Raw genomic sequence first — 57,671 nt, 5'->3', positions numbered from 1 at the left:
GAGGTCCCGCTTTGGCGTTGTCATTATCGTTGGACAGTAGGGCGCACGAGGCGTCCTGTCGTGGGGCTTGCGATCTTCGGTCGATGTCGCCTTGGTGTTGCTAGCGTCGGTCTGTTTAGCTCAGGTCTGTTTAGCCCGGGTCTGTTTAGCTCGGGTCTGTCTGGCGTCTGCCTATCTGGCTTCGGGCCATCACTTCTTGATGTATCACTCTTGGATGTATCAATCTTCGATGCATCACATTTTGGTGTATCAACCTTGGACTCTGCTTTCCTAGACCCTGCTTTCGTGGATCGGGGTCCCTTGCGCCCCTATGTAAAGAAAGTGGTGTATAGGGAAATGGTGCAAAGGAGATGGCTGAGCCGGGTCTTGTCAGCAGCAATGTTGTTATTCTTGACCAATCGGTCAGCTTCTTCAAGGTGAAGGAGTGAAATTTGCTTAGGACTGCCGTTTGGCGTTAGTTCGACAACGACATGACAGGGCAGCCATGCATCACCCACAGACCTGTGTCGAATTGCCAGTCCCTGACCCTTCAGGCACTCTTTTACGGCGCGTTGTCCTGATCAGGCGTGACGTGGGTTCACGCCAAGGGCGGCGGTTTGTCAACGACCGGGATGAGCATGGGATCACAGCTGGATGATGCAGCGCTCGACAGGGCGCTCGACACCGAAGGCGGCGCCATACGCCAGCGCAACGAGCGCGAGATACTCGACGCAGCCGAGCGGGTGTTTTCTCGCCACGGCTACCGGGGTGCCAGTCTCAAGCTGATCGCGGAAGAGGCGGGGCTGCCAAAGTCCAATATCCTCTATTACATGGGCAGCAAGAAGGCACTCTACGTGCGTCTGCTGGAAGGCGTGATGGAGCGCTGGAACACCATGCTCGACGATATTTCTGTCGAGGACGATCCCGCCGAGGTGCTCAGCGCCTTTATTCGCTCCAAGATGGAGATGTCTCGCCGTTATCCCGAGGCCTCGCGGCTATTTGCCGGTGAGATCCTGCAAGGGGCTCCCTTTCTGCAGGACTTCCTGCGTGGCGAGCTGCGTGACTGGGTCGAGGGCCGGGCCGAGGTGTTCCGTCAGTGGGCCGAGCGCGGCCTGATGGACCCCGTGGACCCGGTGTCGCTGATCTTTCTGATCTGGTCGGCGACGCAGCACTACGCGGACTTCGAAGCTCAGGTGGCCGGTATCACCGGCCATGAGCACTTCACCGACGACGACATGCAGCGCGTTACCGACTTTCTCGTCCAGGTCGTTCTGAAAGGGTGTGGAGTGGTGTCGGCACCCACAGGGCACTGAATGGCTGCGTGCCCTGGGACGCCGGCATGGTGACTCGCGATGGTTACTGCGCGGTGGCCAGCATGATCGCCGACAGTACCGCTGATACCCACATCGCGGGCTTGATCTGAGCGGCCTTGCCGGTGGCCAGCTTGATCAGAACGAAGCTCATGAAGCCGAACGCAATTCCGAGCGTGATGGAGTAGGTCAGCGGCATCAGAATGATGGCCAGAAAGGCAGGAAAAGCGTCCTCGAAGCGACTCCAGTCGATCTTGCCGATGGGAGCCATCATGAACAGGCCGACCAGAACCAGGGCTGGCGACGTGGCGATGCCCGGAACCAGAGAGAGCAGTGGCGACAGGAACAGGAAGGGCAGAAACAGCGCCGCAATGACCAGCGCCACCAGCCCGGTACGTCCTCCTTGGGCGACGCCAGCGCCTGACTCGATAAAGGTCTGGGCTGCGCTGGTGCCCAGTGGTGCCGCGATCATCGAGGCAAACGCATCGACGGTCATCGAGCGTTTGAGGTTACGAGGATTGCCGTTGGCATCCTTGAGGCCCGCCGATTCCGACAGCGCCATGAAGCAGGACAGGGCGTCAAAGAAGTTGGTGAACAGCATCACGAAGATAAACGGCAGATAGGCGACCTTGAGAGCGCCGAGCACATCGACCTTGCCCAGGGCAGAGAAGTCCGGCCACGCCGCCAGTCCTTGCCACACCACCACGACCTCGTCTCCCCACAAGCGGCCCAGGGGCAGCGCCAGCAACGTCGTGGCCGCGATGCCAAGAATCAAGGCGCCGTTGAAGCCCCGGATGACCAGCACCGCAGTGATGATCAGGCCCGCGAGGAAGGTGACCAGCAGCGCATCCAGGTGTCCCAGGCTCACGAGTGTGGCCGGACTGGCCACGATGAAGCCGGCATTCTTGAAACCAATGAAGGTAATGAACAGGCCGATGCCACAGGTGATGGCGTAGCGCAGTGACGCCGGAATGGCGTCGATGATGGCCTCGCGGACGTTGAACATGGCCAGGACCGCGAACATGACGCCGGACCAGAAGACGCAGCCAAGTGCCACCTCCCAGGACAAGCCGGCTCCCAGTACCAGGGTGTAGGTGAACAGCGCATTCATGCCCATACCCGGTGCGACCAGAATCGGGTTACGGGCGTACAGCGCCATCGCCAGGCTGCTGAGACTGCTGATGACCACGGTGGCTGACAGGGCAGCGGAAAAGGGGATGCCCGCGTCTGACAGAACCGCCGGGTTGACCACGATGATGTACATCCCGGCCAGGAAGGTAGCGATACCGGCCAGAATCTCGGTTTTAACCGAACTACCGCGTCGGGTCACGTTGAAGAATCGGTCGAGCAACGCCCCCAGACCGCTGGAGTCGGAAGGGCAGGATCTTTCGCGGTCTGTTGTCTGGGGTTCTGCGATTGATGGTTCTGCGGGCGATGAACCGGGATCACTCATGGCGGGGTCCTCTTGTCGTTGTCATGGCCATGGGGTGCAAATCTGACCGTTCGGTCAGGCGCTAAGCGTAGACAAAGATGCGCCGTCATGGCAACAAACTCTGGGCGTAAATGTATACAAAATCCTTGCCGAAGAGAGCTGCAAGGCTGTCGTGCTATGATCCGCGTCCGCGCGGCGCCACGCCGCTGAGCCAGCCGCTGAGCCACTTCCCCTGCCGACGGAGCTGTCTTGATGTCCTTGCTCCCGCCACTGCCGATCGACGAACGTCTGCCCGAGCTGCGTCGCGCGCTGGAGGCAGATAACCGCGCGATGCTGGTCGCGCAGCCCGGGGCGGGCAAGACCACGCGGGTGCCGCTGGCGCTGCTGGAGTCGGACTGGTGTCGTGGTGACAGCGGTCGGGGCAAGCTGCTGCTGCTGGAGCCCCGGCGGGTTGCAGCCCGTCTCGCCGCCAGCCACATGGCAGACCTGCTCGGAGAGGTGCCTGGCCAGACCGTAGGCTATCGCATGCGTGGTGAGAGCTGCGTGGGTCCAGATACGCGGCTCGAGGTGGTGACCCAGGGGGTGCTGTCCAGAATGTTGCAGGACGATCCTTTGCTCGACGGTGTGACTGGCATTGTGTTTGACGAATTTCACGAACGCAGCCTCGAGGCGGATCTCGGTCTGGCACTGGCTCTGGACGTCCAGCAGGGGCTGCGTGAAGACCTGCGGCTGCTGGTGATGTCGGCCACGCTTGATGTCACGGCATTGTCACGGGTACTGGGCGACGACGTCAGCGTGGTTGACTGCCCAGGACGGCAGTACCCGGTCACGACCCTGTATCGGCAGGCCCCGTCGCGGCTGTCGGCGGAAGAGCACCAGGGGCGTGTCGTGCTGGAAGCACTGGCGGCAAAGAGTGCGGCGGGCGAAGAGGGCGCAGCGGACCAGGCGGCGGACATACTGGTGATCTTGCCCGGCGTGGCGGAGATCGAGAGGCTATCTCGCTGGCTGTCCCAGCGGCTCGATCAGGTCGCGCTGGTGCCGCTCCATGGACGGCTGCCGCTGGATGCTCAGCGGGCTGCCCTAAAACCACGGGCGGACGGCCTGCGCCGGGTGGTGCTCGCCACCGCGATTGCCGAGTCCAGCGTCACCGTGGACGGCGTGCGCACGGTGATCGATGCCGGGCAGCAGCGGGTGCCGGTGTTTGTGCCTCGCACGGGGCTGACTCGGCTGGAGACCCGGCGTGTCAATCGGGCCAGCGCCGACCAGAGGCGAGGACGAGCGGGGCGCCAGGGGCCAGGGCGTTGTTATCGCCTGTGGGCGGAAGAGCAACCGTTACCACCCCACGGTGAGCCGGAGATCCTGCAGGCAGATCTATCCTCGTTGGCCTTCGAGCTCGCCCGTTGGGGAGTGAAGGACGCGACCCAGCTTGCCTGGGTCACGCCGCCGGGGCGCGCCTCGCTGAAGGCCGGTCGCCAGCTGCTGCGACAGCTCGAGCTCAGTGATGAGCGGGATGGGCTGACGCCGCTGGGTCGTGCCGCTGGCCGTTGGCCCACGTCGCCCCGTCTAGCGGGGATGCTGGAGCGGGCGAGCCAGCGTGACGAGGCCTCGCTGGCCCTTGCCTGCGCGCTAGCCGCCTGGCTTGAAGGGCGTCAGGGTAACGGCCGTCAGGTGGACCTCGAAGCGGTGTTCGCCGAGTTACTCAATGACTCACGCCCAGACCCCCACTGGCAGCGAGAAGCCAAGCGGCTGTGTGCTCGCGCGGGTGTCTCGCTGTCTGCAGCGAAACGGGCGGGTGACGGCGCGCTGGCTCGCATGCTGTTGCACGCGTTTCCCGATCGGGTGGCTCAGCAGGTGGCGGCGGGGCGGTTTCGACTGCGCTCTGGCGGGCTGGTGACGTTGCCCCAGGATCAGCCCCTGGCCCATGCCCCCTGGCTAATCGCGGTGGAGCTTGACGGTCGCGCCCGGGAGGGCAGGCTGTATCGGGCAGTGCGCACCGATGAGTCGGCCCTGGTGGCCCAGTGGCCGATACTGTCCGAGTGGCGTGAACGGGTCGAATGGAACGCGGACGCGGGGCGCCTCGAGGCAGAACAGGTACGGGGTATCGACGCGCTGGTGCTGGCGCGCCGTCCGATGCAGGGCCCCCCAGGCCCCGCTGCCTGTCGTCAGGCGTTGCTGCAGGCCATCCACGACGCCGAACGCCTGCCGCTCAATGACGCCGCCGAGGCGCTGCGGCGGCGGGTGGCGTTGCTGCGTCAAAGCCACGATGGTCAGTGGCCTGCGCTGGACGATGAAACCTTGAAAGCTGAGCTGGACGAGTGGTTGGGGCCCCATCTGGAGGGACTGACGCGGATGGAGCAGGTGCATGCCTTGCCGTGGGAGCAGCTACTGCGCGAGCGCTTGCCCTGGCCGCTGGCCAGTCGTCTGGACGAATTGGCGCCGACCAGGTTGACGCTGCCCAGTGGCGACAGCGCTTCCCTGCGCTATGAATGCGAGGGATGGGTCGGGCAAGCCGCTGAGGCGAACCCGTCTCAACCGTCTTCTCAACACCTTGCGCAACAGCCAGATGATGGGTCTGGCGAGGCGTATCGTGTGGTGCCGGTGCTCGCCGCAAAACTCCAGGCGCTGTTCGGCTGGCAACAGACGCCACGGATCGCCGAAGGACGGGTGCCGGTGCGTGTCGAGTTGCTGTCCCCGGCCCGTCGCCCCCTCGCCACGACTATGGATCTCGCGAGCTTCTGGCGCAATGTCTATCCCGAGGTGCGCAAGGAGAACCGCGGTCGATATGCCAAGCACCCCTGGCCTGAGGATCCGCTGACGGCTCAGGCGACCTCGCTGACCAAGGCACGCCTGGGCAAGACGTGAAGGCACCACCTGGCGGCTGACGTCGGTGGGCAGGGCTAGAGGGCCCGATGGCCGCAGGAGCTGTCAATGGTGAGTGCTCAGGGCAATCCGCGTACCGTGGGCGATGACCTCCGCCAAGGGCGCCGGGGACGTCGTCTGACCGACCATTTCGTCGGTGACCTCTGCCCAGGTCAGGGTGGCGTGGGTGAACCCCAGTGGAGCGAGAGTGCGACTGATCCACGCGGTGCCGGTAAAACGCCAAGGGTCACCCGCGTCATCGACCAGCAGCGCCATCTGATCGTCGAGGTGAATCCTGACCAGATAAAAGCCCATATCGATGGAATGGATCTCGATGGTGGGGGAACGGTCCGTCAGCGCCGTCAGGCCTGTCAGGGTCAGGGTGTCGGGAAGCGAGTGGACGGCGGATGTGGCGTCCGCGGGGAGATCGCTGGTGCGGTCCTCGGAGAATGGCATGATCGTCTCTCTCTCTGTGGGTGGCGTCGTGCGTGGGTGGCGTCGTGCGTGGGTGGCGTCGTGCGTGGCTGGCGTCTTGTGCGCGCCCGGCGTTGAGGTATCTCTCTTTTACTGTCGACCTGTTCCACTGTCGCCTGGTGATACTGTCCCGGCCTTGTCACGATGAAGGGCTCCGGGGCTGGGCTGGTGGATGGCCATGGGCTGGGTAGAGGCTGTCAGCGACAGCCAATAATGGGATTCAAGTGATTTTTTGCATAGTATGTGTACAGGAAATGTACATGCCTGGTCGCATGGGCGCCACTCCGTCATCCACCCGGTAGCCACCTGGCACGACCTTGATCACGGTCGCAAGAGAGCGCTGAGGCGTTGACAGTCGTGCGCCCTGTCGCCACCATCGCCGGCTTTGCCGAATCTGTCCTGCCTGGCGTGGCGAGAAGTGGCATCGGTATCGACGTCTCGCGATCATGCGCCACGTGATCACCAGCTCTGTCAGCATACGCCCAGTCACCACAAGCCCAGTCACCAAGAGTCATGCCCATGGGGAACACCCTGACGCCCAAGCAACTGCAATCACTGGTCGAGACCCTCGACCGCGAGGCTAGAGCCAGTGACCAGTGGGGCAACGTCGCCAGCTACATTCCTGAACTGGCGTGCATCGACCCCCAGCAGTTTGCCATCAGCATCTGTACCTGCGATGGGCGTGAATATCACGCAGGTGATGCCCACACCGGCTTCTCGATCCAGAGCGTCTCGAAGGTCTTCACCCTGGCCCTAGCGCTTGGACGACTGGGGGCAGGCCTGTGGGAGCGGGTCGGGCGGGAGCCCTCCGGGCGTGCCTTTAACTCCATCGTCCAGCTGGAGATGGAAGACGGCATCCCGCGCAACCCGTTCATCAATGCCGGTGCCATCGTCACCACCGACGCAGTGCTCGGGCGCAATGCGCCTCGAGACACCCTGGGAGAGATTCTGCGCTTTCTGCGCGAAGCCTCCGGCGACGATGACATCCATATCAATGAGCAGGTGGCCCGCTCGGAACACGCCACCGGGGACCGCAACTTCTCGCTGGCCTATTTTTTGCGTTCCTGCGGCAACCTCACCAACGACTGTGACCGGGTGCTCGGCACCTATTTCCACCACTGTGCGATCGAGATGTCCACCGCCCAGCTGGCGCGGGCGACCCGATTTCTGTGCGGCGGCTTCGAAGGTCAGCGGATGATCGGTATCGAGCGGGTCAGGGCCATCAACGCGCTGATGATGACCTGTGGTCACTACGACGGCTCCGGCGACTTTGCTTATCGCGTCGGGTTTCCGGGCAAGAGCGGCGTCGGCGGTGGCATCATGGCGGTCGTCCCTAACGTTGCGTCCATTGCGGTGTGGTCTCCCGGGCTCGACCGTTATGGCAATTCGCTCAAGGGCACGGCCGCACTGGAAGGCCTGTCGAAGGCGACCGGCTGGTCCGTGTTTGCCTGAAGGATGGCCCCATGGACCAAGATCCATCGTTACAAGGAGCCTGACATGGCCACATCGAATGCCTCTGCATGTCCCTGCGGAAGCGGCCTGGCACTCGCCGACTGCTGTCAGCCACTGCACCAGGGAGGTACGGCGACCAGTCCCGAGGCGCTGATGCGCTCCCGTTATAGTGCCTTCTCGCTGGGGCTCGATGACTATCTGCGCCACAGCTGGCACCCGGACTGCTGCCCACAGGAGATGGGCACCTCAGACACCTGCTGGAAGCGTCTTGAGGTCCTGGACAGCGGTGAAGAGGGCGATGCGGGCTGGGTGCACTTTCGTGCCACCTTCGCAGACGGACCGCGTGCACGGCAGCGCTGGGGAGTGCTGGAAGAGCGCTCACGCTTCGTTCGTTACCAGCAGCGCTGGGTCTACCTGGATGGTGAGCCCAGTGTCACCAGACTCAAGCCGGGACGTAATGACAGCTGCCCCTGTGGCAGTGGGCGGAAGTTCAAGCAATGCTGCGCCTGACCTCCATGGTCGTTGCATCGAGGGTGCTCGCTGCGGCGGCATGTTGGGCGTTTCGGCTAAAGGCATCCGCTGCATGTCTCTATCCCACAGCAACTATCCCACAGCAACGCAAAAGGCCGCACTCGGGCGGCCTTTTGCATGTTGGCGGTCGGCATAGGTGCCGCGCCGCAGGTGCTCAGTCCTTGAGCATCGGCAGGTCGAGGCCGTTTTCGCGGGCGCATTCCTTGGCGGACTCGTAACCGGCGTCGGCGTGGCGCATGACGCCGCTGGCCGGGTCGTTGCGCAGGACGCGGGCCAGGCGAGCATCGGCGTCATCGGTGCCATCGGCAACGATGACCACGCCCGCGTGCTGCGAGAAGCCCATGCCGACACCGCCGCCGTGGTGCAGTGACACCCAGGTCGCGCCGCCGGCCGTGTTGGCCAGGGCGTTCAGCAGCGGCCAGTCGGATACCGCGTCGCTGCCGTCCATCATCGCTTCGGTTTCGCGGTTGGGGCTGGCAACGGATCCTGAATCCAGGTGGTCGCGACCAATCACGACGGGGGCCTTGAGCTCGCCGTTCTTGACCATCTCGTTGAAGGCGCGGCCAAGACGAGCCCGGTCCTTCAGGCCGACCCAGCAGATACGCGCGGGCAGTCCCTGGAAGCTGATGCGCTCGCGGGCCATGTCGAGCCAGTTGTGCAGGTGCTCATCGTCGGGGATCAGCTCCTTGACCTTGGCGTCGGTCTTGTAGATGTCCTCCGGGTCGCCGGACAGGGCTGCCCAGCGGAAGGGACCGATGCCCTGGCAGAACAGCGGGCGAATATAGGCCGGTACGAAGCCGGGGAAGTCGAAGGCGTTGTCGACGCCTTCTTCCTGGGCCATCTGACGAATGTTGTTGCCGTAGTCGAAGGTCGGCACGCCCATCTTCTGGAACTCGAGCATGGCGCGAACATGCACCGCCATGGACGCCTTGGCGGCCTTGACGACCACGTCCGGCTCGGACTTGCCGCGGGCGACGTATTCGTCCCAGGTCCAGCCAGCAGGCAGGTAGCCATGCAGCGGGTCATGGGCGCTGGTCTGGTCGGTCACCATGTCTGGCTTGACGCCACGCTTGACCAGTTCCGGCAGCACCTCGGCAGCGTTGGCACACAGGCCAATGGAAACCGCCTTGCCCTCGCTGGTGTAGCGAGCGATGCGTGCCAGGGCGTCGTCCAGGTCGCTCGCCTGCTCGTCCAGGTAGCGGGTGCGCAGGCGGAAGTCTAGGCTGGACTGCTGGCATTCGATGTTCAAGGAGCAAGCGCCGGCCAGGGTGGCGGCCAGCGGCTGAGCGCCGCCCATGCCACCGAGGCCAGCGGTCAGCACCCAGCGGCCCTTGAGGTTGCCGCCATAGTGCTGGCGGCCTGCCTCGACGAAGGTTTCGTAGGTGCCCTGGACGATGCCCTGGGAGCCGATGTAGATCCACGAGCCCGCGGTCATCTGGCCGTACATCATCAGGCCTTTCTTATCGAGCTCGTTGAAGTGCTCCCAGTTGGCCCATGCCGGCACCAGGTTGGAGTTGGCGATCAGGACGCGTGGGGCATCCTTGTGGGTCGGAATGACCGCCACCGGCTTGCCGGACTGGATCAGCAGGGTCTGGTCGTTCTCCAGGCGCTTGAGCACCTCGACGATCTTGTCGAAGCACTCCCAGGTACGTGCCGCGCGACCAATGCCACCGTAGACCACCAGGTCTTCAGGACGCTCTGCCACGTCCGGATGCAGGTTGTTCATCAGCATGCGCAGCGCCGCTTCGGTCAGCCAGCTCTTGCAGGACAGCTCGGTGCCGGTGGGCGCGGCGATCTTGCGGGTCGGGTCGTGACGATCGTTCTTGGGGGGTGTGATCTGGTTCATGGGGTCACCTTGAATGTGGACAGATAGGGGGAAACGATGGCTCGGTCAGTGGTCCGACCGGGTCAGCTGGTGGACCAGTCGTGCGGCAAGGCGTGCGGTGCGCTGGTCAATGTCATACGCCGGGTTGACCTCCGCGATATCGATCAGGCGGAGCTTGCGTGAACGGCGCAGGAATTCGAGGATCGGTTCCAGGTGGGTCAGGATGACCCCGCGTGAGGCGGGAGCACTGACCCCGGGAGCATCGCTAGCCGGGAACACATCCATGTCGATGCTCAGGTAGACGTGATCGCAGTCGGCGACCAGGCGCTGGACATCGCGCTTGATGAAGGCAATGCGGCTATCGCGAAATTCGCGGTCTTCCACCACCAGCGTCTTCAGGCGAGACGCCGTATGGAACAGGGCGCGGGTGTTGGCAGCCTGGCTGACGCCAAGGCAGGCGTAGCGAAATGGCCATCGACGGTTGGAGCAATCGGCGGCGATCTGGGCGAACGGGGTGCCCGAGGACGTCAGCTCGCTGGGATCGCGCAGGTCAAAGTGGGCGTCGAGATTGATGATCGCCACGCAGGACCGACGCTGCTGCTGTGCCAGATGATCCGACAGCCCACGCCAGCTGGCGTAGGCCACCTCATGACCACCGCCCAGCACGACCGGCAGATGGCCTCGATCAAGCAGCTCGGTCAGGTGCTCTCCCATGCGCTGCTGGGCATGCTCCAACCCGTCGCCGTGGCAGGCCACGTCGCCGGCATCGTAGACGGGGGTGTCATGGTGCCAGGCCATGGGGCCCAGCGCCTGGCGGATGGCGGTCGGGCCTGCTGCAGCGCCGATACGGCCCTTGTTGCGCGCCACCCCGGCGTCGCTGGCAAAGCCGGTCAGTACGGTGCCCGCAGCGGCATCCGTGTGATAGGCGGTTATCCGCTGGTGCCAGCGCTCGCTATTCGGCTCCGGGTCGATACGCCCTTGCCACAGGCTCATGTCCGGCGTGGCATGGTCTGGCTTGATCACGGCAGCTTGATCATCCATGGGTCAGCACTCCTTCCAGCACGCGATGCCTGAGTCTTCCTGGCTGAACGGCGTAGGCCAGTTCCGCGGGTCGTTGTACGTCCCACACGCACAGGTCGGCGATGGCCCCTACGGTGATACGCCCAAGACCCGCCGTGCCGATGGCCGTGGCGGCGTGGGCGGTCATGCCGGCCAGGGCTTCCTGGGGTGTCAGCCGCAGCAGCGTGCAGGCCATGTTGAGCATCAAGGTCGGCAGCATGATGGGGGAGGTGCCAGGATTGGCATCCGATGCCACCGCCATGGCAACGCCCGCGCGGCGCATGGCATCGATGGGCGGATGCTGGGTCTCACGTAGCGTGTAGAACGCCCCCGGCAGCAGGACGCCCACCGTGCCGGCCTCGGCCATGGCGGCGATGCCGGCGTCGTCCAGGTATTCAATGTGGTCGGCAGACAGGCCGTGGTGTTCGGCGACCAGGGATGCGCCGCCCGACAGCGATAGCTGTTCCGCATGAGCCTTGACCGGCAGGCCGAGTGCCCGAGCCGCCTCGAACACGCGCAGACACTGCTCCCGCGAGAAGGCGATACGCTCGCAGAAGACATCCACCGCATCGACCAGGCCTTCGGCGCGGGCCGCGGGCAGAATCTCGTTGCATACCAGGTCGATGTAGCCGTCGGCATTGCCGTGATGTTCCGGCGGCAGGGCGTGGGCCGCCAGCAGGGTGGTGCTCACCCGTACCGGCAGTTCGCGGCCAAGGCGGCGAGCGACCCGCAGCATTTTCAGCTCGTCGTCGGTCGACAGTCCGTAGCCGGACTTGATCTCCACGCTGGTCACACCGTCGTCGATCATGGCGCCAAGGCGCGTTGCGGCTGTCGTGAACAGTGCCGCTTCATCGGCGTCTCGGGTGGCCTTTACGGTGCCAAGGATACCGCCGCCACGTCGCGACATTTCCTCATAGGAAGCGCCTTCAAGGCGCAGCTCGAACTCGTCGCTACGCTGGCCGCCGTAGACCAGGTGGGTGTGGCAGTCGATCAGGCCTGGCGTCATCACACCGCCACTGCCCATGTCGATGCAGTCAGCCTGTTGTGCCTGATCCAGGCTATCCATGGCGCCCATGGCAGCGACGCGTCCGTCCTCGACCTTGACCCAGTAGCGTCCTGGCTGGGTGGTCAGGCCATCAAATAGGCTGAGGTCGCGCCACAGGCGTGAAGGGTGTTGGGGTTGGGATGTAGTAGCCATGAAGAGCTCCCGTGTCGTAATGTATATACAAATAAGCGGTCTGGAGTCTTTCGTCAAGCCAGGCGTTCGCTTGTCAGGTCCTGTCCTTTGGCTAGGAGTAGAGCGCTAAGTCACGGAAAGCGTAAGAGAAAGGCAGGCTCTGGAAGATCTGATGGGTGCGACTTATGGGTTGGCTTAGACCATGGTCTAGAGCGAAACAATGGTCCCTGCGGGGCGAATAATCGGCAGGGCGGAAGCGGCGCCATAACGGCGCAAGAACGGCGCAAGAACGCTAGGAGAGGACGTGAATCATGGGCGGCTTATGGATCTTATTGGACTATAGTCTAAAGGCGGTCTTTGGTGGTGTTTTGCCACTATAGCGTCATAGCTGTATATACAAACTACGTGACGCATCGCGACGTCGACGACACTCCTGCGAGGCTTCCTCCATGGCGACGACTCCACACTCTTCAGCCAGCCGGCAATCGCCCGGGCTGCTGCTGTTCAAGCTGCTGGTACCCAGTGCCATCGGCATCTTCATCTTCTTCATTCCGGTGACCTGGGCAGGGCGCACAACCATACCGCTGGATCATCTGGTGACGGCGGCTCGCGCGGGTCTCGGCGATGGGGCGAGGTACTATGCGCTGGCGCTGATTGTGGCTGGCGCCGCCTATCCGTTGATCAAGGGCGAGTGGCGGCGCAGCGCGACCGATATCGTGTTTACCGTGCTCAAGCTCCTGGGCGTCGTGGCGGCGGTGCTGACCATGACCTCCGCTGGCCCCGCATTGCTGCATCAGCCGGACATGCTGCCGTTCCTGTATGACAAGCTGGTCATTCCGGTCGGGTTGATCGTACCCATTGGCGCGATCTTTCTGGCGCTGCTGCTTAGCTATGGCTTACTGGAGTTGATCGGCATCCTGGTCCAGCCGGTCATGCGACCGCTGTGGCGGACGCCTGGACGCAGCGCCATTGATGCGGTGGCGTCCTTTGTCGGCAGCTACTCCATTGGACTGCTGATTACCAGTCGTGCCTATGCCAGCGGGCAGTATTCCGCCCGGGAGGCAGCGATCATTGCGACCGGCTTTTCCACGGTATCGGCACCCTTCATGATCATCGTGGCCAAGACCCTGGGACTGATGGAGGTGTGGAACGCCTTTTTCTGGTTGACGCTGGTCATCACCTTCATCGTATCGGCGGTGACCGCAAGGCTGTGGCCGCTGTCGCGCATGGACAATCACGCCTCCGATGGCGAACCGGAGGCCCAGAAGGGCGACCGCCTGGGCCTTGCCTGGCGCACCGGGATCAAGGTGGCTGAGCAGGCGCCGCGGCTGAGCGCCAGCGTGCGCAAGAACCTGGCAGAAGGGCTGGTGATGGCGATCAGCATCCTGCCGTCGATCATGTCGGTGGGACTGCTTGGCCTGCTGGTCGCCAAGTACACCCCCGTCTTCGAGTGGCTGGGCTGGTTGTTCTATCCGATCGTTGCCCTCTTCGGCATCGAGCATGCCCAGGAACTGGCCCAGGCCAGCGCCGCAGGACTTGCTGAAATGTTCCTGCCGGCGCTGCTGCTGGGTGGCGACGCCGGGATCGATTTCGTCGCGCGCTTTGCCGCCGGCGTGGTCTCGATCTCGTCCATTTTGTTCTTCTCTGCGTCGATTCCCTGCGTGGTGGCGACCCGCATTCCCATCACCCTGTGGCAACTGGTGGTCGTATGGGCCATTCGCGTGGCTCTGACGCTGGTGCTGGCCATCCCCATGGGCATGTTGCTTCAGTAGTCGTCAATCAAGGGTGTAGCTCAAAAATGACGAAGGCCGGATGCCATGCATCCGGCCTTCGTCATTGGGGGGAGCGGCCAACAGCCGTAGAGGCCTGTATGCAGTGGTGCCCTAGTCCTTCCAGGCAGAGCGCAGCGTATAGCGGTCCCCTGGATGGATCAGCACGGCGTAGCTGATCAGCAGCTCGTTGGACCAGGTGCGACGGCGCAGGCGCAGGCAGGGCTCCTGGGTGGTAATGGACAGGGCGGCCGCCTGATCGGGCGTCGCCAACACCGCTTCTACCACGTGCTCGATATCGGTGATCGGCCAGGCCTGTATCAGCACCTGGTGAGGCGTCAGCTTAGTAAAGTCGGTGGCCAGATAGTCGGGGACATGGCGTGGATTGACGAAGCGCTCCTCCAATTGGATCGGCACGTCATTTTCATGGTGGACAATGCGAGTGTGAAACACCTTGCTGCCATGGCGCATGCCCAGCTGAAGCGCCACATCTTCGCTGGCGTCGATGGCCTCCGCCGCCTCTACCCGAGCGTGGTAGCGATGGCCGCGCCCCTGAACCTCCTCGGCAATGTTGTGGACTTCCATCAGCGAGGACTCGGCCTTGCGCTCGGTGACAAAGGTGCCGGCACCGGGCTGGCGCGTCAGGTAACCGCGCTGGACCAGCTCGCGAATGGCCTTGTTGGCGGTCATGCGGCTGACATTGAAATCCAATGCCAGCTGCTCTTCGCCGGGGATGCGATGATCCGTTGGCCATTCGCCCCGCTGGATCTTGGCGAGAATGTGCTGTTGAATCTCGAGGTAGCGGGGCTGGTTACGCGCCATGTGCCGTCCTTGGTGGTGAACAAGAGTACATGGCGTTAGTGTACCGAGGCAGGGCCTCGTTGGCACCGGCCTTCGTACATCCTGCCTACCTGTCATCGATTTTCTCTGAGGTATCTCTGCATGACCGATGCTCGGCTCTCCAGACCGGCTGCCCTGCGCAATCGTGAACCCATCTTCGAGGTCCTTAAGGACTACCTTGGCCCACAGGCGCGGGTACTTGAATTGGCCAGCGGCACTGGCGAGCATGCCCTGTACATGACCCAGCGCCGGCCTGGCTGGGTCTGGCAGCCTACCGATATTTCCGAGCCGGCGCTGGCGTCCATCGAGGCCTGGCGTGCATCGCTGACCGATGGTCGTGACAACCTGCTGGCGGCGCAGCGTCGTGACGTCTTGAGTGAATGGCCAGAGCAGCAATTTGACGCCATGGTGGCGATCAACCTGATCCATATTTCGCCGTGGGTGGTGACGGCTGCGCTGATGGAGAAGGCGACTCTTCATCTGGCCACGGGTGGCGTGCTGTTGCTGTATGGCCCTTATCGGCTTCATGGCGAGCACACGGCGCCGAGCAACGTCGCCTTCGATGAGGACCTCAAGCGGCGCAATCCCGAGTGGGGGATTCGCGACCTTGAAGCGGTGACTGAGCTGGCCGCGAGTGCAGGGCTGAGCCGTGAGGGGCTTCATTCGTTGCCGGCCAACAACCTGGCGCTGGTCTTTCGGCGGGGATAAGCGCCCGCGTCAGCCGAGGGCAGTGACAGACGAGGCCACCTACGCGGTGGCCTCGTCACGTTCAGCTGTCATGCAGCGCTCACAATGCGGGTCAGTCCGCGCAGCGCAAGCGGCGTTTCAACCCGCGTTGTTGAGCCATCGGTGGTAGTCCTCGAGGCCTTCGCGGATGTCGGTGAAGCGGGGCTCGAAGCCAAGGTCCTGCCGGGCGCGGGTGATATCCAGCGGGCTTCCACGCACCACGAACGGGCCAGGCCCCAGGCGCATGCCGCTGTCGTGCCCCAGCATCTCTGTCACCGTATCGACAATCTGCTGATGAGCCACCGGCACACCACAGGAAATATTGTAGTGGCGGTGCGGCACGCTGGGGGCGTCGAACAGCGCCAGAATGCCGCTGGCGGTATCTTCCACATGGGTCCAGTCGGTGGTCTGGTCGCGTCCATTGGCGGGGGTAACGTTGCTGAGCCCCTCCAGCGGGCCAAACATGGCCTGGTAGACCGCATGCATGTGCGAGGGACGCTTGCCGGGCCCATAGACAAAGAACAGCCTGGCTTGGCGAATGTCCATGCCGAAGGTTTCGCTGTATTGGTCACCGTAGAGTTCGCCGGAAATCTTGGTGGCGCCGTACAGGTCCGTGGCCTTGTAGGGCATGGTCTCGACCTGGGGGCCTGCGGCGTCTCCGTAGACAGCGCCGGAGCTCATGTTGACGACCTTGTTGATGCCCAGTAGCCGACAGGTCTCGTAGACATTGAGGGTGCCCATGGCATTGATCGACAGGTGCTTGAACGGACGAGTCTGGAAGAACGGGCCGGCGATGACGGAAACGCCGTGGATGACGCCTTCCAGCTCATCCTTGTAGCGCAGGAAGGTCTCGAACAGTGTGTGCGTATCCAGCACATCCACCGCCTCGAAGTGAATGTTGTCGCGAACGTCATCCAGATAGTCGAGGCCCATGCGGTCAACGTGAGGGGCGGCCATGTCGCAGATGATGACCTTGGTGCCGCGACGGGCGAGCAGGGTGGCGACCCAGGAACCGACGTGACCGAGGCCACCGGTGATCAAAATAGCCATGACAGAACTCCTTCGCAAAGGTGCGGACTGGGGGTGATGAATGAGGTTGAAGGCTGAAGCCAGAACTGAAACCAGAATTGAAACCAGAACTGAGGCCAGGGCGGCGACCCGTGACCGGTCAGGTCACAGGCCAGGCCCGCGGTTGACTCATTGCAGCATCAGGTTGGGCAGGAACATCACGATGGACGGGAACAGCGTGATGATGATGAGCACCGCCACCAGCGGGATGTAGAACGGCAGGGTGGCGCGCACCAGGGCGGTAAAGGGCAGGCCGGTGATCTTCTGGATGGCGAACAGCACCGTGCCTACCGGTGGCGTGATCAGTCCGATCATCAGGTTGAAGATCATCACCACACCAAAGTGCACCGGATCGATGCCGTACTGGACCACCACCGGCACCAGCAGCGGCGTCAGCAGGAACAGCGCCGGTACCGAGTCGATGAACAGGCCGATAAGCAGAATGAACAGGCTCAGCAGCAGTAACAGCACCACCGGGTCACTGACCGTGGCCAGCAGGAAGTCCGCCACCAGCGCGGTGACCTGATAGCGCGCCAGGATCCAGCTGTACAAGGCACTGCCGGCGATGATTAGCAGCAGCACCGAGGTATCGATGGCCGTATCGCGAAGGATCTGGAAAAACTCGCGCAGGCTGATCGAGCGGTAGACGCAGAACGAGATGATCAGGCAGTACAGCAGCGCCACCACCGACGCCTCGGTCGGGGTAAACAGGCCAGACAGGATGCCCACCAGGATGATCACCGGCGTCAGCATCGGCAGCAGTCCACGGGACAGCGCGCGCATGAACTCCGCCAGGGTAGCGCGGGCGCGGGTCGGGTAGCCGCGGCGGTGTGAGATCACCGCGACCATGACCATCAGGCCCGCTCCCATGAACAGCCCCGGCAGAATCGAGCCAAGGAAGATCGCAGCAATGGAGGCATTGGCCAGCGCCCCATAGATGACCGCAGGAATGCTGGGCGGAATGATCGGCCCGATGGTCGCGGAACTGGCGGTGACCGCGGCGCTGAAGTCGGTAGGAAAGCCATCGTCTTCCATGGCCTTGATCTCGACGGCGCCCAGGCCACCGGCATCGGCCACCGCCGAGCCCGACATGCCCGCGAACAGCATGCTGGCGAGCACGTTGACGTGGCCCAGGCCGCCTTTCAGATGGCCGACGGCACAGCGAGCGACGTCAAACACCCGGTCCGAGATGCCGGCCGAGTTCATTAGTCTGCCGATCAGCAGAAACGCCGGAATGGCCAGCAGGGTGAAACTGTTGACCCCGTACAGGGTGCGCTGGGCGATCATTTCCAGCGGAATCTCGGTGAAGCCACGGGTGTAGGCGAGCACCGCAGCCGAGGAGGCAATCATCGCGAAGGCCACCGGCACGCCGAGCATCAGCAGCACGATCAAGCCGATGAACATGATGGCGAAAATTTCCATGGTGCTTACTCCTTGTCGCCGTCGCGAGGGTCAGGTGTCGTCAGACGCTCGATAAAGTCCTCTACCAGCAGCAGCACCATCAGTCCGGCGGCGATCAGTTGCATCAGGTAGAGGTAGGAAAAACTCATGTCGAAGGTACTGGCGAACACGCCGGCGGTACGCTCCATCATGTTGAAGGCGCCGCCCATGATCATGCCCAGCACCAGGATGCTGACGATGTCGGCAAGCATCGCCGCCACGCGTTTCGCCCTGGCTGAGAGCAGGTCCGTGACGATGGTGATGCGAATGTGCTCCTGATAGCGCAGGGCCAGTACCGAGCCCAGGAAGATTTCGGCCAGGAACAGGTAACGCGAGACTTCGTCGGTCCAGGGCACGGCCACGCCGAGGGCGTAGCGGGAGATGACCTGAATGCCCATGACCAGCAGCATCAGGCCGAAGGCGCCGACCACGACAGCGGTCAACAGCCACCAGAAGGCTCCCAGCGCCTTGGCCAGGGTCGAATTGGTCGTCATGGATATCTCCGTGGGCCGCTGACGAATGACAGCGGCAGCAGGCGGTGTATCAGCTGTCCCGCCCCAGGCCTTGGCAGCCTTCAGGTACCGGGGCGAGACGGCCGCTGCCCCGATTACTGGATCAGCGAGAGCACGTAGTCACGCACGGCGGGGTCGTATTCCTGGGCGATCTGCTCGACCGCTGGACGTGCCGCCTGGCGGAACGCGGCCACATCCGGCTCCACGATCTGCATGCCTTCTTCCTCAAGCTTCTGATACAGCTCGGCCTGGCCATCGGCCACCAGCTGGTCGCCCCAGGCGGTGGCATCGGCTACCGCATCCAGTACCACCTGGCGATGCTCGTCGGACATCTCCTGATACAGGTCTTCGTTCATCAGCCAGTGGAAGAAGGAATAAACGTGCTCGGTGCGACTGACGTAGTCCTGCACCTCGTAGAGCTTACCGGCGTAGATGTTGTCGACCGGGTTCTCCTGCATCTCGATGACGCCGGTCTGCAGTGAGGTGTACACCTCTGGCCAGGCGATGGGGCTGGGCAGGGCACCGATCTCACCCCACACCGCGACCCAGGGCGCAATCTCCGGCACCCGCATGCGCACGCCGCTGACATCCTCCGGGGTCTCGACCGCTGTCTTGGCGGTCAGGTTGCGAGGGTTGCGGGCAGACAGGCCGACCAGGCGCATGTTGCCCTTGGCGATCAGACTCTGGTTGAGCGCTTCGCCCATCGCTCCCTCATAGATCTTGCGCGCCTGGTCGCTGGAGTCATAGACGAAGGGCAGGTCGGCGGCAGCGAACTCGGGGGCGTACAGCGTCATGGGCATGGAACCGCCCAGGGCAATGGCGTACTCGCCGTAGCTGGCTCCCTCGAGGTGGTCCCGTTCACCGCCCACCTCGGTACCCAGCAAGGTGACGGTCAGCTCACCATCGGTATTGGACTCGATGGTGTCCTTCAAGCGTTCACCGATCTTGAACATCGCATGGGAAGGATCGGTATGGATGGCGATAGCCAGATCCTCGGCTGCGGCGGTGCCGGCGGAAGCCAGAGAAATGGCGGTGACAAGCGCAAGTGGGGTGAGGCGGCGTGGGTTCATTGTGATTATCTCCTCGGGACGTGAGCGGCGTGACGGCTCAGCGGGAAAGTCGGGCAAACGAGGGAATGCCCTGGCGTCATCCACCAAGGTAGTCGATGGACTTTGGGTAGCGCTACCATTTTGATGGTAGCGCTACCCATACTTTGGTCTTGGGTTACACTGCGCAGCAGGACGGGGATGATGTCCTTATGTGTTTTACAGCCCGAGGCCGCTTTCCCGCAAAGCGGACGGTCGCGGGCACGACAAGCGAGATCGAGGAACCCCATGGACAGACAGGAAGGTCGTTCACGCAAGCGTCATCGTGGTCAGGGCCGCGTCACCCTGGCGGATGTGGCGCGCCAGGCTGGCGTGGCGCCCATCACCGTATCGCGAGCGCTGAACACGCCGGGGCGGGTCTCAGAAGCGGTAAAGGCGCGGGTGGATGCGGCGGTAGAGGCGCTTGGCTATGTACCGAACCTTATTGCGGGGGGGCTGGCCGCCGCGGGTACCCGGGTGATTCCGGTGATCGTGCCATCGCTGGCCATCCTGACCTTTATCGAAGTCATCGACGCCATCCAGAAACGGCTCGAGGCCGCCGGCTATCAGATGCTGCTGGCCACCACCGACTGGGATCTGGATCGCGAGGCAGGGCTGGTCGACACCGTGCTGGGCTATTCACCCTCGGGTGTCATCCTGACCGGGTTGCGCCATCACCCTCGGGTGATCACCCGCCTCAAGGAATGGGGGCGTCCGGTGGTCGAAATCATGGAGGTGGGGGAAGATCCCATCGACATGAACGTGGGCGTCGATGGACTGGCGCTGGGGCGTGCCATGGCGCGCCACCTGCTGGACAAGGGCTATCGCCGGATCGTCTTTGCCGGGTCCCATCTGGGGCATGACTATCGTGCAGCCCAGAGGCTCGAGGGACACCAGCAGGCGCTGGCTGAGGCAGGGCTTTCACAAGGGCAGGTACTTGAATACGCCGAGCCTGCGTCCTACGCGGTGGGGGCGAGGGCGCTGGCAGATCTGCTGGCGATGACTCCCCGGCCAGACGCGGTGGCCTGTTCCAACGACATCCTGGCCAGCGGCATCTTGCTGGCGGCGAGCAAGCAGGGCATCCGTATTCCGGACGAGCTGGCGGTAGGGGGCTATCTGGGACTGCCGTTGGCCGAGCACCTGTCGCCCCCACTCACGACACTGGCGGTGGCGCGCAGTGACATGGGACGACAGGCAGCCGAGCTATTGCTGCAGCGACTGGAGGGAATGACACCAGCGGAGCCTGTGCGGGACCTGGGCTTCACCCTGGTGGAAGGGGGCAGTACCTGAGGCGCTGCTCAGTTATCCGGTACCACCCCGGGCTCCCGGTAGATCACCCCTTCACGCTGGCGCTCCTGCTCGGACTTGTGCTCATCCACTGGCGGCACCCCCCAGACGGTTTCCTTGCGGCCGTCATCGTAGGAGTAGGTGGTGCACCCGCTCAGACTGGCCAGCAGCACGCAGGCCAGCAACGAGCAGGACAGCACCAGGCGCGCGCTACGGCCTTGCGCTGCAGGCGTGCGGTCAGTGCTGTGGCCTGACCTGGCCAGGTGTAGCGGTGTGAAATCGGGCATGTTGACTCCCTGTCAGAGGCGACGAGGCCTTGGGACGGCTCGTGATGCATCAGTATACCTGCTGAGGGCTAGATCAGCAGCGGTACATAGACCACCAGCAGCAGCACGCCGATCAACCCCAGCAGATAGGGCAGAATCGCCCGAGTGATGCGCTCAAGCGGCAGCTGCGTTACCGACGATGCGACATACAGATTGATCGCCACCGGAGGCGTGATCATGCCAATGGCCAGCCCCACCACGATGATCAGGCCGAAGTGCACCGGGTCGATGCCGAGTTGTGTGACCAACGGCAGCAGTACCGGTGTCAGGATGATCAAGGCGCTGGCGGTCTCGATAAACACCCCCGTCAGCAGGATGACCGCCACGACCAGCAGCAGCACGACGTAGGGGTTGGTCGACAGCGACAGCACCGATGACGCGATCTGGGCCGGAATCTGCGCACTCGACAGCGTCCAGCTGAGCACCGCCGAGGTGGCGATGACCAGCATGATCACCGAGGTGGTGATGGCCGACTGGATCATCACGCGGTAGACGTCCTTGAGACTGAGGTCCCGATAGATGAACAGCGACACCAGCAGCGCATAGACCACCGCGACGACCGCCGCCTCGCTGGGGGTGAAGATGCCCGAGAAGATGCCACCCAGGATGATGACCGGTGTCATCAGTCCCCAGCTGGCGGCGCGCAAGGTGCGTGCAATGGTCGCCAGTGACAGCGGACTACCGTGGGGATACTGACGTCGATGGGCCTGGACCAGAGCAATCCCGCCGAGTCCGAGTCCCATCGCCAGTCCTGGCAGGAAGCCCGCCAGAAACAGATCGGACACCGACTCCTGGGCGATCACCGCATAGATGATCATCGGCACCGATGGCGGGATGACCACCCCGATGGTGCCGCTGGCCGCGATCAGACTGGCCGCAGAGGCCGGATCGTAGCCCTTGCGCTTGAGCTCGGGCACCAGGCTGGAGCCCACCGCTGCGGTGGTGGCAGCACCTGAGCCAGAGATGGCGGCGAAGAACATGCCGGCGAGTACCGAGACCAGGGACAAACCGCCCTTGAGGAAGCCGAACAGGCTGTCGGCGAAGTCCACCAGCTTGCGACTGACCGCGCCCTGTGCCATCAGGTCACCGGTCAGGATGAACATCGGCACCGCCACCAGCGCAAAGGTATTGATGCCCTGGAACATCTGTTGAGGCACGACGGCCAGCGGCGTGCCCTGCATGACCAGCGTGGCCAGGGTGCTGGCACCGATGGTGAAGGCGATGGGCACGCCCAGCAGCATCAGCACGAAGAAGGCAATGAGCAATAGCAGCATCAGGCGTCACCCCCATGGTGGGCGGTCGTCCGTCCGGCGATCTCGTTGAGTATCGCGACAAGGGTGGTCCACGCCATCAGCACCGCCGTCAGCGGCATCACCGCATACACCCAGGTCATCGACAGGCGCAGTGAGGCTGACTTCTGAAAGCTCTGTAGCTGCATGTAGTTCCAGCCGATGATGGCCAGCGCCACCAGGAACACCAGGACGCACAGGTGCGCGCACAGGCGAGCCGCCCTGCCGCTGACGCCGGGCAGGGCATCCACAACGAAAGTGACGGCGATGTGGCGGCCGGAGCGATAGGCCAGGGTGGCGGCCAGGAAGGTGATCCAGACCAGCAGGAAGCGGGCGACCTCTTCGGTCCAGCCGACGGCGGTGAAGGCCACCCGTGAGACGATCTGCAGGGAAATGACGCCAATCAGCGCCGCCATGGCGATAAACACCACGGGGCGCGTGCCGGCGTCGAGTCCCTGCTCAAGACGTTCGAGCAGGGACAGCACTTAGTTTGACTCCTGTTGCGCCTGTGCAGACTGCCCCAGCGCTTCCTGAATGCGCGGCAGGTAGTCACCGAACTGGTCGCCGTAGGTCTCGTATACTGGCGTTACCGCCTGCTGGAAGGCGGCGATATCCGGCGATTCCTCGATGGTCATGCCTGCCTCGCGCAGCTCGGCCAACTGCTGTTCCGCCATGGCCGCGTTCTGTTCGCGCTCGTATTCTGCTGCCTGCTGCGCGGCCGATGCCACCACTTCCTGGGCGGCCTCGGGCAGCTTCTGCCAGCTGGGCATGCCCATCACGAAGATGGCGGGGGCATAGGTGTGGCGTGACAGCGTCATGTAGTCCTGGGTCTCGTTGAGCTTGAACGAGTGGACCACGTTGATCGGGTTTTCCTGGCCGTCGATGGTGCCTTGCTGCATGGCCGTCAGGGCTTCGGTCCAGGCCATGGGCACGGCGTTGGCACCCAGCTCGCGGAAGGTGTCGACGTAGACCGGGTTTTCCATCACGCGGATGCGCAGGCCTTCGATGTCTTCCGGGGTCTTTACCGGACGCTCGGAGTTGGTCAGGTTGCGGAAACCACGCTCAGCGTAGGCCAGGCCCTTGAGATTGACGTCCGCCAGCTTGTCGAGCAGCTCCTTGCCGATCGGTCCGTCCAACACCGAGTAGGCCTCTTCCGGTGACGCGAACAGGAACGGCAGTTCAAACACGGCCATGGGCTCGACAAAGTTGGCGACCGGACCATTAGTGATCACGCCCATGTCGACGGTGCCGATCTGCATGCCTTCCAGCAGCGTGCGCTCATCACCCAAGGTGGCGTTGGGAAAGATCTCTACATCGACCTTGCCATCGGTACCGGCTTCCACCAGTTCCTCGAACTTGGTGGCGGCCAGGTGAAAGCCATCCTGCTCGTTGACCACGTGGGCCAGGCGCAGAGTGATCGGGTCCATGTCGGCGAAGTCGTCCGCCAGGGCGACAGGGGCGGCGAGCACAGAACCCGCAGCGATGGCAGCGGTGAGGGTAGCGAGGGCGAAGGGCGAGGACCGGCGTGACGCGAGATGGCGTGTCATGACACTTCCTTGGAGTCGTGTTCAGCGAAGCAGGGCGCCTCATCCCGAGCCGAATCATCGAGATGATTCGGACGGGAAGATAACGCACCTTGATTTTTAAGGGCTTTTATTTAGAGGCTGAAGGTCTTCAGCCACAAGGAATCATGCCGGAAGCGGCGCCACGCGGTCAATTCGGGGGGAGAGGTGCCATCAGCCCTTGAGGTGATCGGCGTTGTGCAGTTCACGCTGATCCGCGGGGGGCGGTGTCCACTGATAGATCCAGGTCTCGGTCAGGGGATTGCCGTCCTTGTCACGCAGGTACAGGCGCAGGTTGATCGGCTCGCTGCCGTCGTCCGGTGGTACGACGTCGAACATGGCGCGGTAGCCTTGGATCTCAGCCAGCGGGCGGGCCGAGGTGATTTCGATCTCGCCGGCGCTGGCCTCGATCACGGCATCCACGTCCACCTCCTGGTCGCCGTCGAAGGGGAAAGGCCCGCCACGGAAGTCGACGGCAAACCGCCAGCTGAAGTACTCGCGCAGCTGGCCGACAACGCCCCCAAGCCCTGTGCGGGTGGCGACGCAGCGGGCCAGACTGGGCTGGCGGGCGGGCAGGTCATACCAGCTGAGGCGGTAGGAGTAGCGCAGCTCCTGGCCCGGCTCCACCGGTGTCTGTGGGCGCCAGTAGGCTACGATGTTGTCGAAGGTTTCGTCCTTGGCCGGCAACTCCACCAGGTCGATGCTGCCTTCCCCCCAGCCTTCGGTGGGCTCGACCCAGACGCTGGGACGGCGATCGTAGTAGACGCCGTCATCCTGATAGTGGTCGAAGTCGTGATCGCGCTGGGCGAGGCCAAAGCCCTGAACATCGGTGGCGGCGTAGGCGTTGTAGCGCAGGCTGGAGGGGTTGACCAGGGGACGCCACAGCCATTCGCCGTCGCCGGTGTGAATGCTCAAGCCGTCGGAATCATGGATCTCGGGGCGCCAGTCGTAGTTGACGTCGCGGTCGTTCTCGCCGACCAGGTACATGCTGGTCAGTGGTGCGATGCCCAGTCGTTCGATGGCCTTGCGTGGATACAGCGTGGCGGCGACATCCATCACCACACCTTCAACATTGCGGCGGATGTCGAAGCGGTAGGCCCCGGTGGTGCTTTCCGACTCGAGCAGCGCATAGACGATCACGCTATTGTCGCCGTCTGGCTGTTCCAGCCAGAAGCGGGTGAAGTCCGGAAACTCCTCCGGCGTATCGCGGGCGGTATCGATGGCCAGGCCGCGGGCCGACAAGCCGTATTGCATGCTCTGGCTGACCGCGCGGAAATAGCTGGCGCCAAGGAACGAGGCAATATCGCGCTCCGGGTCCTGATGATGGTGCAGGCGGAATCCCGCAAACCCGAGCTGCGGCGACAGCGCGTCGGTATCGACGACGGGGCTGTCGTCTTCACCGCCAAAGCGAAACAGCTCGGGGTCGTAGGCCAGCTCCTGGGCCTGCCCCTCGCTGACCTGGTAGATCCTCACCGGCGTGGTAAAGCCCCTGCCCAGATGAAACAGCTGTCCCGTGTAGGGGCCATTGCTGTCCTTCCACAGGGCGTGGTCGGCGCGATAGCCGATGGACTGGTAATCGTCCCAGGACAGCGACTTCAGCTCTTCAGGCAGTTCGCCCTCGTGATCGTCGTGGGGCTGCTGTGACAGGTGCCGAGCAAAGCCCTTGAGCCAGGCGTAGTCAAAGGCCACCTTGTCGCCGGTGGTGTTCAGGCGCTGGTCCATCGCCGCGAGCAGGGGGGAAATCGGCAGGGCATAGGCGCTTAGCGCGGTGGCGGCCTTCAGAAAATCACGTCGCTGCATGTCCATCATCCTTGTGGTGAGCAAATGCCGTGTCAGCAGGTGGCTGCTGTGAAGTGCGCGGTACGGGCCAGGGAAGACCCGAGCATCCAGCGCTACGACTGCTCGAATCAGCAAAGGTTCACCGATGGGAAGATCGTCGACGCGGTGACCGCCAGCAGCCGATGCGTCCATAGATCCGTGGGGAAGGCAGCGAAGGGGAAAGGCAGCGAAGGGGAAAGGCGTCGGGGGAAAAATGGCGGGGGAAAGATGGCGGGGCAAATGTGCCTGTTATTGTTACCATGCTAATTAAATGCTAGTCTTCGCGGCCGCCCTGGGCGCTCATCGAGCGAAGCATTGGGCACGTTGACCTGTGCATGGCGCATCACCGCCGCCCCCCAGGGAAGGATGACGGCGAAGTGAGCGATTTCGAGCAAGAGGAACCCCATGACCCCCGATCAGCGCTTCAAGTGGCTAGTGCGCCTGGCCTTGGGCCTGTTTGTCCTGATGTTTGGCTATTTTGTGGTGGCCGATACCTACATGCCGATGACCCCGGAAGCGCGAGTCATGCGTCCGGTCGTGCGTATTGCGCCGGAAGTCAGTGGCCCGGTGGCCCGTGTCGATGTGTCCAACAATGTCCACGTCGAGGCTGGCGATGTGCTGTTTCGCCTGGATCCCGCGCCGTTCGAGCTGGCGCTGGAGCAGGCGCAGCTAGAGCGGGAGGCCGCGCGCCAGGAAAATGACACCCTGAGCGCGAGCATTGCCTCCGCCAGAGCGACGTTGGATGCCGCCAGGGCGCGAGCACAGGAGAGCCGCCAGGAGCGCAGTCGCGGTGAGCGTTTGATTGGCCAGGGCAGTATCTCGCGGCAGCGGCTGGATGGCCTGGTGGCCACCGATCGACAGGCGCAGGCAGAGGTCAAGGCAGCCGAAGCGGAAGTGGCGCGCCTGGAGGTGGAGCTGGGGGCTGAAGGCGACGCCAACCTGCGCCTGCGGCAGGCGCGTAACGCGGTGGAACAGGCCCGCCTGGACCTGGAGCACACCGTGGTGCGCGCCCAGCATTCCGGCATCATCAGTAACCTGCAGCTGGAAGTGGGCGATTACGCCACCCAGGGGCAGCCGCTGGTGGCGCTGATTTCCGATGAGCTGGACGTGATCGCTGACTTTCGCGAAAAGAGTCTGCGCAAGGTCGCGGCCGGTGATGATGCCAGGATCGTGTTTGATGGCCTGCCCGGCCAGGTGTTCAGTGCCCGGGTCGAACAGCGTGATGCCGGTGTCCGCGATGGCCAGGTCAGCGCCGATGGCAACCTGGCGGACATACCGACCACCGACCGTTGGCTGCGCGATGCGCAGCGTCTGCGCCTGCATCTGACGCTGACCGACGACGTGCCTCAACGGCTGCCGACAGGGGCTCGTGCCACCGTGCAGCTGTTTCCCGGTGACCACCCCATCGCCCATCCGCTGGGGGCCTTGCAAGTGCGGCTGATGTCCTGGCTTCACTATGTCTATTGATCGCTCTCGATCCTCTGACAGCGCACGGTCGTCCGATACGCCCGTGCGGAGCGACAAGCCCGCACCGCGGCCGTCGAAACTCAGCCGCAACGACTTGCGCCAATGCCTGCGCATCGCGGTAGGCGCCTGGATCGGTTTTCTGGTCAGCCAGTTGATGCATTGGAACTACGGCGTCTTCTTTACCGTGTTTCCGATGTTTCTGCTGGGCATCATTCCCGTGTTCAATGCCCATGTGGTGCGTCAGTTCCTGGGCAATGCCTGTCTCAACGTGGTGGAGATCAGCCTGGTGGTGGGCCTGACCCAGCACCTTCCCGCGGTGATGACCGGCCTGGTGTTCCTGATGTTTCTGGGGCGCTTCACCTTGATGGCGCGCGGGCCGCTGTTCGTGTTTGGTGCCAATGGTGTACTGACCCTCAGCATCATGCTGCATTTTTCCAGCTATCCCGATCTCGACCTGTTCGACCTGCTGACCAGCAATACCGTAGCCAGCCTGTTGGCGGTGGCGATCGCGGCGCTGATGCATAGCGTCTTTCCTGACGTTGACCCGCGCCAGCCGCCTCCGCCCCAGCTCAAGAGCGTGTCGCTGCAGCGTCATCAGGCATTGATTGGCGCGATTACCGCGACGCTGTCGTTTCTGGTGTTTCAGCTGCTCGATCTGCGCGATTCCCTGTCGGCGCAGATGGCTACCATCCTGATTCTGTTCGCCCTTGGCTATCACGGCGCCAAGGCGTCTGCTCATCGTCGGGCGATAGGGACCTTGCTTGGCTGTAACCTGGCGCTGTTGCTGCAGTTGGTCCTGTTCACCAAGAGCAGTCACCTGCCGCTGGTGCTGCTGGCCTACGGCATTGGCCTGCTGCTGTTTGCTCGCGAGCACGTTATCGAAAAGGCCGGGTCGGGTATCGGCTTTGGCGGGCTGACGACGCTGGGCATCCTGTTTGGCCAGTATCTTCGCCCCAACCAGGACCTGGTGGTGGATGCGTTGTACCGGTTCAGCTCGATGTGCGTCGCCCTGATGGCGACCTTGGTGGCCATGGCCGTGCTGCATCGATTGCTGGATCTGTGGCCGGCGGTATCCAGTCGCGGCGACGACGATCAGGGCTAAGGTTTCCGGGCGGACTATTAGTGAATGAGTGCTGGTGGGTGAGTGTTCGTGGATAAACGCCGCTGACGCTGTTGGCATCCTGCTTAAGACGCCCATCGCCTGGCCAACCTACGCGTGCAGATAGGGGCCGTACCTCTACGGCCCCCTATCCGACCCCATCCGACCCCATCCGACCCTATCCGATAGTGTGTCGATAGTGTCGTTCCGTCACGTCCCGCTGGCGTCAGGCCGTTGGCCTCAGCGCCAATCTACTCCTTGCTGGCCAGCGTCTCTTCACCCGGTACCGGTATGGTCACCAGCCCGTAGGAGTGCACCTCGGCACTGCCCGGATAGGCGTCGACCACCGACAGGCTGCCATCGTCGTGGTCGATCTCAAACACCCAGGTCTTGCCGGTGTTGCCACTGATGACGTTGACATAGTGGCCGTCGGCGCTCAGGTCCATGTCGGCGAAGTACTCGTTGTAGTCCTCGGCCCGATAGGCCGCCTCCTCGAGCAGGGCGATACTGCCATCTTCCGGGTCGATGCTGTAGGTCGACAGGCTGGACGTGTGGGAGTTGGTGGTCCAGGCGTAGCGTCCGTCCGCCGAGGTGGTGACCCAGCAGGCGGCCTGCTCGCCACCCCAGATGTCGGTTCCCGTCATCACATCCGCCGACACCATGGTGAGCTTGCCGTCGGGGTCGATGTCGTAGGATGACATCGAGCCGGTCTGGCCCTCGTACTCCTGCAGGAAGGGGTACTTGGCCTTGCTCTCTTCCGAGGATGGATGGAACTGATAACCCTGGGTGATGTAGCGGGTCTCGGTGACCAGTAAGGTACTGTGGCCATCGGGCCGAGTGATCAGCTTGGTGCCGATGGGCAGCGCGAAGAAGCGATCTTCCGACAGGTGCGGCGACGGCAGGCTGGAGACTGGCGTCTGCGACAGCAGGCCATCGTCGTCGACCGCGTAGACGTGCACCATACCGGTAAGAAAGCCCACCACGGTGAGGTACTTGCCGTCCTCGGTAAATTCCATGCTGACCGGTGAGTCGTCCAGTGCCCGCAGTGAGTTGGCCAGCTCCGTCAGCTGGCCGTTCCCATCGATGGTGAAGCCCTTGATCACGCCGGGCTCGTCGTTGGCCCCATTGGTGCTGGCGACGTACACCAGCCCGGCATGGCCATCGATGGCCTTGGGCTTGGCCCCGCCAGCGTCAACCACGTTGTTGAGGGTAAGGGTCAGGTCGTCTTGTACGTGCAGCGATGACAGGGTGCCATCGCCGATGTTGACCACCAGCACATTGCGGTCGTCGGCGGAGCGCCAGACGCCATATGCCGATCCCAGCGGATCAAGGCCGCCATCCATGCCATTGCCAGCGCCACCGGTGGGGTATTCGCCGATCTTTTCCAGGGTGCCGTCATCAAACTGACGCCAGGCCACCAGCGAGTTCTGTTGCTGATGGTTGGTGGCGACGTACACGCCCCCGGTCACTTCCTTGGCCATGGTCGGCAGGGAAACCGAGAGCAGCAGCGCTGTCATTACGACGGGTGTCTTCATAGGGGTGCCTCTTCCTCGGCCTGCTCCTGGGGCTGCCCGTCAAACTGTGCTCGACAGGCGCTTAGTTCAGGTAAATCTTAGGCAAGAATGGCGGCCATGAAGGCTTTTAACTGTCGTCAAACGAGCGTTGCTCGCGGAAGATGCGCAATTCCGTGCTATGGCTAGGCGATGTCCGAAAAGTCGGCGAGCGAAGGTTAGACAAGGCAAAAATCGGTGAAAAAGCGCAGTTTACGGGGTGTAAATGAGCATTTTGACCGGGCTGGCGCACCAGCCTATTTTTAACGCTGTATTACCGAGCGCAGGCACTTTTCAGACGAGCCCTACGGCTCCTGGGACAGGGGGCGGCGGTCCCATAACGGCGGGTCCCCGACCTGTTCCGTGACGTAGTCGACGAACAGCGCCACCTTGCGCGGCCCCAGGCGAGACGCGGCGTAAAGCAGGTGAATGGACCGCTCTTCCGGGGCCACCTCCCACTGCCATTCGGTAAGTAGCGCTACCAGGCTGCCTTCATCCAGCTCCTTGGCGATCATCCAGGAGGGAAACAGCACGATGCCCTGGCCTAGTACCGCGGCGTGGCGAAGGCTCGGCGCGTCGTCACTGTGCAGCGAGCCGTCCACGTCCAGGCGCTGAAAGTCCGCCGCGCCGGGTTGGCGCCAGAACCAGCGCTGGCGGCCGTACTCACCCTGGTAGCGCAGGCAGTCGTGGTCGAGCAGGGCGGCCGGAGATGTCGGGGTGCTAGTTGTCGCAAGATAGTCAGGAGACGCCGCCACGATATAGCGCATGGGCGCCAGCGTGCGTGCGACCAGGTTGGAGTCGGTCAGTGGGCCGACGCGAAAGGTCACGTCGGCTGCGCTGCGCACCGGGTCGACGAACTGGTCGGTCAGGCGTAGTTCTGTCGTGATCTTGGGGTAGCGCCGGGAGAAGCCACGAATCAACGGCACGACTTGGCGCTCGCCAAAGGCGACCGGGGCGTTGATGGTCAGGGTGCCGGCCGGTTCATTCTTGGCCGCGGTGATGTTCTCCGTGGCGGCGTCCAGGTCGGCAAGCACAGGACGAATCGCCTCGATGTAGTGCTTGCCTGCCTCGGTTAGCTCCACTGCGCGGGTGTGACGGTGGAACAGGGCTTGCCCCAGGCTGCGCTCCAGCGTCTGAATCTGCCGTGAAATGGATGACACCGCACGATGGCTGCGGTGTGCCGCGGCGGTGAAGCCGCCAGCATCCACGACCAGCCGGAAGGTGCGTAGCGCGTTCAGGTCAACGTTGCCTTTCATGCAATAAACCTTTGCCATCATAGCGATTGTCGCAAGTGTTTATAGGTCCACAATGGGACACCGTCAATCCACAACGACGGCTACCGTCTAGGGATATCTTCATGCAGAAAGGCAACGCACTTGTTGTCGGTGCGACCGGCATCACCGGTGGCAACCTCGCCCAGTACCTCGTCGCCAGTGGCTGGACCGTCTACGGCATGTCGCGCAGTGGCACCACCACCAGCGGCGTCATCCCGGTCGCGGCTGACCTGCTCGATCCGCAGGCCACCGCCGACGCCCTGGCAGGGCTTCCGATCAGCCACGTGTTCTACTGCACTTGGACACAGCGCAGCACGGAGCGGGAAAACGTCGAGGCCAATGGCGCCATGATGAATCACCTGTTCGCCGCGCTGGACCCTGCGCGCCTCGAGCACGTGTCTCTGGTGACGGGCACCAAGCAGTACCTGGGATCCTTCGAAGCCTATGGCAGCGGCCAGGTGGAGACGCCGTTTCGCGAGTCCGCTGAGCGGGTGCCGGGTCCGAACTTCTACTACACCCTGGAAGACATCATGCTGGAGGTGGCTGAACGCTACGGCATCCGCTGGAACGTGCACCGTCCCCATACGGTGATTGGCTACGCCTCCGGCAACCTCATGAACATGGGCACCACGCTTGCGGTGTATGCCTCGATCTGCCGGGCCACCGGTCGGCCGTTCATCTTCCCGGGGTCCCAGCAGCAGTGGAACTACCTGACGGACCTGACCGATGCCCTGCTGTTGGCCCGCCAGATGGAATGGGCCGCGCTGGCGCCGGGTGCGGCCAACCAGGCCTTCAACACGGTCAACGGTGACACCTTTCGCTGGCGCCGGATGTGGCGGGAGATTGGCGAGTACTTCGGCCTCGAGGTGGGTGATTGCCCCCAGACCCCACAGCCTCTGGCCGAGCAGATGGCCGGTATCGAGGACACCTGGAAGGACATTGCCAAGCGCCATGACCTGGTCCAGGACGATGTCAGCAAGCTGGTGTCCTGGTGGCACACCGACGGCGACCTTGGCCGCACCCAGGAATGCGTGAACGACATCAACAAGAGCCGCGAGTTTGGCTTCCACGAGCATCGCGAGACCCGGGCGGTCTTCCTCGACCTGTTCGACCGCTTGATCGCGGAGCGGGTGATTCCACCGGTGGCGTAAGCCAACATCGCTGTCGCCGCACGTTCGGGCCAGGCCATAACAGGCCTGGCCTGCTTGTGTTCTGCCCCTGGGACTGCCTATAGCCTGGCGACCGGCAGCTCGTCCCAGCGGGTGGTGTAGCGGGGTGTGCGGTGCTCGCACTTCAGTTGCCAGGCGGCGTTGTCACTGGCCTTGCCGAGGCTCAGTGCGCCGCGTCCGTGCTTGCGGTTGATCGCGTCCAGGGTGTCCATCAGGCGTTCATTGCGCTGGGTATCGGCGCTTTCGCTGGCGAAGATGTCATGCTGCAGGGTGGCCTTGTCCTGCAGGTCGAGGAGCATCACCCCCGCCTTCATGTACTGGTGGCCCTGGCGATGCATGCGTGCCAGCGCCTGGGTCGCGGTGGCCACAATGGCCAGGCTGTCGTCGCTGGCGGTAGGGAGTGGCACCACCAGCGACGGATGATGCTGGGGCTGGTCGGGGCGATGGCGATTGGTACGCAGAAAGACCTGCACCGCTCGGGCAACGCTGCCCTGGCGGCGAAGCTTTTCAGCACCGCGCGTGGCGTGGGCGCGCACGGCCTGGCGCAGCTGCTCCAGGTCCCCGGTAGGGCGCCCGAAGGAACGGCTGGTCATGATGCGCTCCCTGGGGACATCGCTGTCTTCCGGGGCCAGGCAAGACTCTCCTCGTAGCTCGCGCACGGTGCGCTCCATCACCACGCTGAAGTGGCGGCGCACGTGCTTCGGGTCTGCTTCTCGCAACTGCCAGGCCGTGTGGATGCCAAGCGTTGCCAAGCGCGCGGCACTGCGGCCGGCCACGCCCCACACCTCGGCCACCGGCAAGTGCTCCAGCCAGCGTTGGGTGTCTATGCTGTCTGCTTCCATCAGGCATACGCCATGGCCGTTGGGGTCCTTCTTGGCGCGATGGTTGGCAATCTTGGCCAGGGTGCGGCTGCTGGCAAGACCCACGCCTACCGGAATCCCGGTATGGCGCTGCACCGTGCGTCGCAATTCAACACAGTGGCTGATCAGGCGATCGCTGGCGAAGCCCTCGAAGTCCAGGAAGGACTCATCGATGCTGTACACCTCCACTTGGGGGCAGAAGGTGTTTAGGGTCTCGACCACCCGTCGTGACATGTCCCCGTACAAGGTGTAGTTGCTCGACAGCAGGATGCATTGGCGCTTCAGGCGCTGGTCGATCTGAAAGGCGGGGATGCCCATGGGCACGCCGAGATCCTTGATTTCCTGACTGCGAGCGATGACACAGCCATCATTGTTGGACAGTACCGCCACCGGCTTGCCGCGCAGGCGCGGATCAAACACCCGCTCGCAGCTGACGTAGAAATTGTTGCAGTCGACCAGCGCGATCATGATGGCGTGCCCTGGTAGGCCGAGCCGGCCTGGCGGCGGGACGTCCCTTGCGGCAGCGCATGGATGCTGTGCGTCACCACTCCCCATACATCGCAGTCGTGGCCGTTCAGGGCAATCGGCGGGTAGGCCTCGTTGGCCGCCAACAGGTAGGGCCGGTCGCCCAGCTTGCCCAGCTGCTTGCAGGTCAGCTCACCGTCCACGCTGGCGATCAGCACCGCGCCCTGGCGCGGCTCCAGCGACCGGTCGACGATCAGCAGGTCGCCGTCGAAGATGCCGAGTTCCTTCATCGACTCGCCCTTGGCGCGCAGATAGAAGGTCGAACTGGGGTGGGGCACCAGGTGCGCCACCAGATCGAGCTGCCCTTCCAGATAGTCATCCGCCGGCGATGGAAAGCCCGCGCGAACCTCGCCAGCCGCCAACGGCAGCGGAGCCCCCGGCGCCCGCTCATCCACCCGACCCAGCACCTCGAGATGCACCGTCATGGTTCCGCCCTCATCGGTATAGCCAAACGAGCAACAAGGTTGATGTGGTGCATGGTGCCTCCCGCAACGGATAGATACTGTTCGTATGTACAGTATCAGCAGCAGAAAGCCTCCGCCAGCCAGGCAGCGCCCGGACCAAAGTTGGCTTGGTGGCCGCCTAGCGTGTCCCAGCGGAGCGGATGGGGAGGAAAGAGGCGGATGGCAGGACAGGATGGGTAAGGCGGGAAAGGGTAGCGGTAGGAATCATCTGAACTGATGTCGACACTGGACGTGTGGGATAAGCGACTGCTTACCTGTGAAGGTAATGGTCTGCGGGTTTTTTCACGGAGTTAAGTCTGTAATACGAGATGTAACTGTGTGTCACATCTGTAAACCACAAACAAACGCGGTTTTAACGTTTTTGGCGCGCCGAAATTTTTTCGTCGTAATTAGACAAAAGGAAGGCTGCGAAAACTGGCGACATAGTTTGTTTCACAGTAGTCTTCGAAAGATTGTGCTGATTTTGGCGGTGTGTTGGTACTGAAAAACCTGCCTCTCGACGTGTAGAGGTTGGCTGGAAATTGGGTTATTGGAGAGCCGGACGTATGCGGGGTGGGATTGTAGAGGAGTGGTATGAGGTGGCTGATTTCGACTCAAAGCGGTCATATCGGGATAGGCAGCGAGCGCGTTTAGTGGTGTTATATAGCTACGTCAAAAATACGCTTAAAAATCAATAGGTCGATCTGGTAGCATAAGAATGTTGAGCACGCGCGCTTCTTTAAGTCAATAAACGAGCGCGCTGTCTAATACCTGTTAGCTCTTTACCATCGGCATGAATTTCGAGTATTAGGATTAATGAAACATTCAGAATGGATAAAAAATGCTTATATGAAGTCTAGTGTGGCTCTAGCACAATGCTATAACACCACACATATTGATGGCTGGAATGAAAATTACATTACAACAAAGATTTTAGAGGCAATTGAATCAATTGGGCTAGAAATTGACTGGAGCGACAAGCCCCAGAAAGTTAAATGGGAAGGATTCAAGCTCAGAGGGAGCTCTGAGAACAAGTTTGGGGATATTGTTGTAATAGTTAGAGTATGGGTTACGAGTGACCGCTATGTTGATGGTGTTGCATTCTACGAAGCCAAAAGACAGTTTTTCCGTGAGGGAGATTTCCCAATAGGATTTTCCTCTCTTAAAACCGAACAGCTTTCAAGAATTCGCGAGAACACATATGCAAGCAATATTTTGCTTTATGATGTAGATGTAAAGAAAAAAACTGCATTTGCCTCATCTGTCTCAATGCCAATTGTGAAAGAATTAGCTGAAGCGAAACTTGCCAATACTTATGGAAGAGATTGGCATTGTTATGGTGAGCCCTGGGTTGTTTCTTTGGGTGATAACTTTCTAGGCTTGCATTTGGACTTTCGGGAGAAAGTTGTTGCCGAAGTTAAAGCATCAGCTGATACATACCGAAAGCCAGCCTTTATACTTAATGCATCAGTAGGATTATCAAGTACATTAGAGCCCCACCTAGACAATTCTTTCGTTAATAATAATTACGAGCATTGGATTAAAAAGGATGATCCAAAACCAATCATCAGAAAGACGCCAAGAAATGATGGCCCCGGTTTTTAACCAAGTGCTAACAAGTGCATCAACTGGTCCGTTTTTTGTTGCGCTGCTGCTCCACAAACCGGCCCGTTATGCGTGGCGTTATACAGAAAAAAATCGCATGAGGTTTATATGAAGCTGCGGAAGGCAATCGTTCACAACTTTCGTTCCATTTTGGATGGTGAGTTTGAAGTTTCCAATTATGGACTGATCGTTGGCGAAAATAATTCAGGGAAGACGAATCTTTTAAGCGCGTTGCGTGTTTTCTATGAAGATGGAGGCGCTAAATTTGAACCGTCTCGGGATTTTCCTAAGGTGGCAACTGGTGATAATGAGTCATGGGTAGAGCTGCATTTTGAGACAACAGATATTGAGCAAGAAGGGTTGCGAGGTGCCTATAGGTCTTATGATCGAATTCTGAGAGTCCGGAAATATCTCCAATCTGACGAGGGTAAGGTTAAAACAAAACAGTCCAATATCTATGCTTACGAAAACGGAAAATTGTCTGAAAATCTTTTCTATGGTGCCGCAAATATATCGTCCTCTAAGCTTGGCTCAATAATTTACATCCCCGCTGTAAGCAAGATTGAAGATACACTCAAAACTACAGGGCCTTCTCCTTTTAGAGATTTGATCAATCTCGTTATGAAGAAAGTTATAGTCAAGAGCCCAATTTTTGAAAGTCTAAATGAGGCATTCTCTGATTTTAACGAAAGATTTAAAGAAGAAGAATCGAGCGGACTATCTATAGAAGCAATAAAAGGGGATGTAAATAACGAGCTTTCTCAGTGGGGCGTCGGATTAGATATTGAAGTAACTCCAATTAAAATCGATGATCTTGTCAAAAACCTGTTGAAGCCGCATATAGAAGATCAGAAATTGAATGGGCAGCGAGTCGACATCGGTTCGTTCGGTCAAGGGCTTCAAAGGCATTTAATCTACACGCTCATAAAAATGTCTGCACAGTACTCTAATCCTATTCCACCGAGTAAAAAGGAATTCAATCCTGATTTTACATTGTTATTGTTCGAGGAGCCGGAGGCTTTCCTTCACCCTTCTCAACAAGACGTTCTTTTCAGAAGCCTTAAAGGATTGGCGAATACCGAAGGTCAACAGGTGCTGGTCTCTACGCACTCTGCGCAATTCGTAGGGAAATCGGTCAAAGACATTCTGTCAATCGTTCGTTTACACCGAACTGGTGAGCACACTGAAATTTACCAATTAACGGATAGCAAACTACAGGACCTTTTGGATAACAACTTGGTTGCCGCGAGAGCGTTTGGCGAAGATGCTGATCCCGCTTTCGATCAACAGGCAAGGATGGCGGATGAGGAGCTAAGGTATTTTCTATGGTTAGATTCGGAGCGATCGAGTCTATTCTTTGCTAGACATGTTCTGCTTTGTGAGGGTGCATCCGAGAAAGTTTATTTGGATTATTTGGCAGACAATGAGTGGGATTTTTTGAGGGAGGCCAGAGTGTATGTCTTGGATTGCCTTGGTAAGTTCAACTTACACAGGTTTATTCATTTGCTGACGGAGCTCGGAGTACCTCATTCGGTTCTCTTTGATGGCGATAATGATCGTGGCAAGCATCAGAAATGGAATAAAATAGTAAATGACGCGGCTACGCACCTTACTGTGGGAATTCATCAGTTTGATGAGGATCTGGAAGATTTCCTGAGTATACCAAAGCCAGCGGATAGACCTGATTTAAAACCCATCAACGTCATAAAAAATCATGTTTCCGGCGGTGTTGACGCAACTAAAAAAAATGATCTCGAGAGCATAGTCCGAGCAATCGTGAATGTATAACAATGCCAGTCACGGCGAGGTCTACTACATTGCGGATTCGCCTCCATTTCGTATCCGCCCATGCTGTCGATGTTATATCTGATCTGGCTGAATGTGCGCTTCTGGCCGATAGCGGTCATTACACCGCTTAGGCGGCGTGATTGACGGTTTTTATTATGCCAGTCCCTCTAAAGCAATATCAGTCGACCTTGCACCGTAGCTCTAATCGATTGAATTTTGTAACGCCCTCTAGCCGTAGCCAGAGTTGAGTCATTCGGGAGCCTCGCTGCGAACACGGTCTGAGAACTGATAAGCACTGGTAGCTTTCATCATCTCTAGCGTCAACTTCGCCCACACGATCTTTGCAAATATAGTTGGGGATTTTCACAGAGAACGACGTAGGCAGTACAGGGGGCAGCGGCTATGGGCCATATCTCGCTCACCATATGCGCCTGCGTCGTTCTAGCTGCACCGTCATCTACGCCCCCTCACTCATACCTTTCCTGCCAGCGCTTGATCGCGATGCGTTCCTTCAACAGTTCCAGCATATCGACCAGTACCTGTTCGGTGATCTGTTCGGTTTCCGGGTCGGTGCGCAGCCAGGCGTCGAGTCCGCTTTCAGCCATATGTTCTACAAGGGTCGAGAACTGCGGGGAGCGCAGGCCGGCAAGGGCTTCATCGACGATATGGCAGGCGAGGTCGGACAGGGAGGTTTCCAGGCCCTGGGTCAGCTGGCTACCCATTGGCAGGCGTTTGAGGCGCTGCAGTTCTGGGGTCTCTGCCAGGGTGCGGGCCACCAGTCCGCGCACGTAGGCCAGGGTTTCGAAGCGGTTACGGTAGGCGATATCGCCCACCATGTTCTCCAGGCGCTGGCTGATTTCCCGTACCAGCGCCTCCTTGCGAGGCGTGATGATCTTGTCGATGGCGGGTGAGGCCAGCCCCTCGCCGCTGGTCAGTTCACGCTGGACATTGTCGAGCAGGCGAATGGCGATACGGTCGGTCAGCTCTTCCATCAGGATGTCGACGTACTTGGCGACAACGCTGTAGACATACCAGCGGCGCACATCGATCAGGCCGAGACGCTGGAGCCGGTGCAGCAGCGAGATGATCCGCAGCACACGCAGCAGGCGAAAGCCCCCCAGCGGAATACAACCAAGCACGTCATACCAGTGCACAAAGGGGTAGAAGAACCAGCGATGGTAGCGACGCTCGGCGATGGCGACTGCCCAGCCCAGCAGCACATCCAAGAGGAAGACCGTGACGAAGGCCAGGTCGATCGTAAAGAAATTGGCGTGGATGTAGCGGTCGTAGGCGGCATGCAGGCCAGGAGCGATACCCTCGAAGGCGGCATTCAAGGGCGGTAGCAGGTAGAGGCTGTCGAACAGCAGCAGTCCCAGGTTGATCACCACCAGGACGATGATCGCCAGGTCCCACGCCAGGTGGGCGCGCTCCAGGATGAGTGAGCGGGTTCGCTGTGTCGACATGGGCTCTCCGGCTGCGGGCGGTTGAGGCGGTGTCTGTGTGGTTACCTGCTGGCCTACTGAAACAGCCGGCTCTGGCGCTGAATCCGGCGTTCGATGGCGCGGGCCAGCACCTGGTCGTTGGCGCTGGCCAGGGTAAAGGTCTTCTTGGCTCGCGTGACGGCGGTATAGACCAGCTCTCGTGTCAGGATAGGCGAGAGGGTGTCGGGCATCACCAGCGCGGTATGCACGAACTCGGAGCCCTGGGACTTGTGCACCGTCATGGCGAAGACCGTTTCGACCCGCTGCAGACGACTGGGCAGCACCCAGCGAATGCCGCCCTGGCCGTCACCCGCAGGAAACGCCACGCGCAAGATGGTGCCGGCTTCGGGGTTGCCAAACTCCGCCGGTACTTGCAGGGCGATGCCGATATCCCCGTTCATCAGCTTCAAGGCGTAGTCATTGCCGGTGACCAGCACCGGGCGGCCTTCGTACCAATGGGTATACAGGTCGGGCTTGTCGATCAGGCCGTGGCGCGCCAGCGCCTGCTCGATGCGCTGGTTCAGTGTCTCGACCCCATGATGCCCGCTGCGCAGCGGTGTCAGCAGCTGGAACTGGGCGTGGGCCTTCAGAATCTCTGCTGCCCACTGGTCCCACTCGCTGCGGTCGGCCGCTGTCGCTGGGCGTTCGCGGCCACCGCTGGCGGCGTCAGGTCCTGCGTCGCTGCGCGCTTCACGGGGGCGAATGGCGTCAAGGTAGTAGCGGTAGCCCCAGGCGTTGTCGTGGCCACGGCCGTCGAGCACCAGCGCCATCAGGGCCCGTTCATCGTTACGGCGTAGACTCAGGCGCTGGGCCTCAGTAAAGGAGGGGGCATCCAGTACCGCCATGGCCCGTCGACTGTCTCCCGCATTGATGGCGCGAGCCAGCTGGCCGATGCCGCTCTGGTCATCGAAGCGGAACGAGTGACGCAGCATGGCGATGGACTGATCCAGCGGGCGTCCACTGCTGGCCTGTTCCGGGGGGAGGCAGAGCGCTGGCGGTAGCTCGATACCGGTGGCGTCCTGCAACCACTGGGCGGTGTCCGGCTGATAGTGGCCTTCCTCCGCCCGCGCACACAGGTTGCCCAGCACGGCCCCGGCTTCGACGGAGGCCAGCTGGTCCTTGTCGCCCAGCAGGACCAGGCGCGCCCTGGGGGGCAGTGCCTCCAGCAGTGCCGCCATCATGTCGATGTCCACCATCGAGGCCTCATCCACCGCCACCATGTCCAGCGGCAGGGGATTAAGGCGGTGATGCCGGAAGTGACGGGTATCCGGGCGCGCCCCGAGCAGACGGTGCAGGGTCGTGACCTCGGCGGGGATCGACTCGCGTACCTGCTCGGCGTTGGGCAGGTCGAGGGATGCCAGGGCGGCGATCTGGTCGCGGATGGATTCACTCAGGCGAGCGGCGGCCTTGCCGGTGGGGGCGGCCAGGCGGATGGTCAACGGCACGCCTCGTGTGGCGATGGCCTGGGCCTGCAGCAGGGCCAGCAGGCGAATGACCGTGGTGGTCTTGCCGGTGCCGGGACCGCCGGTGATGACCGAGAAGGGCGTCCGCGCGCCCAGGGCGCAGGCGAGTTTCTGGGACTCTGCCTGTTGCGCACGGGGGGCCTGTGGCGGAAACAGGCTGTCCAGTACCGGGCGTAGCTGGCTGGCCTGGGGAACAGCGTCGCTGGCGCTGCCTGTTTCTTCGCTTAGGCTGGTCTGATCCGTGCTGGTCTGATTCGTGCCGGGATGGGCGGGATAGGCCGCTGCCAGCCGATCCGAGATGGCATCGGCGACCCGGCGCTCGTGACGCCAGTAGCGGCGCAGATACAGGCGGTTGCCGTCCAGTACCAGCGGCGTGCTGCCGGGGCCCCGGCCCACCGCGGACCACTGCCCGAGGCGCTGGGCCCAGTCGTCGCCAATGGCGGCCAGCACCTCATCCGGTGGGACTGGGGCGGTGTCGTCGGGTTCCACCGCGATCAGCGTCTGAGGGTGCCGCCTGGCCTGGTCGAGGTCCACCAGCAGATGGCCCTGGCCGGCCTGGTGGCTGACCAGCATCGCGGCGACCAGGCAGCAGGCGTCGGCGTCCGGCGCCAGCGCGGCAAGACGATGGGCCAGGGCGGCGTCGAGGTCACGAATCCAGTCGTGTTCGGCCCAGGCGAACTGCAGGCGCAACATGGCCTGGGGATCGGCCAGGGCCTCGCTGACGCTGGGGCTGTCTGAGGCGGCATCCGCGCCAGGGCGGTCATGGGTCGGCGTCTCGTTCATGCCAGAGTCTCCTCTTGGCGTTCCCCGGCCAGGCAGCGATCCAGCGCCTCGATGAAGGCCAGCGGTGGCTTGATTGCGGCAACGCCTCGTGAGGGGGCATTGATACCGCGCAGAAACACCAGCATGGCGCCGCCCACGTGCTGCTCGTAATCATAGTCCGGCAGCGTCTGGCGCAGGTGCCGATGCAACGCCACCAGGTAAAGGGCGAGCTGCATGTCGTAGCGTTTGTCGAGCATGGCGTCGCGCATGGCATCGGGGTGATAGGCAGCGTCGTCGGGGCCCAGCCAATTGGACTTCCAGTCGATGACGTAGAAGCGCCCATCGTGTTCCGCCAGCAGGTCGATAAACCCCTTGAGCAGCCCGTTGAGGCGCTGGAAGCCGAGCTGCGGCCGTGGGGCGCCAGGGAAAAGATGGTCCCGGGCGAGTCGGTCCATCGCTGGGGTAATCGCATTGTGGGTGGCAAACCAGAAGTCGGGTTCCGCCCGGTAGCGCGATAGCTCGCACAGCGTCAGTCCGTCTGTGAGTTCAGCCGTCGCTTCAGTCGTCACGTCAGCGGTGGACGAGGTGGCACCCGGGGGTTCCATGGCCGCAGGCGACAGGGGGGTGGTCAGCCAGCGCTGCATGCCTTGGGTCAGAGCGTCGATGTGGTCGTCCCAGCCTCGCCGTCGGCAGCGCTGTGCCATGCGCGCCTGCAGCGTGGTGTCGCCCACGGCGGCGGCAAAACCATGTTCGGCCATGGCTTCCAGCACGCCGTGGAGGAAGGTGCCGGGCCCTGGCCCACGGGGAAAGGCATGCAGGCTACCGGGCTCGGGCTGGCGGGTGTCGGCGCGACTTACTGCCTGACGCTGGTCGCTGTCTTCTTCTTCCAGCACTTCGGCGGCAGGTGTTTCTGGTGCCGTGGCGCCCTTCTGGGCCAGTGCCGAATAGCTGGCAATCCACCAGGGTGCAAAGGCCTGGTGGGCGGCGGAAAGCGCCGGCTTGTGGGCTCGCGTCGACTGCCGGGGCACGACGTTGATGATGGGAGAAGCCACGCTTGAAGGGGCGGTCTCCAGCAGGACGTCGCCACTGTCCCCCTGCATCTGTTGCCAGCAGGCACGCAGGCTCTGTTCGTCCGGAATATTCGCGCCACCGGCCAGCAGGTGACCAAGGGCCGACTTGTGCAGGGTCGCGGCCTTGCCATTGCCGTACTTGAGGGGCGCGAGGCCGATAAAGCTGGCGTGACGGGCACGGGTCAGGGCCACATAGATAAGTCGGACTTCCTCGGACAGCCGTTCATCATCGGCCAGCTCGAAGCCTTCCTTGGCCATCTCCTTCTTGGGCGCCAGTTCCAGCACCGGGCGGTCGTCAAGGTGGTAGAGCGGAGTCCCGGTCTTGCCGCTGACTTCCTTGTAGGTGCACAGGAAGGGCAGGCATACCACCGGATACTCCAGACCCTTGGACTTGAAGATGGTGACCACCTGAATGAGCTCGGCATCGCTTTCCAGGCGCAGAATCTGCTCGTCGTCGGCGGGCTCCTGCACATGCTCCGACAGCAGGCGGATCAAGGCGTGGTCGCCATCCAGGGTATCACTGGCCTGCTGGGCCCACTCTGCCAGGTGCAGCAGGTTGGTCAGTCGCCGCTGGCCCTGGTCGGCATTCAGCAGGCGGGCAGGGATGCGATAGTCGTGCATCAGCTTGCGCAGTGCCGGCAGAACGCCGCGCCGCTGCCAGCGCTGGCGGTAGGCCATGAAGCGCTCTTGAACGCGCTCCCAGGCGCTTTCGTCGCGCTGCAGGTGATCCAGCTCCGCCAGACTGAGCCCCAGGGTGGCGGTGGCCAGGGCGGTGCGCAGGGTGGACACGGACTCGGGGTGGGCGATGGCCTTTAGCCAGTAGAGCATGTCACGGGCTTCTGCGGTGGCGAAGACGCTGTCCCGGTCGGACAGGTAGACGCTGGCAAGGCCGCGCTGGCTGAGCGCCCGGCGAATGGCGGTGGCCTCGACCCGGTCACGCACCAGAATGGCAATGTCGCTGGCGTTCAAGGGCGTCAGGCGGTCGTCGCCCGGGCGGGCGAAGCCGGCGCGGGGCTCACCACCCTCAGGATGGGACTGGTTGAGCCATTCGGCGATGCGGTTGGCGCAGTGATGGGCGGCCTCGCGCAGATAGCGTTCCTTGTTCAGGCAGCCGCTGTCGCTGTCGTCATCGCTGACCAGCCAGCCGGTCAGGGCCGTGGCGGGCTGGCCATCCAGCATCAGGGTTTCCTTGCGGCCATTGGCCTTGACCGTGACAAAGGGCAGCGGGTTGGTGGCCTGCCCGGTAGCATCGGCAAAGCGAAAGGCCCCCCGCTCATGGTGCTGCTCGGCGAAGGCGAACAGCTGGTTCACCGAGTCGACGGCGGCATGACTTGAGCGGAAGTTGGTGTCCAGGCTGTGGTGATGACCCAGGGTGGCCTGGCGGGCCGCCAGGTAGGTATAGATGTCGCCACCGCGAAAGCCGTAGATCGCCTGCTTGGGGTCCCCGATCAGGACCAGCGCACTAGGGTCGTCAGCGGCGTCGATGCTGGCGTCCTCGGTCGCCTTCGCGTTCGCCTGGTCGATGCGGTAGATGCATTCGAAGATGTGGTACTGGGCCGGATCGGTATCCTGAAATTCGTCGATCATCGCCACCGGGAATTGCTGGCGAATCCGCCGCGCCAAGGCGTCTCCGCCTTCGCCGTCGAGGGCCTCGGCAAGCCCGGTAATCATGTCGTTGAAGCCCATCAGGGCGCTCGCCTCAAGCTGCTCGCGCAGGCGCTGGCTGATCCAGCGGCTGGCATCGGCAAGAAACTGGGGGAGCAGCTCACGCTTGAGGTCATCGGCGTGCTGCTGATAGGTGCCCCACTCCTCCAGGGCATCAAAAAGGGCGATGTCCGGGACCTCTACGCCTTTCTTCACCTTCAGGCGGGAGCGTGCCAGCTTCTGCACGAACTTCGTGTCGCCGGTGGCGATGCCGCCCTGGGCCCAGTGGTCGAGCTCTTCCAGCCAGCCGGCAAAGGTCTCGTCGTTGTCCTTGCCGCGAAAGCTGTTGCCGTTGAGGCTTGGGCGCAGCGCTTGCAGAGCGTTACGCACCTCCTGAGCTTCGTCCAGGTAGCGCTGGCGCGCCTGCGCTTCCAGGCTGTCGGCCTTGGCGCGATGGTCACTGAAGGTGGTCAGGGTAGCGGTCAGGTCGGTGCTGACCAGCGGCTCGCCGCAGAACATCAGCGCGGCGTCATCCCGGGCGAGCAGGTTGCGGACGTTGCTATACAACTCCTGAGGCGATGAGAAAAGCTCAACCACCGAAGCCGCCAGCGGCTCGCTGAGGGGGTAGACCCGGGTGCGCCAGTAATCGTTGACGGCCTCCTGGGTCAGCTCACTCATGTCCTGAATGACCTCCTGACGAAACAGCTTGCCGCTGTCGAAGGCGTGTTCCTTCAGCATCCGCTGACACCAGCTGTGAATGGTGGAGATGGCGGCATCATCCATCCATTCGGCGGCCAGTATCAGGCGGCGGGCGCAGATCGGCCAGGCTTCCGGGGCGAAGTCATTGCGCAGCTCGGCCAATAGCGGGTCGCGGCCGGCCAGGTCATCGTCGTGAGCAGGGTCGGCGCGAAAGGCTTCGGCGGCCTGTACCAAGCGCGCCCGGATGCGCTCTCGCAGCTCCTGGCTGGCGGCTTCGGTGAAGGTCACCACAAGGATGTCGGGGGGCACCAGCGGCTGTGAAAAGCCGTTGTCCGCGCGACAGTCGCTGCGCCCCGGCTGGCCATGGCCCAATACCAGGCGCACGTAGAGCAGGGCGATGGTAAAGGTCTTGCCGGTCCCGGCACTGGCCTCGATCAACTGGCAGCCGGTCAGTGGCAGGGCCAGCGGTAGCGCCTTGTTTGACGGCGTCTGATGTGCGTCTGACACCAGGGGGCCGTCAGCGGTGGTCTTGGCTGAGCTCATGCTTTGGCCCCCTTGGCGGAGTGACGGTTGCCTTGCGTTGCAGGGGCAACCGCAAGGGGGGACTGACGCGCGCGGCTGATCCAGGTGTGCAGGTCGGCATACAGCTCCCGGGTGGCGTCGGCAAAGTCTGGGGCGGTGATCAGTGCTTCCAGGGTAGGGAACTCCCGCAGCATCAACGGGCTGCGTTCGGCCAGGCGTTCCCAGCGGTCTTCCCATGAGGTGCGAAGCTTGGGATCGGACGCCAGGTCAGGTGGTGGCCAGTCAGGGTCATCCGCCGCGGGATAGGCCTCAAGGGCGTTGAAGGCGATATCGGGATAGGTCGGGGTGACGCGCTGCATGGCATGCTGCCACCGCTCCATCAACCGGTTCAGCCGCTGTTCGGCCTGGGGTCGGGTCATGCCCGGTATGGTGAGCTGGCCGCTGGGCGATACCAGGTGAGTGACGGCGCCCGGATAAAGGGTTTGCAGCGCCAGGTGAGCAGGCCAGTGGCGCAGGATCTGGCGCCAGTTGAAGTGCTCGCCCTGGTGGATCTGACTGGTCAACAGCACGATGCGGGCCACTTCGGCAGAGGCATCTGCGCTGGCCTTTTCTCCCAGTTTCTCTCCCAGTTTTTCGCCCAGTTTTTCGCCCAGTGAGAGGGGCCGGTCGGCGTGCAGCTGGGTCAGGGTGTCTTCCAGCCGCAGGGTGAGCGCCTGCGTGTCGTCATCAGCGGCCAGTCGGCTTGCCTCCAGCGTAAGCCCGCTGTCGTGGCTGACCCGTGGGGCGATCTCCAGGGCATGGGGATAGCGGGCGAGCAGCGCCCGATAGGCCTCCAGGGCAGCGGGAATCCGCTCCAGCAGGCGCTGTCGAATGACCGGGCCCACCGGGGCCGGTGGATAGTGTCCGGCGCGCTGCTGGCGCAGGACCTGGCGGTCGATCAACTCGCTCAGTGAGGCGGCGTCGTCTGGCCGGTGCGCCAATTGCTGACCAATGGGCTGGACCAGGGCTTCGCGCTGCTGCCAGGCGGCCAAACCCGCAAAGCCAAAGGGCTCGTCGTCGTCATTCAGCACGTTGTCATCGCGCATGCTGGTGGACAGGCGCTGCTGAAACAGCGCTTCGACCGGGTCACGCAACAGCCCGGCCAGGTGCGACAGCTGAAGGGGGCCTTCCGGTTGCCATGGGCCCAGGCCGTTGGTCGCGGAATCTGCTCCATGCGGCCCGTGGGGGTCCGTCGAGTCGACTGCCGTCCCCGGCGAGTCAGCGGTCGCGCCAGTAGCGGTCCCAGCGGCAGTGTCCATGGTGCTGCCAGAGGCGGCGTGCAAGTCCTGCCACTCGTCGGCGTAGGTGAACAGCCGGGAATCCGCCTGGAAGTAGGCGGCGCCAAAGGGCTGCAACGGGTGCTGGGCCGTCAGCGCTTCGAGCAGGGCGTCGGCCATCTTGGCATCGTCAGCCAGGCTGCGCTGGGCGTGAGGCGGCTGACCAGGAAGGCGCCAGCCTTTGGCCAGGTGGTCGCGCAACTGGCCCACCAGCACGCTAGGGGGCTTTTCACCGTTGTCCTGTGGGCTGCGACCGCACCAGCTGATGGTCAGGCGCTCCCGTGCGGACAACAGGGCTTCCAGAAACAGGTAGCGGTCATCGTCTCGGCGCGAGCGATCTCCGGCGCGATAGTGACCGCGCATGGCCATCAGGTCGAAGTCCATGGCGGTGGCCTGGCGCGGGTAGGCGCCGTCATTCATTCCCAGCAGCACCACCTGCCGGAACGGAATGGCACGCATCGGCATCAGGGTGGCGAAGGTGATGCGACCCATCATGAAGCTCTGGGACAACTGCGGGTCATCGATACGCGATAGCCAGCTTTCGCGCACCACGGCCAGGGGTAGGTCGGTGGTCACCGCTGCCGAAGTGATCTCTTCCTGCCAGGTCTCGAGGGAGGCCTGGATGCGACCCATTAGGGTCTGCTCCGCGCTGGTGCTGGGGGTTAGGGTGCGTTCGAGCATGGTCGATAGCACGCGGTCCCAGTCCGCCGCCGGACGGGGTGCGGACAGCAACTGGCGCAGCTCACTCAGGGTCATGATCAGCCGGTACAGGGGGCCGACCAGCGCCGCGTCTAGGCCGGCCACCTCGTCGTAGGGCACCACCTCGAGCCAGTCGTCGCCACTGTCCTCGGCCTCGCCGACGGCGTAGCCCATCAGCATGCGCTCAAGACCAAAACGCCAGGTATGCAGTTCGTCGTGCTCCGGCAGTCCCAGTTCAGCCCGCTGGGCGGCGTCCAGGCCCCAGCGCACGTTGGCCTCGCGGATCCAGCGCTGCAGGGTGGGCAGGTCGCCTTCACCCAGGCCAAAGCGCTCGCGCACCGCTGGGATATCGAGCAGGTCGAGAATCTCGCTGGCACGGAAACGCATGCGCGGAAGCGACAGCAGCGTTTCCAGGGCGACCAGCAAGGGCTCCCGGTGACGCTGCTGCTGGTCGGCGACATGGTAGGGCAGATGACGACATTCGCCCGGGGCGAATTGCCCAAAGACGGCGTCGATGTAAGGGGCGTAGTCGTTGATGTCCGGCACCATGACCATGATGTCACGGGGCTCTAGCGTCGGGTCTGCGGCAAAGCTTGCCAGCAGCTGATCGTGCAGGACTTCGAGCTCGCGCTGGGGGCTGTGGCAGATGTGAAAGCGGATCGAGCCATCTTGCTCAGGATCCAGTGCCGGCCATGTCTGCTGGGTCTCGGACAGTGGCCGCAGGTTGAGGATGTCGTCCTGCAACTGGCCCAGTAGGTGCTCGGTAGGCGGTTCGAGAAACAGGTCGACGGCGCCATCGAGCAGGGCGCTCATGGCCTCGACATCGGTATGGTCATGTTCGCTCAGCAGCTGCAGGTAGTCGCGGCCCTGCTTGCCCCAGGCCGCCAGCAATGGGTGGGCGTGCAGGTGCAGGTGTTCCAGCGACTGATGCAGATCGGCGGGCATGCCTTCGCGCCGGCGCTGACGCACATGGCGACGCAGCACTTCCTGGGTCTCGATGATCTCGCCCCAGTAGAACTGGCAGGGATTGAGCAGGCACAGCACCACCTCGCAGACCCCGGAGAGAGACGCGAGAACTTCAAGAGTCTGCTGTGGCAGGGACGAGATGCCGAACACCACGATACGCGGCGGCAGCTCGTCGGGACGCTGCTGCAGGGTCTCTGCGGCGGCCTTGAAACGCTGATGAATGGCGCCGCGATGGGTGTGACGCAGGCCGTCCTCCAGGGAGTCGCCGATCATGCGCCACAGGGCGGGTTGCCAGAGCTGCTCTTCTGGTACCGGTATGCGACGATTGCCGGGCAGAATCAGGCTATCGTCACCCTTTTCCCAGGCGCTCAGCCAGTCTGCCCGGTACACCTGATACTGGTCGAACAGGTCGGCCAGGCGTTCCGCCAGCTGGTAGTGCTTGCGGCGCTCATCATCGTCGCGCAGATAGCGTTCCAGAGGGGCGAACAGCGGATCCATCAACGCCTTTGGTAACAGCTCCATCAGACGCCAGCGCAGTCGGCTCTTGTCGAAGGGCGACGTCGTGGGCACCGTACCTGGTCCTTCGACATCCTCGATGACCGCACGATAGGCCTGCCACTGTAGCCGCGCCGGCAGCGCCACATCAGTTCCCAGACAGATACCGTAGCCGGGAGCGCCCTGACGCTCGGCGATAGAGGTCTTGAGCCATTGTGCAATGCCGTTGCTCTGCACCAGGAAAAGTGTACGTGCGAGCGGATGGAGGGGACGGCGACCGAGCCATTTCAGCGTCAGATCGCGCAGGTCTTCCATGCGGTTGCCCTGCAGGACAATCATCCCGGAGGCGGCTGTATCGGTCATGGCTTGCTCTCTTTGCGGCGCGGGAAGGCCTGTGGCGAAGGCCTGCGTCGTGACTGTCTCGGCATAGCCTAATAGATGCAGCGCCAAGGATCATCTGCGGGCAGTCACGCTGCGACAGATCGTCGGCTACTTCGGGTCACGTCGACGCTGGCGTTCGCTGAAGAAGAGCCAGATGCATAGGGCGGCGACCAGATAGACTACGAGGGGAATGGCCAGGCCGTAGGCCAGTACCTTGAAGGAAAAGTCGTTTTTGACAAAGAGAAACAGCAGAAGCATGGGGAACCAGCAGAGAGCGATGCCTTGCGCGAGCTTCTTTAGTGCGGTGATAACCACCGACGGAGCCTTGTCCTGCATTTACGCCTCGTCATATCCATATGGGCTGAAGAATTCTCCTGCCATGTCTAGGGGCACCTTGTGCACCCTAGTCGTCATGCACCGCAGCCATCGTGCACAGAATGCTCGCACCCGCGCTAGTCGGTCTCTTTTGGAGGTGGTGGGAAGGCACGCTGTATCTCTCGATGATTGGTATGACACACCTCGAGAGGAAAGTGCGATTCGATCCAGCGGGTAAAGCGCTGGCCTTGCATGGTTTTACGCTGTGCGCCTAGCCCGCGGCATAGGTTCAAGGCATTTCCCACCTCGCCGCCGACGATAATGACCTTGAACAAGGTGCCGGCAGAGTAGCACATGACCGCATGCGCAGGCCGGTGTGGGCGGCTCACGTCCTTCACTTCGAAGTCGTGGACGTGATCGGTGTATTGGTATTCGGGGAAGTCGGAGAGTGCACCTAGCATGAATCATGGCTCCTTGTGCGGTGTCTTCACGTCATCCGTGACGTGAACAGCGAAGGACTGCGTCAGGTTGCCCAGGGGCAATGGCTTGGGGCTGTTTGCCCGCTTGCCTGGGGTCGATAATGCCAGAGCTGGCGTCACGATCAATCACCAGGCAAGAGGACTTCCTGCGTCATGGCCTGGAGACAGCGTGACGGGACTCAGCGGTTCCGGGCCAGCGGCGTTGGCGGGTGGCCCGCTGCCACGAAACAGCAGGACCGGTTCTGGTCGTGCGAGTAGGAAGCGCGAGCAGGAAGCGCAGTCGCGACCGGACTGAGCTTCCGCTTCGGTAGGCCACTTTAGTGGGGCTTTGCTGCGTGCTCCGAGTTCCGCAGGTCGAGTTCTTTGCCTCGTTTCCTGTGCCCCGGTCCTTGTGCCCCAGGGCCTCTCAGGGGTTCCCGGGGCTCAAGACAGGTCGAGTCGTCCCGGTGGCTCGGAGAGCAAGCGGTAACGCTTAGATGAGCTCTTCGATGTTGTCGACGGTGGGCTCGAGGATGAGCTCGCCAGTGCCTTGCTTTACCACGCGGTTAGGTTCGATAAAGCAGGTGACGAGGCACCTGGCGCTCTCGCCACCGTCAGAGATGGTGTAGGTCTTCTTGGTCGATACAACACGACCCTGGACGAAGACCAGGCTTGTCTTTCCTTCTTCTTCCGCGGTGAAGGGCAGTTCAAGCAGCTCGTCTGTGCCGGGTACTTCCAGCAAGGTGTCGATCTGATGTTCGGGCATGTCCAGCGGTGACGGTTTCAGCGTCAGGGGTTCGAGAGACTTTGTGTTGAGGGAGTCTGTGAGTTGGAACATCAATCGGTAGTTCATGTCTCGTCCTGGTTGGTTTCCTTCCGGCGTAGTGCCTTCACACGCCTGTTCCCTGCGGTGCTCACTCACCCTCCGCGGCGCTGAGGGCCCGGCCGATCTAGGAGGTTCCCGACCATGGCTACAACGCCTGCAGTATCAGTGACTTAAGAACTATACAGCGAGCGCCCCTTGTATAGCATTTGTGATGCGTCAGGGCTAATACTTTATGCCGAGGCGGGCAGAAGCTGGCTGGCACAGCCAGGGCTGGGCGTGTTGCATCACCCCCTTTCGAAGGGTGTGGCTGTGTCGTGGTTGGGTCATATGAGCGTGTCGTAAAACAGGGCGTGGTGATTTTTTGCTCATTTTTCCCGCTTTCTGTCGGCACTTTCTATCCCCACTTTTTATCAGCCCTTCCTATCAGCCCTTTCTGTCTACACTTGCTATCTGCCTATCAGGTGAGGTTAGGAAATAAGAGTTTTCTTTGTAGGAAATATTGGACAATTCAAGATGTGGTTGAATGACCTCTTTTTCCTAACTGCTTTCCTTTCTTCACCCTTCCTATGTCAATTCTCCTATCGTTGTGCTTTTCCGCTACGACATTCATTTCTGCTGCATTTTTTCACTTCCTTTTCTTGGGGTAGTATCTCGATAATATCGAGTCTACTCAGCATGTCTTGTCAGCCAGCCGGTGCGACACCAGGTTGCGATAAATATATGTCTGGAAACGTTGAGCAGAGTCACCATATCCAGGCATCACGGCCGTTGAGTGAGGTCTTGCGGTAGCCATTGCTACGCCGTATGAAGTGGCAAAGTAACAAGTAGAGTTAAGTTTAGGTATGAGTAATATTATTTCAAAAATACATGGTAGTCAGGCAGTGGTACAGCGAATTTTTATCGGCGACATGCCAGAGACATTATGGCTATAGCGTTTGATCATTGAGTGTAAATGCCGGGATAAACCGTTGCCAAAATGTCTTGGATGAAGACGACGTTTTACGTCCCCCCTCCGGTAGTGCTCTGGTCGACCGGCGTGATGACATCCTTGCCTATGAGGCGGGCGTCATCCAGGCCGATGCCATCGATCATCGCGAAAGTCCCGTCTATTTCATCGTTCAGGCGCGCTTCTAGTGGCCGCGCCAGATACGTGCCATGCCCTCCAGGAGGGACGTTTAATGAACTCACGCCGTCCGCTGTTTCGCCATCTGGCCATCGTCATGATCAACGCCCTGTTCTGGCATCCCGTGGTGGTGCTGGCAGACGGCATCGTAGTGGCACCGGGGGGAAACACCCGGCTCGATCAGGCGGGCAACGGCGTGCCGGTGGTCAACATCGCCACCCCCAACGACAAGGGGCTCTCCCACAACCGCTTTCGCGACTACAACGTGGACGCCCGCGGGCTCATCCTCAACAACGCTACCGGCAAGACCCAGTCGACCCAGCTTGGCGGCATCGTGGTCGGCAACGCCAATCTGCGCGGCCAGGCGGCCCAGGTCATCCTCAATGAGGTCAACGGCGGCAATCCGAGCCGACTGGCGGGCTACACCGAAGTGGCCGGTCAGGCCGCCAAGGTGGTGGTGGCCAACCCCTACGGCATCTCCTGCGATGGCTGCGGTTTCATCAACAGCCCCCGGGTCACCCTGACCACCGGTGCGCCGGTGATCGAGGACGGCCGGCTGGACCACTACGCGGTGGACCAGGGGCAGGTCGCCATCGAGGGGCTGGGGCTGGACGCCCGTGAGGTGGATCAGTTCGAGATCCTTACCCGGGCCGCAGCGCTCAACGCCGAGCTGCACGCCCAGGACCTGACGATCGTCGCGGGCGCCAACGATATCGATGCCACGAGCCTGAACGCCACGCCTCGCAGTGGCACAGGGTCCCGTCCGGCCCTGGCCATCGATTCCTCGGCGCTCGGCGGCATGTACGCCGAGCGCATTCGCCTGGTCGGTACCGACGCCGGGGTCGGCGTGCGCCTGGCCGGTGACATGGCCGCCAGTGCCGGCGACATTCGCATCACCGCCGATGGCCAGCTGAGGCTTGCCGACGCCTCGACCTCTGCGCGCCTGATCACCCAGTCCAGTGACGCTAGCTTCGGGGGTGACGTGCATGCCGACCAAGGGGCCGACATTCAGGCCGACAATGCCCTGGACATCTCTGGCCGGCTGACCAGCGGCGGGGATATCGCGCTCTCAGCGCAGCGCCTGACCACCACCGGTGATGTAGTGGCCGGCGTCCGTGGCGGACAGCGACGCGCCGGGGCTGAGCTTGCGATCACCGCCGCCACCCTGGACAACCGTGGCCGACTCGACGCCAGTGACCGTCTGGCCGCGACCACCGGCGTGACCCACAACCGCGGCCAGATGCTGGCAAGCGAGCTGGCGCTGACGTCGCGCCAGAGTTTGGACAATGGCGGAGAGATCCTGGCGGACAGGGTGTCCCTGAACGCCACCCAGCTCACTAACCAGGGGCTGGTGGAGGGACAGCGTGTCGCGCTGACGGCGGATGTCATCGACCAGCAGGGGCGTGTTCAGGCCGATCACGCCAGCCTGAGCGCCACACGCATCGACAATCAGGGCACGCTCTACGCCGAGCGGCTGTCGCTGTCGGCCCCGGACCTGGTCAACCGTGGCGACCAGGCGACCCTGTCCGCCGGTAGTTCCCTTGAGCTCGAGACGCGACGCCTGGCCAACCTGGGCGGCTCGCTGGTGTTCGCCCCGGGGCAGGACCTGCGACTCGACCTGGAGCGTTTCGACAACCAGGGCGGGCGCGTTGTCCTGGACGGCTCGCTCAGCGGTGACATCGGTCAATGGAACAATGCCGAGGGTCAGCTGGCGGCCAAGGACATCGCCTTGAGCGCGGCCTGGGTCGATAACCGCAGTGGTCTGATCAGCGCCGAGACCGATGCGCTGGCGCTGACCAGCGACGGGGAGGTCATCAATACCGGGGGCACGTTGCAGGCCCGTCAGGGCTCGCTGACGTTGACCGCGGCGGAACTCGACAACCAGGGCGGCAAGGCCGTTGCCCGAGAGGCGCTGACGGCCAGCGTGAGCGGTGTCGTGGGCAACCAGGACGGTGGGCGGCTCAGTGCCCGCCAGCTTAGCCTCAGCGCCCAGGACCTCGACAATCGGGGAGGCGAGGTCGACGCCGCCGGCGCCCTGAACGTGAGTCTGAGCGAAAGCTTCAATAACGCGGACGGTCGCATCAGTGCCGGGCAACTTGCCATCGTCGCCCGGCATCTCGATAACCCAGGGGGCCAGGTGGTGGCCGACGGCGACCTGACGGCCACCCTGAGCGGTCACCTGGCCAACCGCGACGGCGGCACCTTGGGCGCCGAGCGGGTCGTGCTCACCACAGGGCAGTTCGATAACCGTGATGGCGCGCTGCTGGCAGGCGATGTGCGGATCGACAGTCAGACCCTGGACAACGCCCGGGGCATGATCAGTGCCGACGATGCTCTGGCGCTGACGGTGACCCAGGCGCTGGCCAATCGTCAGGGCCAGATTCAGGTGGTCGAGGGAGGCCTCGAGGCGCGCCTGGGCAGCCTCGACAATCAGCAAGGCACCCTGGTCGCCAGGCGGCTCAGCGTGGCCTCGCAAGGCGCCATCGACAATCGTCAGGGGCAGCTGGTCGGCGACGAGCTGCGCCTGGATGCAGGGAGCCTGGACAATCGTCAGGACGGTCGCCTGACCGCCTCCTACCTGACGCTGGCCATCGATGACGCCCTCGACAACCAGGGCGGGGTCCTCGACGCCGACCAGGGCGAGCTGCAGGTCGCGGCACGGCGTTTGGACAATCGTGGTGGCACCCTGAGTGCCGGCCAGCTGGACCTGGGCCTGGACCAGGGCATCGACAATCGCGACGGCGGCCTGCTGCTGGCCGATGACCTGCGCCTGACGGCCGGGTCGCTGTCCAACACCCAGGGGCGGGTACTGGGGCAGTCGCTGGTGCTGACCTTGGCGGAACTTTATAACGCCGGGGGGCTGATCAGTGCCACGCAGGCGCTGGGTCTGGCGCTGAACGGCGCGCTCGACAACCAGGGAGGACGGCTGCAGGTCACCGACGGACAGCTGCAGTTGAGCGACGCCACCCAGGTGGATAACCGCCAGGGCGTGCTGGTGGCCCAGCAGTTGTCTCTCGTCGATATCGGTCGGCTGGACAATCGTCAGGGCCAGCTCGTCGCCGATGGGATCCGCGTGGCGGCGACCACCGTCGATAACACGCAGCAAGGGCTGATCAGCGCCGCCGAGACGCTGGACCTGACCGTTCAGGAGGACCTGGTCAACGCCTCGGGCACGCTGGAGGCCGCTCGGCTGAATGTCGCGGCCACCCGCGTCGACAACACCCAGGGCAGGCTGCTGGCGGACCGGATCGGGCTAAGGGCAACGACCCTTGGCAACCAGGGTGGCGCCATTCTGGCCGAGAGCGACGGCGCGGTGATCACCCTCACCGGTCAGGACGCTGAGCTTAATAACGCCGACGGTGTGATCGACGTGGCCGATGGCACGCTCGCCATCGTCGCGGCCGAGGGGGCGATCCACAATCAGGCCGGGTCGATCAGCGCCGACCGGCTCACCCTGGACGCCGCGAGCCTTGATAACCACAGCGGTCAGCTGGCGGCGGTGCAGGGCAATGCCGCCATCACGGCGGACCGGCTCGACAACCAAGCCGGCCTGCTGGCCGCCCAGGGCGGCGAGCTGACGCTGGACATCGCCACCGTCGACAATCGCGCAGGACGCCTGCAGGGCGACGGCGTCCGCCTGACCGGGGCGCGCCTCGATAACCGTCAGGGCACGCTGACCGCGGTTGAGCGTGACCTGGAGGTGCAGCTCAGCGGAGTGCTGGATAACGGCGACGGACGAATGCTGGCCAATGGCGTGCTGGGGGTGGACAGCGCGGCCCTGACCAACCTGGGCGGTCAGCTGGCCGGTCGTGGCCTCAGCCTGACCACCGGCATGCTCGACAACCAGCAAGGTCTGGTCGAGTCCAGTGCCGCGCTGAGCGTTGACGTCGATGGCCTGGCCAATGGCGGCGGCACGTTAAGAAGCCTGTCTGGCCAGACGACGACCCTCAGCGCGCGTCAGCGCCTGGACAACCGTGGCGGCGTGATCGAGCTGGGGAGCCGCGACGCCCGTGTGAACGCTGCGGATATCGACAACCGCGATGGAACGCTACGCCATGATGGTGACGGGGTGGTGCAGCTGGTGGCCGAGCAGTTGGCCAACCTCAACGGCCGTCTTCAGGGAACCGGTGGCGTCAGCGCCGAGCTTGGCCGTGTCGAGGGGGTAGGGCAGTGGCAGGCCAATGGTCCGCTGGTCCTCGCCAGTGAGGCCGCGCTGAGCGTCGGCAGCAACGAACGGCTGTCCAGCGCCATGGCCTTGAGCCTGCGGGCGGCGGGGCTGGTCAATGCCGGTCTGGTGGCGGCCAACGACAGCCTGACCCTGACGCTGGACGGCGCGCTGAACAATGCCGGGCAGCTGTCGAGCCAGGGCCGCCTGGCGGTGACCGCCACCGGCCTAACCCAAGACGGCGGGCGCATCGCCAGTGCCGGCGACGCTTCCTTCCGCTTGAGCGGTGATGTGACCAACCTGGGACGCCTGACCAGCCAGGGCGACATGACCCTGAGCGCGGCCTCGCTCGATAACCAGGGCACCCTAGGCAGCCTGGGCGGCCTGCGCCTTGATAGCGCCAGCATCACCAATGCCCCCGATACCCTGCTGTTCGCCGGTGGCGACATGACGCTGCATACGCAGCAGCTGTTTAACCGCTATGGGGACATCTATAGCCGGGGCGACCTGACCCTGGCACGCAACAGCGCCTTGGCCAAGGCGGACCGGCTGGAAAACCGCTCCGGGACCATCGAAGCCGAGGGGGATATGACGGTCGCGGTGAGCAATGTCACAAATACCGTTGATGCGTTTTCTACAGAGCAACAGCTGGTAGGTCGTGAAGTTTCGGGCACTCAGTACGAAGTTCGTATGTATCGCAAAACGGTGGACCACGACGGCCATGATGGGAGCGGAGCGACAGAAACCATCACGCTACTGGGCACTATCGATCATTTCGGTGAATACCAGCTCGTTGAGCGCTTCGAAAATAGTGTCAGCCTGGAGTCCGCTGCTGCCGAAATAGTGGCTGGGGGTAATGTAACGTTGCTCACCGATGAACTGGTGAATGATGCCAGTATCATCGCTGCCAACGGCGATGTGGTGATTCGTACTGACACCTTGGAAAATACCGGCCGGTCCAACACCTTGGTCGAAAAAACCACCGTGTTGGCAACGGACGAAGACGCACTAGCCTGTACAAAGAGAGAAAACTTTAATCGCTGCATGGGCTATAGCGGCAGCGGTGGACGTTTCTATCGATTGTTCATTGATGAATCCAACTCTCGATTCGATAGCTGGAATACAACGAGTGGATTTGATAGTAGCAACACGCTTCTTCCTCTTCCTTTTCTCACTGATGAAGTGGTCAAGGTCAGCGAGGTGGAAACCCGCACCATTCTCCCCGGTGGTGCTCCCGCCGTGATTTCCGCCGGTGGCCGTGTCTCCATTACCGCCACCGAGCAACTCCACAACGGCGATATCCAGGAACATACCCTGGCCCAGTTGCAGGGGCGCCTTGGCGATGCGGCGACCCAGGGGCCGGTTTCCACGCTGTCCATGACCCTGGGCCGTGATGCCGACCAGGCCAGTGCCCAGGGACTGAACGCGCCATCGCGAGTGGACCGCAGTGGTGCCAGCCGCGATGCGTCGCTGGCGGATATCGGCGCAACGCCCAACACCGCTGGCGGGGGTCTTGACGGTGCACTGGACGCCAGCGTGGGCGCTGGCTTTGACGCGGGAGGCGGCGTCTGGGTCTTCGACGACGCGCCCTTCCTGCGGGTCGATATCGCGCAGACGCCGTCCTTCCGGCTGCCGGAAGGTGACTATGGCCTGTTCGTGCGCGCCCCCGAGGCCCAGGGGCGCTAT

40 protein-coding genes are annotated in these 57,671 nt (G+C 62.5%); 14 read left to right on the top strand and 26 right to left on the bottom strand.

The window, feature by feature from the left end:
• The first annotated feature begins 617 nt into the window (after nucleotides 1-617).
• On the top strand, nucleotides 618-1,292 hold the full coding sequence (locus tag KUV86_RS09375; RefSeq protein ID WP_206938347.1) for a TetR/AcrR family transcriptional regulator: 675 nt from the start codon (nucleotides 618-620) through the stop codon (nucleotides 1,290-1,292).
• A gap of 43 nt (nucleotides 1,293-1,335) precedes the next feature.
• Here KUV86_RS09375 and KUV86_RS09370 read toward each other — a convergent pair whose 3' ends face one another.
• Nucleotides 1,336-2,742, bottom strand: coding sequence for an NCS2 family permease (locus KUV86_RS09370; RefSeq protein ID WP_222484603.1), 1,407 nt, complete (start codon nucleotides 2,740-2,742; stop codon nucleotides 1,336-1,338).
• A 231-nt stretch (nucleotides 2,743-2,973) separates the two neighbouring features.
• Here KUV86_RS09370 and hrpB point away from each other — a divergent pair, with 231 nt between their 5' ends.
• A complete protein-coding gene (gene hrpB, locus KUV86_RS09365; protein WP_222484602.1) occupies nucleotides 2,974-5,583 on the top strand; it encodes an ATP-dependent helicase HrpB in 2,610 nt (869 codons plus the stop codon).
• Nucleotides 5,584-5,646: 63 nt separating this feature from the next.
• On the opposite strand, the gene KUV86_RS09360 is transcribed toward hrpB, so the two are convergent.
• Nucleotides 5,647-6,036 (bottom strand): DUF6482 family protein, encoded by a 390-nt coding sequence (locus KUV86_RS09360; RefSeq protein WP_222163196.1) that lies wholly within the window; start codon nucleotides 6,034-6,036, stop codon nucleotides 5,647-5,649.
• A 537-nt stretch (nucleotides 6,037-6,573) separates the two neighbouring features.
• Here KUV86_RS09360 and KUV86_RS09355 point away from each other — a divergent pair.
• Nucleotides 6,574-7,506, top strand: a complete 933-nt coding sequence (locus KUV86_RS09355; RefSeq protein ID WP_206938357.1) for a glutaminase — start codon at nucleotides 6,574-6,576, stop codon at nucleotides 7,504-7,506.
• 45 nt (nucleotides 7,507-7,551) lie between these two features.
• On the top strand, nucleotides 7,552-8,016 hold the full coding sequence (locus tag KUV86_RS09350) for a YchJ family protein (RefSeq protein ID WP_222239392.1): 465 nt from the start codon (nucleotides 7,552-7,554) through the stop codon (nucleotides 8,014-8,016).
• A 175-nt stretch (nucleotides 8,017-8,191) separates the two neighbouring features.
• Here KUV86_RS09350 and hutU read toward each other — a convergent pair whose 3' ends face one another.
• Genes hutU through hutI form a run of 3 tightly spaced genes read right to left on the bottom strand, consistent with a single transcriptional unit; the run spans nucleotide 8,192 to nucleotide 12,119 of the window.
• A complete protein-coding gene (gene hutU, locus KUV86_RS09345; RefSeq protein ID WP_222484600.1) occupies nucleotides 8,192-9,883 on the bottom strand; it encodes a urocanate hydratase in 1,692 nt (563 codons plus the stop codon).
• Between the two features lie 45 nt (nucleotides 9,884-9,928).
• Nucleotides 9,929-10,903 carry a formimidoylglutamase gene (gene hutG, locus KUV86_RS09340; RefSeq protein ID WP_222484598.1) on the bottom strand — a complete coding sequence of 325 codons (975 nt, stop codon included), beginning with the start codon at nucleotides 10,901-10,903 and terminating at the stop codon, nucleotides 9,929-9,931.
• Nucleotides 10,896-12,119: an imidazolonepropionase gene (gene hutI, locus KUV86_RS09335; protein WP_222484596.1), complete on the bottom strand. Its 1,224-nt coding sequence runs from the start codon at nucleotides 12,117-12,119 to the stop codon at nucleotides 10,896-10,898. Before hutI ends, hutG begins: the two co-directional genes overlap by 8 nt.
• 428 nt (nucleotides 12,120-12,547) lie before the next feature.
• Here hutI and KUV86_RS09330 point away from each other — a divergent pair, with 428 nt between their 5' ends.
• A complete protein-coding gene (locus KUV86_RS09330) occupies nucleotides 12,548-13,870 on the top strand; it encodes a YjiH family protein (RefSeq protein ID WP_222484594.1) in 1,323 nt (440 codons plus the stop codon).
• 111 nt (nucleotides 13,871-13,981) lie between these two features.
• Here the strand turns inward: KUV86_RS09330 and hutC are convergent, their stop codons facing one another.
• On the bottom strand, nucleotides 13,982-14,689 hold the full coding sequence (hutC, locus tag KUV86_RS09325; RefSeq protein ID WP_222484591.1) for a histidine utilization repressor: 708 nt from the start codon (nucleotides 14,687-14,689) through the stop codon (nucleotides 13,982-13,984).
• Between the two features lie 120 nt (nucleotides 14,690-14,809).
• Between hutC and KUV86_RS09320 the strand changes: the two genes are divergently transcribed.
• A complete protein-coding gene (locus KUV86_RS09320) occupies nucleotides 14,810-15,415 on the top strand; it encodes a DUF938 domain-containing protein (RefSeq protein WP_222484589.1) in 606 nt (201 codons plus the stop codon).
• Nucleotides 15,416-15,532: 117 nt separating this feature from the next.
• On the opposite strand, the gene KUV86_RS09315 is transcribed toward KUV86_RS09320, so the two are convergent.
• The 4 genes from KUV86_RS09315 to KUV86_RS09300 all read right to left on the bottom strand — a co-directional run bounded on the left by KUV86_RS09315 (nucleotide 15,533) and on the right by KUV86_RS09300 (nucleotide 19,523).
• A complete protein-coding gene (locus KUV86_RS09315; RefSeq protein WP_222484587.1) occupies nucleotides 15,533-16,483 on the bottom strand; it encodes an NAD-dependent epimerase/dehydratase family protein in 951 nt (316 codons plus the stop codon).
• A gap of 147 nt (nucleotides 16,484-16,630) precedes the next feature.
• Nucleotides 16,631-17,923 (bottom strand): TRAP transporter large permease, encoded by a 1,293-nt coding sequence (locus KUV86_RS09310; protein ID WP_222484585.1) that lies wholly within the window; start codon nucleotides 17,921-17,923, stop codon nucleotides 16,631-16,633.
• Between the two features lie 5 nt (nucleotides 17,924-17,928).
• Nucleotides 17,929-18,435, bottom strand: coding sequence for a TRAP transporter small permease (locus KUV86_RS09305; protein WP_206938379.1), 507 nt, complete (start codon nucleotides 18,433-18,435; stop codon nucleotides 17,929-17,931).
• Between the two features lie 113 nt (nucleotides 18,436-18,548).
• On the bottom strand, nucleotides 18,549-19,523 hold the full coding sequence (locus KUV86_RS09300) for a TRAP transporter substrate-binding protein (RefSeq protein ID WP_222484583.1): 975 nt from the start codon (nucleotides 19,521-19,523) through the stop codon (nucleotides 18,549-18,551).
• Between the two features lie 264 nt (nucleotides 19,524-19,787).
• Here KUV86_RS09300 and KUV86_RS09295 point away from each other — a divergent pair, with 264 nt between their 5' ends.
• Nucleotides 19,788-20,828: a LacI family DNA-binding transcriptional regulator gene (locus KUV86_RS09295; RefSeq protein ID WP_222484581.1), complete on the top strand. Its 1,041-nt coding sequence runs from the start codon at nucleotides 19,788-19,790 to the stop codon at nucleotides 20,826-20,828.
• Between the two features lie 8 nt (nucleotides 20,829-20,836).
• Here KUV86_RS09295 and KUV86_RS09290 read toward each other — a convergent pair whose 3' ends face one another.
• The 5 genes from KUV86_RS09290 to KUV86_RS09270 form a co-directional block, all read right to left on the bottom strand.
• Nucleotides 20,837-21,112, bottom strand: coding sequence for a hypothetical protein (locus KUV86_RS09290; protein ID WP_261397595.1), 276 nt, complete (start codon nucleotides 21,110-21,112; stop codon nucleotides 20,837-20,839).
• 68 nt (nucleotides 21,113-21,180) lie between these two features.
• A complete protein-coding gene (locus KUV86_RS09285; RefSeq protein WP_222484637.1) occupies nucleotides 21,181-22,428 on the bottom strand; it encodes a TRAP transporter large permease in 1,248 nt (415 codons plus the stop codon).
• A complete protein-coding gene (locus tag KUV86_RS09280; RefSeq protein WP_315900976.1) occupies nucleotides 22,425-22,925 on the bottom strand; it encodes a TRAP transporter small permease in 501 nt (166 codons plus the stop codon). Before KUV86_RS09280 ends, KUV86_RS09285 begins: the two co-directional genes overlap by 4 nt.
• Complete coding sequence (locus tag KUV86_RS09275) at nucleotides 22,926-23,987, bottom strand: TRAP transporter substrate-binding protein (protein ID WP_222484579.1); 1,062 nt, start codon at nucleotides 23,985-23,987, stop codon at nucleotides 22,926-22,928. It abuts the gene before it with no gap.
• Nucleotides 23,988-24,176: 189 nt separating this feature from the next.
• Complete coding sequence (locus KUV86_RS09270; RefSeq protein WP_222484577.1) at nucleotides 24,177-25,802, bottom strand: glucan biosynthesis protein; 1,626 nt, start codon at nucleotides 25,800-25,802, stop codon at nucleotides 24,177-24,179.
• Nucleotides 25,803-26,225: 423 nt separating this feature from the next.
• Between KUV86_RS09270 and KUV86_RS09265 the strand changes: the two genes are divergently transcribed.
• Complete coding sequence (locus tag KUV86_RS09265) at nucleotides 26,226-27,287, top strand: HlyD family secretion protein (RefSeq protein WP_222484576.1); 1,062 nt, start codon at nucleotides 26,226-26,228, stop codon at nucleotides 27,285-27,287.
• A 43-nt stretch (nucleotides 27,288-27,330) separates the two neighbouring features.
• Nucleotides 27,331-28,389: a DUF2955 domain-containing protein gene (locus KUV86_RS09260; RefSeq protein ID WP_315900975.1), complete on the top strand. Its 1,059-nt coding sequence runs from the start codon at nucleotides 27,331-27,333 to the stop codon at nucleotides 28,387-28,389.
• Nucleotides 28,390-28,637: 248 nt separating this feature from the next.
• On the opposite strand, the gene KUV86_RS09255 is transcribed toward KUV86_RS09260, so the two are convergent.
• The gene (locus tag KUV86_RS09255) at nucleotides 28,638-29,921 is read right to left on the bottom strand and encodes a lactonase family protein (RefSeq protein ID WP_222484574.1); all 1,284 of its coding nucleotides are present in this window, start codon (nucleotides 29,919-29,921) and stop codon (nucleotides 28,638-28,640) included.
• A gap of 320 nt (nucleotides 29,922-30,241) precedes the next feature.
• On the bottom strand, nucleotides 30,242-31,192 hold the full coding sequence (locus KUV86_RS09250; RefSeq protein WP_222484573.1) for a LysR family transcriptional regulator: 951 nt from the start codon (nucleotides 31,190-31,192) through the stop codon (nucleotides 30,242-30,244).
• Nucleotides 31,193-31,293: 101 nt separating this feature from the next.
• On the opposite strand from KUV86_RS09250, the gene KUV86_RS09245 reads away from it, so the two are divergent.
• Nucleotides 31,294-32,361 carry an SDR family oxidoreductase gene (locus KUV86_RS09245; RefSeq protein ID WP_222239408.1) on the top strand — a complete coding sequence of 356 codons (1,068 nt, stop codon included), beginning with the start codon at nucleotides 31,294-31,296 and terminating at the stop codon, nucleotides 32,359-32,361.
• Nucleotides 32,362-32,438: 77 nt separating this feature from the next.
• On the opposite strand, the gene KUV86_RS09240 is transcribed toward KUV86_RS09245, so the two are convergent.
• Together KUV86_RS09240 and KUV86_RS09235 are read right to left on the bottom strand one after the other, a co-directional pair.
• Nucleotides 32,439-33,707, bottom strand: coding sequence for a Y-family DNA polymerase (locus KUV86_RS09240; protein ID WP_222484572.1), 1,269 nt, complete (start codon nucleotides 33,705-33,707; stop codon nucleotides 32,439-32,441).
• Nucleotides 33,704-34,189, bottom strand: coding sequence for a LexA family protein (locus KUV86_RS09235; RefSeq protein ID WP_222484571.1), 486 nt, complete (start codon nucleotides 34,187-34,189; stop codon nucleotides 33,704-33,706). The genes KUV86_RS09240 and KUV86_RS09235 overlap by 4 nt, the downstream gene beginning before the upstream one ends.
• Nucleotides 34,190-35,023: 834 nt before the next feature.
• On the opposite strand from KUV86_RS09235, the gene KUV86_RS09230 reads away from it, so the two are divergent.
• Both KUV86_RS09230 and KUV86_RS09225 read left to right on the top strand, forming a co-directional pair.
• Nucleotides 35,024-35,812 (top strand): hypothetical protein, encoded by a 789-nt coding sequence (locus tag KUV86_RS09230; RefSeq protein ID WP_222484569.1) that lies wholly within the window; start codon nucleotides 35,024-35,026, stop codon nucleotides 35,810-35,812.
• Between the two features lie 108 nt (nucleotides 35,813-35,920).
• Nucleotides 35,921-37,600, top strand: coding sequence for an ATP-dependent nuclease (locus KUV86_RS09225; RefSeq protein ID WP_222484568.1), 1,680 nt, complete (start codon nucleotides 35,921-35,923; stop codon nucleotides 37,598-37,600).
• Nucleotides 37,601-38,067: 467 nt separating this feature from the next.
• On the opposite strand, the gene KUV86_RS09220 is transcribed toward KUV86_RS09225, so the two are convergent.
• The 7 genes from KUV86_RS09220 to KUV86_RS09190 form a co-directional block, all read right to left on the bottom strand.
• Complete coding sequence (locus tag KUV86_RS09220) at nucleotides 38,068-39,063, bottom strand: ion transporter (RefSeq protein WP_222484567.1); 996 nt, start codon at nucleotides 39,061-39,063, stop codon at nucleotides 38,068-38,070.
• Between the two features lie 53 nt (nucleotides 39,064-39,116).
• Nucleotides 39,117-41,327, bottom strand: coding sequence for an exodeoxyribonuclease V subunit alpha (gene recD / locus KUV86_RS09215; protein ID WP_222484566.1), 2,211 nt, complete (start codon nucleotides 41,325-41,327; stop codon nucleotides 39,117-39,119).
• Nucleotides 41,324-45,262: an exodeoxyribonuclease V subunit beta gene (recB, locus tag KUV86_RS09210; RefSeq protein WP_222484565.1), complete on the bottom strand. Its 3,939-nt coding sequence runs from the start codon at nucleotides 45,260-45,262 to the stop codon at nucleotides 41,324-41,326. The genes recD and recB overlap by 4 nt, the downstream gene beginning before the upstream one ends.
• Nucleotides 45,259-49,080, bottom strand: a complete 3,822-nt coding sequence (gene recC, locus KUV86_RS09205) for an exodeoxyribonuclease V subunit gamma (protein ID WP_222484564.1) — start codon at nucleotides 49,078-49,080, stop codon at nucleotides 45,259-45,261. Before recC ends, recB begins: the two co-directional genes overlap by 4 nt.
• Before the next feature lie 126 nt (nucleotides 49,081-49,206).
• Nucleotides 49,207-49,434 carry a hypothetical protein gene (locus tag KUV86_RS09200; protein ID WP_222484563.1) on the bottom strand — a complete coding sequence of 76 codons (228 nt, stop codon included), beginning with the start codon at nucleotides 49,432-49,434 and terminating at the stop codon, nucleotides 49,207-49,209.
• A 116-nt stretch (nucleotides 49,435-49,550) separates the two neighbouring features.
• Complete coding sequence (locus tag KUV86_RS09195) at nucleotides 49,551-49,874, bottom strand: hypothetical protein (RefSeq protein ID WP_222484561.1); 324 nt, start codon at nucleotides 49,872-49,874, stop codon at nucleotides 49,551-49,553.
• Between the two features lie 490 nt (nucleotides 49,875-50,364).
• Nucleotides 50,365-50,724 carry a hypothetical protein gene (locus tag KUV86_RS09190; protein WP_206938463.1) on the bottom strand — a complete coding sequence of 120 codons (360 nt, stop codon included), beginning with the start codon at nucleotides 50,722-50,724 and terminating at the stop codon, nucleotides 50,365-50,367.
• Between the two features lie 954 nt (nucleotides 50,725-51,678).
• On the opposite strand from KUV86_RS09190, the gene KUV86_RS09185 reads away from it, so the two are divergent.
• Entirely contained in the window at nucleotides 51,679-51,831 is a 153-nt protein-coding gene (locus tag KUV86_RS09185; RefSeq protein ID WP_222164383.1) for a hypothetical protein, read from the top strand.
• 44 nt (nucleotides 51,832-51,875) lie between these two features.
• The coding region (locus tag KUV86_RS09180) for a filamentous hemagglutinin N-terminal domain-containing protein (RefSeq protein ID WP_222484558.1) at nucleotides 51,876-57,671 on the top strand (5,796 nt) is incomplete at its 3' end.

It is taken from the genome of Halomonas sp. DP8Y7-3 (assembly GCF_019801675.1).
GTDB lineage: Bacteria > Pseudomonadota > Gammaproteobacteria > Pseudomonadales > Halomonadaceae > Halomonas > Halomonas litopenaei_A.
This window is presented reverse-complemented; position numbering and strand designations above follow the sequence as displayed.

Coding starts and splice junctions, on each gene's coding strand:
- recC (WP_222484564.1), bottom strand. CDS start 49,080: ATGACCGATACAGCCGCCTCCGGGATGATTGTCCTGCAGGGCAACCGC.
- hutG (WP_222484598.1), bottom strand. CDS start 10,903: ATGGATGATCAAGCTGCCGTGATCAAGCCAGACCATGCCACGCCGGAC.
- recD (WP_222484566.1), bottom strand. CDS start 41,327: ATGAACGAGACGCCGACCCATGACCGCCCTGGCGCGGATGCCGCCTCA.
- KUV86_RS09330 (WP_222484594.1), top strand. CDS start 12,548: ATGGCGACGACTCCACACTCTTCAGCCAGCCGGCAATCGCCCGGGCTG.
- recB (WP_222484565.1), bottom strand. CDS start 45,262: ATGAGCTCAGCCAAGACCACCGCTGACGGCCCCCTGGTGTCAGACGCA.
- KUV86_RS09350 (WP_222239392.1), top strand. CDS start 7,552: ATGGCCACATCGAATGCCTCTGCATGTCCCTGCGGAAGCGGCCTGGCA.
- KUV86_RS09305 (WP_206938379.1), bottom strand. CDS start 18,435: ATGACGACCAATTCGACCCTGGCCAAGGCGCTGGGAGCCTTCTGGTGG.
- KUV86_RS09300 (WP_222484583.1), bottom strand. CDS start 19,523: ATGAACCCACGCCGCCTCACCCCACTTGCGCTTGTCACCGCCATTTCT.
- KUV86_RS09275 (WP_222484579.1), bottom strand. CDS start 23,987: ATGACACGCCATCTCGCGTCACGCCGGTCCTCGCCCTTCGCCCTCGCT.
- KUV86_RS09225 (WP_222484568.1), top strand. CDS start 35,921: ATGAAGCTGCGGAAGGCAATCGTTCACAACTTTCGTTCCATTTTGGAT.
- KUV86_RS09290 (WP_261397595.1), bottom strand. CDS start 21,112: ATGCCCGATTTCACACCGCTACACCTGGCCAGGTCAGGCCACAGCACT.
- KUV86_RS09310 (WP_222484585.1), bottom strand. CDS start 17,923: ATGGAAATTTTCGCCATCATGTTCATCGGCTTGATCGTGCTGCTGATG.
- KUV86_RS09195 (WP_222484561.1), bottom strand. CDS start 49,874: ATGCTAGGTGCACTCTCCGACTTCCCCGAATACCAATACACCGATCAC.
- hutC (WP_222484591.1), bottom strand. CDS start 14,689: ATGGCGCGTAACCAGCCCCGCTACCTCGAGATTCAACAGCACATTCTC.
- KUV86_RS09255 (WP_222484574.1), bottom strand. CDS start 29,921: ATGAAGACACCCGTCGTAATGACAGCGCTGCTGCTCTCGGTTTCCCTG.
- hrpB (WP_222484602.1), top strand. CDS start 2,974: ATGTCCTTGCTCCCGCCACTGCCGATCGACGAACGTCTGCCCGAGCTG.
- hutI (WP_222484596.1), bottom strand. CDS start 12,119: ATGGCTACTACATCCCAACCCCAACACCCTTCACGCCTGTGGCGCGAC.
- KUV86_RS09200 (WP_222484563.1), bottom strand. CDS start 49,434: ATGCAGGACAAGGCTCCGTCGGTGGTTATCACCGCACTAAAGAAGCTC.
- KUV86_RS09295 (WP_222484581.1), top strand. CDS start 19,788: ATGGACAGACAGGAAGGTCGTTCACGCAAGCGTCATCGTGGTCAGGGC.
- KUV86_RS09250 (WP_222484573.1), bottom strand. CDS start 31,192: ATGAAAGGCAACGTTGACCTGAACGCGCTACGCACCTTCCGGCTGGTC.
- KUV86_RS09315 (WP_222484587.1), bottom strand. CDS start 16,483: ATGGCTATTTTGATCACCGGTGGCCTCGGTCACGTCGGTTCCTGGGTC.
- KUV86_RS09240 (WP_222484572.1), bottom strand. CDS start 33,707: ATGATCGCGCTGGTCGACTGCAACAATTTCTACGTCAGCTGCGAGCGG.
- KUV86_RS09230 (WP_222484569.1), top strand. CDS start 35,024: ATGAAACATTCAGAATGGATAAAAAATGCTTATATGAAGTCTAGTGTG.
- KUV86_RS09370 (WP_222484603.1), bottom strand. CDS start 2,742: ATGAGTGATCCCGGTTCATCGCCCGCAGAACCATCAATCGCAGAACCC.
- KUV86_RS09220 (WP_222484567.1), bottom strand. CDS start 39,063: ATGTCGACACAGCGAACCCGCTCACTCATCCTGGAGCGCGCCCACCTG.
- KUV86_RS09360 (WP_222163196.1), bottom strand. CDS start 6,036: ATGCCATTCTCCGAGGACCGCACCAGCGATCTCCCCGCGGACGCCACA.
- KUV86_RS09375 (WP_206938347.1), top strand. CDS start 618: ATGGGATCACAGCTGGATGATGCAGCGCTCGACAGGGCGCTCGACACC.
- KUV86_RS09355 (WP_206938357.1), top strand. CDS start 6,574: ATGGGGAACACCCTGACGCCCAAGCAACTGCAATCACTGGTCGAGACC.
- KUV86_RS09270 (WP_222484577.1), bottom strand. CDS start 25,802: ATGCAGCGACGTGATTTTCTGAAGGCCGCCACCGCGCTAAGCGCCTAT.
- KUV86_RS09245 (WP_222239408.1), top strand. CDS start 31,294: ATGCAGAAAGGCAACGCACTTGTTGTCGGTGCGACCGGCATCACCGGT.
- KUV86_RS09320 (WP_222484589.1), top strand. CDS start 14,810: ATGACCGATGCTCGGCTCTCCAGACCGGCTGCCCTGCGCAATCGTGAA.
- KUV86_RS09235 (WP_222484571.1), bottom strand. CDS start 34,189: ATGACGGTGCATCTCGAGGTGCTGGGTCGGGTGGATGAGCGGGCGCCG.
- KUV86_RS09265 (WP_222484576.1), top strand. CDS start 26,226: ATGACCCCCGATCAGCGCTTCAAGTGGCTAGTGCGCCTGGCCTTGGGC.
- hutU (WP_222484600.1), bottom strand. CDS start 9,883: ATGAACCAGATCACACCCCCCAAGAACGATCGTCACGACCCGACCCGC.
- KUV86_RS09190 (WP_206938463.1), bottom strand. CDS start 50,724: ATGAACTACCGATTGATGTTCCAACTCACAGACTCCCTCAACACAAAG.